This window comes from Inquilinus limosus DSM 16000, from assembly GCF_000423185.1.
GTDB lineage: Bacteria > Pseudomonadota > Alphaproteobacteria > DSM-16000 > Inquilinaceae > Inquilinus > Inquilinus limosus.
This window is the reverse complement of sequence record NZ_AUHM01000033.1, coordinates 55652-100942: the sequence shown is the minus strand read 5'-3', so window position 1 is coordinate 100942 and position 45291 is coordinate 55652. Positions and strand designations below refer to the sequence as shown.

General features: G+C 70.0%; 46 protein-coding genes and 1 other annotated feature (1 of these 47 running past the window's edge). Of the genes, 18 read left to right on the top strand and 28 right to left on the bottom strand.

Annotated features, from left to right (window positions below; translation table 11 throughout):
- Positions 1 to 266: 266 nt before the first annotated feature.
- The 5 genes from G537_RS39665 to G537_RS0124320 are packed head-to-tail and all read right to left on the bottom strand — an operon-like array spanning position 267 to position 4799.
- The gene (locus G537_RS39665; RefSeq protein ID WP_034852839.1) at positions 267 to 1223 is read right to left on the bottom strand and encodes a branched-chain amino acid ABC transporter permease; all 957 of its coding nucleotides are present in this window, start codon (positions 1221 to 1223) and stop codon (positions 267 to 269) included.
- A gap of 1 nt (position 1224) precedes the next feature.
- Positions 1225 to 2112, bottom strand: coding sequence for a branched-chain amino acid ABC transporter permease (locus tag G537_RS0124335; RefSeq protein ID WP_026872328.1), 888 nt, complete (start codon positions 2110 to 2112; stop codon positions 1225 to 1227).
- Between the two features lie 15 nt (positions 2113 to 2127).
- Positions 2128 to 2832 carry an ABC transporter ATP-binding protein gene (locus tag G537_RS0124330; protein WP_026872327.1) on the bottom strand — a complete coding sequence of 235 codons (705 nt, stop codon included), beginning with the start codon at positions 2830 to 2832 and terminating at the stop codon, positions 2128 to 2130.
- The gene (locus G537_RS0124325; RefSeq protein WP_026872326.1) at positions 2825 to 3583 is read right to left on the bottom strand and encodes an ABC transporter ATP-binding protein; all 759 of its coding nucleotides are present in this window, start codon (positions 3581 to 3583) and stop codon (positions 2825 to 2827) included. The genes G537_RS0124330 and G537_RS0124325 overlap by 8 nt, the downstream gene beginning before the upstream one ends.
- 7 nt (positions 3584 to 3590) lie before the next feature.
- Positions 3591 to 4799, bottom strand: a complete 1209-nt coding sequence (locus G537_RS0124320) for an ABC transporter substrate-binding protein (RefSeq protein WP_026872325.1) — start codon at positions 4797 to 4799, stop codon at positions 3591 to 3593.
- 141 nt (positions 4800 to 4940) lie between these two features.
- On the opposite strand from G537_RS0124320, the gene G537_RS0124315 reads away from it, so the two are divergent.
- Positions 4941 to 5516 carry a hypothetical protein gene (locus G537_RS0124315; protein ID WP_026872324.1) on the top strand — a complete coding sequence of 192 codons (576 nt, stop codon included), beginning with the start codon at positions 4941 to 4943 and terminating at the stop codon, positions 5514 to 5516.
- On the opposite strand, the gene G537_RS0124310 is transcribed toward G537_RS0124315, so the two are convergent.
- From G537_RS0124310 to pspF, 4 genes are all read right to left on the bottom strand, one after another.
- Positions 5513 to 6124 carry a helix-turn-helix domain-containing protein gene (locus G537_RS0124310; RefSeq protein ID WP_026872323.1) on the bottom strand — a complete coding sequence of 204 codons (612 nt, stop codon included), beginning with the start codon at positions 6122 to 6124 and terminating at the stop codon, positions 5513 to 5515. The two genes, G537_RS0124315 and G537_RS0124310, sit on opposite strands and share 4 nt — an antisense overlap.
- Before the next feature lie 95 nt (positions 6125 to 6219).
- A complete protein-coding gene (locus tag G537_RS0124305; protein WP_155888748.1) occupies positions 6220 to 7104 on the bottom strand; it encodes an MBL fold metallo-hydrolase in 885 nt (294 codons plus the stop codon).
- A 235-nt stretch (positions 7105 to 7339) separates the two neighbouring features.
- A complete protein-coding gene (locus tag G537_RS0124300) occupies positions 7340 to 8170 on the bottom strand; it encodes an SDR family NAD(P)-dependent oxidoreductase (RefSeq protein ID WP_026872321.1) in 831 nt (276 codons plus the stop codon).
- Positions 8167 to 9180 carry a phage shock protein operon transcriptional activator gene (gene pspF / locus G537_RS0124295; RefSeq protein ID WP_026872320.1) on the bottom strand — a complete coding sequence of 338 codons (1014 nt, stop codon included), beginning with the start codon at positions 9178 to 9180 and terminating at the stop codon, positions 8167 to 8169. The genes G537_RS0124300 and pspF overlap by 4 nt, the downstream gene beginning before the upstream one ends.
- A gap of 157 nt (positions 9181 to 9337) precedes the next feature.
- On the opposite strand from pspF, the gene G537_RS43860 reads away from it, so the two are divergent.
- From G537_RS43860 to otsA, 8 genes are all read left to right on the top strand, one after another.
- Positions 9338 to 9508, top strand: a complete 171-nt coding sequence (locus tag G537_RS43860) for a hypothetical protein (RefSeq protein WP_155888747.1) — start codon at positions 9338 to 9340, stop codon at positions 9506 to 9508.
- Between the two features lie 20 nt (positions 9509 to 9528).
- Entirely contained in the window at positions 9529 to 10197 is a 669-nt protein-coding gene (gene pspA / locus G537_RS0124285) for a phage shock protein PspA (RefSeq protein WP_026872319.1), read from the top strand.
- A gap of 57 nt (positions 10198 to 10254) precedes the next feature.
- The gene (gene pspB, locus G537_RS0124280; RefSeq protein ID WP_026872318.1) at positions 10255 to 10488 is read left to right on the top strand and encodes an envelope stress response membrane protein PspB; all 234 of its coding nucleotides are present in this window, start codon (positions 10255 to 10257) and stop codon (positions 10486 to 10488) included.
- Positions 10485 to 10886 carry an envelope stress response membrane protein PspC gene (pspC, locus tag G537_RS0124275; protein WP_034852874.1) on the top strand — a complete coding sequence of 134 codons (402 nt, stop codon included), beginning with the start codon at positions 10485 to 10487 and terminating at the stop codon, positions 10884 to 10886. The genes pspB and pspC overlap by 4 nt, the downstream gene beginning before the upstream one ends.
- 34 nt (positions 10887 to 10920) lie before the next feature.
- Positions 10921 to 11286 carry a DUF4870 family protein gene (locus G537_RS0124270; protein ID WP_034852836.1) on the top strand — a complete coding sequence of 122 codons (366 nt, stop codon included), beginning with the start codon at positions 10921 to 10923 and terminating at the stop codon, positions 11284 to 11286.
- Positions 11287 to 11330: 44 nt separating this feature from the next.
- A complete protein-coding gene (locus G537_RS0124265) occupies positions 11331 to 11987 on the top strand; it encodes a hypothetical protein (protein ID WP_026872315.1) in 657 nt (218 codons plus the stop codon).
- A gap of 337 nt (positions 11988 to 12324) precedes the next feature.
- Positions 12325 to 13083, top strand: coding sequence for a trehalose-phosphatase (gene otsB, locus G537_RS0124260; RefSeq protein ID WP_051249044.1), 759 nt, complete (start codon positions 12325 to 12327; stop codon positions 13081 to 13083).
- A 14-nt stretch (positions 13084 to 13097) separates the two neighbouring features.
- Positions 13098 to 14468, top strand: coding sequence for an alpha,alpha-trehalose-phosphate synthase (UDP-forming) (otsA, locus tag G537_RS39660; protein ID WP_034852833.1), 1371 nt, complete (start codon positions 13098 to 13100; stop codon positions 14466 to 14468).
- A 3-nt stretch (positions 14469 to 14471) separates the two neighbouring features.
- Here the strand turns inward: otsA and G537_RS0124250 are convergent, their stop codons facing one another.
- From G537_RS0124250 to G537_RS0124225, 6 genes are all read right to left on the bottom strand, one after another.
- Positions 14472 to 15506 (bottom strand): ABC transporter permease, encoded by a 1035-nt coding sequence (locus tag G537_RS0124250; RefSeq protein ID WP_211230493.1) that lies wholly within the window; start codon positions 15504 to 15506, stop codon positions 14472 to 14474.
- Between the two features lie 163 nt (positions 15507 to 15669).
- A complete protein-coding gene (locus G537_RS0124245) occupies positions 15670 to 16716 on the bottom strand; it encodes a sugar ABC transporter substrate-binding protein (protein ID WP_026872312.1) in 1047 nt (348 codons plus the stop codon).
- Positions 16717 to 16750: 34 nt separating this feature from the next.
- Entirely contained in the window at positions 16751 to 17533 is a 783-nt protein-coding gene (locus tag G537_RS0124240; RefSeq protein ID WP_034852829.1) for an ATP-binding cassette domain-containing protein, read from the bottom strand.
- The gene (locus tag G537_RS39655) at positions 17530 to 18765 is read right to left on the bottom strand and encodes an ROK family transcriptional regulator (RefSeq protein ID WP_064742203.1); all 1236 of its coding nucleotides are present in this window, start codon (positions 18763 to 18765) and stop codon (positions 17530 to 17532) included. The genes G537_RS0124240 and G537_RS39655 overlap by 4 nt, the downstream gene beginning before the upstream one ends.
- Before the next feature lie 62 nt (positions 18766 to 18827).
- Positions 18828 to 20066, bottom strand: a complete 1239-nt coding sequence (locus G537_RS39650) for a class I SAM-dependent methyltransferase (protein WP_051249042.1) — start codon at positions 20064 to 20066, stop codon at positions 18828 to 18830.
- 325 nt (positions 20067 to 20391) lie between these two features.
- Positions 20392 to 20447: a sequence feature (sul1 is cis-regulatory element that is thought to sense ions involved in sulfur or methionine metabolism; They are found in Alphaproteobacteria), on the bottom strand.
- Between the two features lie 321 nt (positions 20448 to 20768).
- Positions 20769 to 22952 (bottom strand): malate synthase G, encoded by a 2184-nt coding sequence (locus tag G537_RS0124225; RefSeq protein WP_026872310.1) that lies wholly within the window; start codon positions 22950 to 22952, stop codon positions 20769 to 20771.
- Positions 22953 to 23126: 174 nt separating this feature from the next.
- On the opposite strand from G537_RS0124225, the gene G537_RS0124220 reads away from it, so the two are divergent.
- Positions 23127 to 23951: an IclR family transcriptional regulator gene (locus tag G537_RS0124220; RefSeq protein ID WP_026872309.1), complete on the top strand. Its 825-nt coding sequence runs from the start codon at positions 23127 to 23129 to the stop codon at positions 23949 to 23951.
- 7 nt (positions 23952 to 23958) lie between these two features.
- Here the strand turns inward: G537_RS0124220 and G537_RS0124215 are convergent, their stop codons facing one another.
- The 7 genes from G537_RS0124215 to G537_RS0124185 all read right to left on the bottom strand — a co-directional run bounded on the left by G537_RS0124215 (position 23959) and on the right by G537_RS0124185 (position 30755).
- Positions 23959 to 24168, bottom strand: coding sequence for a cold-shock protein (locus G537_RS0124215; protein ID WP_026872308.1), 210 nt, complete (start codon positions 24166 to 24168; stop codon positions 23959 to 23961).
- Between the two features lie 376 nt (positions 24169 to 24544).
- On the bottom strand, positions 24545 to 25492 hold the full coding sequence (locus G537_RS0124210; RefSeq protein ID WP_026872307.1) for a helix-turn-helix domain-containing protein: 948 nt from the start codon (positions 25490 to 25492) through the stop codon (positions 24545 to 24547).
- A gap of 23 nt (positions 25493 to 25515) precedes the next feature.
- Positions 25516 to 26517: a Csu type fimbrial protein gene (locus G537_RS39645; RefSeq protein WP_051249041.1), complete on the bottom strand. Its 1002-nt coding sequence runs from the start codon at positions 26515 to 26517 to the stop codon at positions 25516 to 25518.
- Between the two features lie 22 nt (positions 26518 to 26539).
- Positions 26540 to 27055, bottom strand: a complete 516-nt coding sequence (locus G537_RS0124200) for a Csu type fimbrial protein (protein ID WP_026872306.1) — start codon at positions 27053 to 27055, stop codon at positions 26540 to 26542.
- 14 nt (positions 27056 to 27069) lie between these two features.
- Positions 27070 to 29451: a fimbria/pilus outer membrane usher protein gene (locus G537_RS0124195; protein WP_034852826.1), complete on the bottom strand. Its 2382-nt coding sequence runs from the start codon at positions 29449 to 29451 to the stop codon at positions 27070 to 27072.
- 22 nt (positions 29452 to 29473) lie between these two features.
- Complete coding sequence (locus G537_RS0124190; RefSeq protein WP_026872304.1) at positions 29474 to 30184, bottom strand: fimbrial biogenesis chaperone; 711 nt, start codon at positions 30182 to 30184, stop codon at positions 29474 to 29476.
- A 22-nt stretch (positions 30185 to 30206) separates the two neighbouring features.
- Positions 30207 to 30755, bottom strand: a complete 549-nt coding sequence (locus G537_RS0124185; RefSeq protein ID WP_034852824.1) for a Csu type fimbrial protein — start codon at positions 30753 to 30755, stop codon at positions 30207 to 30209.
- A gap of 331 nt (positions 30756 to 31086) precedes the next feature.
- Here G537_RS0124185 and G537_RS39640 point away from each other — a divergent pair, with 331 nt between their 5' ends.
- Complete coding sequence (locus tag G537_RS39640) at positions 31087 to 31710, top strand: UdgX family uracil-DNA binding protein (RefSeq protein ID WP_051249040.1); 624 nt, start codon at positions 31087 to 31089, stop codon at positions 31708 to 31710.
- Positions 31711 to 31768: 58 nt separating this feature from the next.
- Positions 31769 to 32059, top strand: coding sequence for a dodecin (locus G537_RS39635; RefSeq protein WP_064742202.1), 291 nt, complete (start codon positions 31769 to 31771; stop codon positions 32057 to 32059).
- A 181-nt stretch (positions 32060 to 32240) separates the two neighbouring features.
- Here the strand turns inward: G537_RS39635 and pseG are convergent, their stop codons facing one another.
- Together pseG and G537_RS0124165 are read right to left on the bottom strand one after the other, a co-directional pair.
- On the bottom strand, positions 32241 to 33272 hold the full coding sequence (pseG, locus tag G537_RS0124170) for a UDP-2,4-diacetamido-2,4,6-trideoxy-beta-L-altropyranose hydrolase (RefSeq protein ID WP_026872302.1): 1032 nt from the start codon (positions 33270 to 33272) through the stop codon (positions 32241 to 32243).
- A gap of 10 nt (positions 33273 to 33282) precedes the next feature.
- Positions 33283 to 33606: a cupin domain-containing protein gene (locus G537_RS0124165; RefSeq protein WP_026872301.1), complete on the bottom strand. Its 324-nt coding sequence runs from the start codon at positions 33604 to 33606 to the stop codon at positions 33283 to 33285.
- A gap of 158 nt (positions 33607 to 33764) precedes the next feature.
- Between G537_RS0124165 and G537_RS0124160 the strand changes: the two genes are divergently transcribed.
- From G537_RS0124160 to G537_RS0124150, 3 genes are all read left to right on the top strand, one after another.
- Positions 33765 to 34691, top strand: a complete 927-nt coding sequence (locus tag G537_RS0124160; RefSeq protein WP_211230492.1) for a substrate-binding domain-containing protein — start codon at positions 33765 to 33767, stop codon at positions 34689 to 34691.
- 318 nt (positions 34692 to 35009) lie between these two features.
- Positions 35010 to 35978, top strand: coding sequence for an ABC transporter permease (locus tag G537_RS0124155; RefSeq protein WP_051249038.1), 969 nt, complete (start codon positions 35010 to 35012; stop codon positions 35976 to 35978).
- Complete coding sequence (locus G537_RS0124150; RefSeq protein ID WP_026872298.1) at positions 35975 to 37420, top strand: xylulokinase; 1446 nt, start codon at positions 35975 to 35977, stop codon at positions 37418 to 37420. Before G537_RS0124155 ends, G537_RS0124150 begins: the two co-directional genes overlap by 4 nt.
- Positions 37421 to 37467: 47 nt before the next feature.
- Here the strand turns inward: G537_RS0124150 and G537_RS39630 are convergent, their stop codons facing one another.
- The 3 genes from G537_RS39630 to G537_RS0124135 form a co-directional block, all read right to left on the bottom strand.
- Entirely contained in the window at positions 37468 to 39501 is a 2034-nt protein-coding gene (locus G537_RS39630; RefSeq protein ID WP_026872297.1) for a beta strand repeat-containing protein, read from the bottom strand.
- 508 nt (positions 39502 to 40009) lie between these two features.
- Complete coding sequence (locus G537_RS0124140) at positions 40010 to 40471, bottom strand: OsmC family protein (RefSeq protein WP_026872296.1); 462 nt, start codon at positions 40469 to 40471, stop codon at positions 40010 to 40012.
- Entirely contained in the window at positions 40468 to 41085 is a 618-nt protein-coding gene (locus tag G537_RS0124135) for a GntR family transcriptional regulator (protein WP_026872295.1), read from the bottom strand. Before G537_RS0124135 ends, G537_RS0124140 begins: the two co-directional genes overlap by 4 nt.
- A 158-nt stretch (positions 41086 to 41243) precedes the next feature.
- Here G537_RS0124135 and G537_RS0124130 point away from each other — a divergent pair, with 158 nt between their 5' ends.
- From G537_RS0124130 to G537_RS0124120, 3 genes are all read left to right on the top strand, one after another.
- The gene (locus G537_RS0124130) at positions 41244 to 42689 is read left to right on the top strand and encodes a phospholipase D-like domain-containing protein (protein ID WP_155888745.1); all 1446 of its coding nucleotides are present in this window, start codon (positions 41244 to 41246) and stop codon (positions 42687 to 42689) included.
- Between the two features lie 88 nt (positions 42690 to 42777).
- A complete protein-coding gene (locus G537_RS0124125; protein ID WP_081689007.1) occupies positions 42778 to 43374 on the top strand; it encodes a DUF2585 domain-containing protein in 597 nt (198 codons plus the stop codon).
- A gap of 14 nt (positions 43375 to 43388) precedes the next feature.
- Complete coding sequence (locus G537_RS0124120; protein WP_026872292.1) at positions 43389 to 45107, top strand: ABC transporter ATP-binding protein; 1719 nt, start codon at positions 43389 to 43391, stop codon at positions 45105 to 45107.
- Between the two features lie 7 nt (positions 45108 to 45114).
- Here the strand turns inward: G537_RS0124120 and G537_RS0124115 are convergent, their stop codons facing one another.
- Positions 45115 to 45291, bottom strand: partial view of an alpha/beta fold hydrolase gene (locus tag G537_RS0124115; RefSeq protein ID WP_026872291.1) — the final stretch only. It continues 723 nt past the right edge of the window; the window shows 177 of its 900 coding nt (coding positions 724–900); its start codon lies beyond the right edge, outside the window — the gene reads right to left on this strand; it ends in the stop codon at positions 45115 to 45117.

Sequence of the window (45291 nt, the reverse complement as noted above, 5' to 3'; positions counted from 1 at the left end):
CCGAAGACCGGCGAGACCCTGCCCGAGCTGGAGGACCGCGAGAACCACGCCATCGACGCCCTGCGCTACGCCCTCGAAGGCCAGAGGAAGCAGTACGTCAGCTATGACAGCAGCCTGAAATGGGTGGGGTGAGGGCGGGCCTCTCCCGCAAGCGAAATCTTTTCAGAATTCGATTTCCGCGGGGCTGGTGATGACGCTCGGCGTTGGTCCCGGCCCCCCCTTGCCCCTCCCGCAAGCGGAGGAGGAGGATAGAAAGGATAAGCCGGTTAACCTTTTCTTCGCAGCCAGTGCGCGATCTCGCCGACGATGCCGCGGCGGAACAACAGGACGACGACGACGAAGATGGCGCCGGTCACCACCGTCACCGGCAGGGCGGATTCGGCCAGGTAGTTCTGCAGCGTCACCACGAGGCCGGCGCCGACCACCGGGCCGACCATGGTGCCGATGCCGCCGAGCAGCGTCATCAGGATCACCTCGCCCGACATCTGCCACTGGATGTCGGTCAGCGAGGCCAGCTGGAACACCAGCGCCTTGGTGCCGCCGGCGAGGCCGGCCAGCGCCGCCGACATGACGAAGGCGGTCAGCTTGTAGGCGTCGACCCGGTAGCCCAGCGAGACCGCCCGCGGCTCGTTCTCGCGGATCGCCTTCAGGATCTGGCCGAAGGGCGAATGCACGATGCGCCAGATGATGAAGAAGCCGAGGCCGAAGATCGCCAGCACGACATAGTAGAAGGTCAGAGACTCCGACAGGTCGAACAGGCCGAACATGCGGTCCTGCGGCACCGACTGGATGCCGTCCTCGCCGCCGGTGAAGGGCGCCTGCAGCGCCACGAAGAACACCATCTGCGACAGCGCCAGGGTGATCATCGAGAAGTAGATGCCCTGGCGGCGGATGGCGAGGAAGCCCATCACCAGCCCCATCGCCGCGGCGGCGGCGGTGCCGGCCAGGATCGCCGCCTCCGGCGGCCAGCCCCAGACCTTGGCGGCATGGGCGCTGACATAGGCGGCGCCGCCGAAGAAGGCGGCGTGTCCGAAGGACAGGAGGCCGACATAGCCGATCAGCAGGTTGAAGGCGCAGGCGAAGAGGGCGAAGCACAGGAGCTTCATCAGGAAGACGGGGTACAGGACGTAGGGCGCGCCGAGGGCGACCACCGCGACCGCCAGCGCCACCGCGATCCTCGTCCCGTTCAGGCCTTCCGCCCGGGCCTGGTCGATCGCCGCCATCTCAGCGCTCCCGCCCGAACAGGCCGGCGGGGCGGACCAGCAGCACCAGCGCCATGATGACGAAGACCACGATGTTCGAGGCCGGCGGGTAGAACACCTTGGTCAGCCCCTCGAAGATGCCGAGCGCGAAGCCGGTGACGATGGCGCCGAGGATCGAGCCCATGCCGCCGATCACCACCACGGCGAAGACGACGATGATCAGGTTCGACCCCATCAGCGGGCTGACTTGGTAGACCGGCGCCGCCAGCACCCCGGCGAGGCCGGCGAGGCCGACCCCGAAGGCATAGGTCAGGGTGATCATGCGCGGCACGTTGATGCCGAAGGCCTGGACCAGGGTCGGGTTCTCGGTGGCGGCGCGGAGGGTGGCGCCGAGCGGGGTCTTCTCGATCACGAACCAGGTGAGGAAGCAGATCACCAGCGAGGCCAGCACCACCCAGCCGCGGTAGATCGGCAGCACCATGAAGCCGAGATTGACCGCGCCGGTCAGCGCCGCCGGCGGGGCGTAGGGCTGGCCCGAGGTGCCGTAGAGGCTGCGGAACAGCCCCTCCAGGATCAGCGTCACGCCGAAGGTCAGGAGCAGGCCGTAGAGCGGGTCCAGCCGGTAGAGGCGCGACAGGAACAGCTTCTCCAGGATGATGCCGGTGATCGCGACGGCGATGGGCGCCAGCACCAGCGCCGGCCAGTAGCCGACGCCGAGGAAGGTCAGCAGCATCCAGGCGGCGAAGGCGCCCAGCATGTACTGCGCGCCATGGGCGAAGTTGATGACGTTGAGCAGGCCGAAGATGACGGCGAGGCCGAGGCTGAGCAGGGCGTAGAAGGAGCCGTTGATCAGCCCCAGCAGCAGCTGCCCGAACAGCACCTGGGTGGGGATGCCGAGCAGCGGGATCATGGCGCGGTCCTCATCTCAGACCCCCAGCGTCTCATGCAGCAGGTCCATCTTCGCGTCCATCTCCTCGCGCCGGATCTCGGCCACCACGCGGCCGTCCTCCATCAGGTAGTGCCGGTCGGCCAGGGTGCTGGCGAAGCGGAAGTTCTGCTCGACCAGGAGGATGGTCATGCCCTGGGCCTTCAGGGTGCGCAGCACCTCGCCGATGCGCTGCACGATCACCGGCGCCAGGCCCTCGGTCGGCTCGTCCAGCAGCAGCAGGCGCACGCCGGTGCGCAGCACCCGGGCGATCGCCAGCATCTGCTGCTCGCCGCCCGACAGCTTGGTGCCCTGGCTCGACGCGCGCTCGGCCAGGTTCGGGAACAGGCGGTGGATCTCGGAGAGGCTCATCCCGCCCTCGGCCACCTTCGGCGGCAGCGTCAGGTTCTCGGAGACCGAGAGCGAGGCGAAGATGCCGCGCTCCTCCGGCACATAGCCGATGCCGGCGCGGGCGACGCTGTGCGGCGGCGTCGCCATCAGGTCGGTGCCGTCCATCCGGATCGTGCCCTGGCGCCGGCGCAGGATGCCCATGATGGCGCGCAGCGTCGTGGTCTTGCCGACGCCGTTGCGGCCCAGCAGGGTCACGGTCTCGCCCGGGAAGACGTCGAGGTCGACGCCGTGCAGCACATGGCTCTCGCCGTAGAAGGCCTGCAGGCCGCGGACATGGAGCAGCGGCTCAGCCATGCTCGGACCCCATATACGCCTCGCGCACCCGCGGGTCGGCCGAGACCTCGGCATAGCTGCCCTCGGCCAGGATCTCGCCGCGCTGCAGCACTGTGACCCGGTGGCAGAGATCGGCGACGACGCTGAGGTTGTGCTCCACCATCAGCACCGTGCGGTCGGCCGCGACCCGGCGGATCAGGTCGGCGATGCGGCCGATCTCCTCGTGCCCCATGCCGGCCATCGGCTCGTCCAGCAGCAGCATCGGCGGGTCGAGCGCCAGGGTGGTGGCGATCTCCAGCGCCCGCTTGCGGCCGTAGGACAGGTCGACGGCGGGGATGTGGGCGAAGTCCTTCAGATTGACCGCCTCGATCAGCGCCAAAGCGCGGTCGTCGAGCCGCCGCAGCACCCGGTCCGAGCGCCAGAACTGGCGCGCGAGGCCCTCCGGCCGCTGCAGCGCCACCCGGACGTTCTCCAAGACCGTCAGATGCGGGAACACGGCCGAGATCTGGAACGAGCGGACGAGGCCGCGCCGCGCCACCTCGGCCGGCTTCAGCCCGGTGATGTCCTCGCCGCGGAAGGCGATGCGGCCCGAGGTCGGCTGGTGGAACTTGGTCAAGAGGTTGAAGACGGTGGTCTTGCCGGCGCCGTTCGGCCCGATCAGGGCGTGGATCGTGCCCTCGCGCACGGCCAGGTCCACGCCCTTGACGGCGAGAAAGCCGCGGAAGGCCTTGGTCAGGCCCTCCGCCACCAGGATCGGCTGGGCTTCAGCCATTCGCCGGCTACTTCTTCGCCGTGAGCGGGCAGCCGCTCTCCTCCAGCGACAGATAGGCCTGGTCGCCGGGGATGGTGGCCAGGATCCTGTAGTAGTCCCACGGCTTGCTGCTCTCCGACGGCTTCTTGACCTCGGCCAGGTACATGTCGTGCACCATGCGGCCGTTGGCCAGGACCTTGCCGCCATGGGCGAAGACGTCGTCGACCGGCAGCTCCTTCATCTTGGCCGCCACCTTCTCGCCGTCGTCGGTGCCGGCGGCCTGGACCGCCTTCAGATAATGCAGGACCGACGAGTACTCGCCGGCCTGGACCATGTTCGGCATGCGCTGGGTGCGCTCGAAGAAGCGCTGGGCCCAGGCCCGGGTCTCGTCGTTCAGGTCCCAGTAGAAGCCTTCGGTCAGCACCAGCCCCTGCGACGCCTCGAGGCCGAGGCCGTGCACCTCGGCCAGGGTGAACAGCAGGCCGGCCAGCTTCTGGCCGCCGGCGACGATGCCGAACTCCGCCGCCTGCTTGATCGCGTTGGCGGTGTCGAGCCCGGCATTGGCCAGGCCCACCACCTTGGCGCCCGACGCCTGGGCCTGCAGCAGGAAGGAGGAGAAGTCGGTGGTGTTCAGCGGGTGCCGCACGCTGCCCAGCACCTTGCCGCCCTGGGAGGTGACGAACTTCGTCGTCTGCTCCTCCAGCGAATAGCCGAAGGCGTAGTCCGCGGTCAGGAAGAACCAGCTGTCGCCGCCCTGGCCGACGAGGGCGCCGCCGGTGCCGACCGCCAGCGCATGGGTGTCGTAGGCCCAGTGGAAGCCGGTGGGCGAGCAGGCCTTGCCGGTCAGGTCGGTGGTGGCGGCGCCGGAGGTGATGGTGACCTTGTGCTTCTCCGCGGCCAGCGCCTGGACGGCGAGCGCGACGGAGGAGGTGGTCAGCTCGGTGATCGCGTCGACGCCGTCGACGTCGAACCACTGCCGGGCGATGTTCGAGCCGATATCGGGCTTGTTCTGGTGGTCGGCGGAGACGATCTCGACCGGCACGCCCAGCACCTTGCCGCCGAAATCCTCGATCGCCATCTTCGCGGCCTCGACCGACCATTTGCCGCCGAAATCGGCATAGACGCCGGACTGGTCGTTCAGGACGCCGATCTTGACGACATTGCCCGAGACCTGGGCCGCGGCCGGCAGGGCGAAGCCCGCGACCAGCAATCCGACAGCAACAGCGTTCCGCTTCATGGTGCCTCCCAGATGACGGCTCATTCGCCAGGATTTTAGGGTTTTCGGAACCCTGCCTGAGTCGGGCCCGGCGGTGCAATCGCCTTTTCGCAGTGCGGGAGGAAATCCGTTACTGTTTTCCGGTTCGACCGGAGGACTCCGATGCGAAACGCCCTCATCGGCATGGCTTTCCTCGCCGGTTTCGGCCCGGCGGCGGCCGGCGAGATCTCCAGCGCCTATACCGATCTCGATCTGGAGCGGGATTGCGCGACGGTCGCCGCGGCCGGCCCAGACGACGGCGACTGGCAGGAGCTGGTCTGCAGCGGCTGGCGCGGCTATCCGGTGCTGCTCTCGATCGCCGATCTGCGGCATTCGGTGTTCTACGGTTTCCCGCCCACAGGCGACCGGCCGTTCGAGACCTTCGCCGCCTTCAACGCGGCCGGGCCGCGGATCGAATGGCGGATCGAGAGCGAGGGCGACCGCAGCACGCCCTTCGCCACGATCCACCGCTGGACCGTGGAGGGGGCGGAGGGGCGGCGGACCGAGGTGCTGGTGGTGTCCAAGGTCGGGCAGTTGGAGGGCCGGCAGGGCTGCGTCGTCGGGCTGGTGACCGCCACCGGCCATCCCGACGCCAACGAGTCCGCCCGCAGGCTGGCCGACGAGCGGGCGCGGAGCTTCGCCTGCGGCACTGATGCGCCGGTGGAGATCGGCCAGCCACCGAGCTTCGGAAGACCCTAGGACGAGCGGTTCGCGGGCGGCGCCGAGATGATCAGATAGTATTCGGCCGGCCTGGATGTGCGGTTCTCGAACCAGTGTTCGACGTCCGCCTCGAAATACAGGCAATCACCCTCGTTCAGCACCGTCTCATTGTCCGGGGTCGCCACGATCACGTGACCCCGGGAGGCCACGATGTGCTTGCCGGTCCCCGACGGGTGCGGCGGCGAACGGCCGGTCGACGTGTTCGCCGGCAGATGGTGCAGAACGACTTCGACGGTCATGCCGGGCCTGTTCGGCGAAAGCAGGGAGCGCTCGAACCCCGTTTCCGGATCCCGAAACACCTGACGCTGATCCTTCGTCACGAGCGCGAAGGCGCGACGCGTCGGCTCCTCGTCACCGACAAGGGAAGAGAATGAAGCGCCGAGAGCGTGCGCGATCTGCTTGGCGATGCCGATGGTCGGGCTCTTCTCTCCACGTTCGATCTTGGACAGCATCGCCCGGCTCACCCCGGACAATTTGGAGAGCTGTTCAAGCGTGAGATTCTTCTGCTCGCGGATGGTTCGGACACGGTCGCCGAAAGCGCTGACGGCGTCGCGTGCTCCAGGCCGGGATTGTCCAGAGTTCCTCAAGTGGCTCCGCTTTCCGCTCGCGTGCTTCGGCGGCCATCCTAGATACGGGGCGGGCGCATGTCACTCGGGCGGCCGGAGCCAAGGCGCCGACGGGATCAGAGCGGCAGGAACCGATAGGCCCGCCCGGCGCGCTCGACAGACCCGACGCCCGGGAAATCGAGGTGCGCACCGGCGACGAACACACCGCGCCGCGCCGTGCGCTCCAGCAACCTCCGTCGAGTTGAACGCGCTCGAACCTGATCGGCATCGAACTCCCAAGTCAGCTCCGGCCTTTCGAACTGGATCGAGGGCACATGGATGAGATCCCCCCAGATCAGCAGAGTCTCGCCTCCGCCCGACACCTCGAATGCGGTGTGTCCGGCTTCATGGCCATGCGCCTGAACGGCGGTGATGCTGTCGCTCAGCTTGAAGCCGTCCCCGAACGGCAAACGCGTCCGGCGAAACCGGGAGAGCCGCTCGTACCCATCGAACATCGACACTTCCTCTTGCGGAACAAGCAGCCGCCGGAGGTTGGGAAACGCGTCCGAGCCGTCGGCGGCCACCAGGCCGTGGACGTGATCTGCATGGGTGTGCGTGACGGCGACGGTCCCGATGCTCTCGCGCGCCACACCCGCCTCGGCCAGCGCGTCGAGCAGCGAGCCCATCGTCGGCAGCCACGCATTCGCCGCTCCCGTATCGATCAGCACGTGCTGGTCATGATCGATCACCAGAAAGGCGTTGACCGATAGACGGAGGTGCCCGCCGACCAGTTTCACCTGGGCCGGCATGTCCGATCCAAAAGGACGGTCTCCCGCTTGACGCAGTCGGCTGGGCGGCATGTCCACATAGCCGTCGCGGAGAGCGACCACGGTGAGATCGCCGAATTCGTAGCGCGCGAAGTTTGTGCCGGAAGCCGTCCTTTTCAGACGCCGCTCACCGGCGGAGGCATCTTTCTGCGAAGCGACCGTACCGGCCGCTCCCGGAACGTTGCGATGTGTCATGGCGCCAAAGCCCTCAGAAGCGGCACAGTTCACTCCATGATGACGGCTGTGCCGAGGCCGGATCCAACGTGGCCATCCCGGCGGGGCGTCTTCTATAGCAGAATTTGATCTTCTATAGAAGAATCACGTCTGGCGACGGTGCGTCGTAGGGTATCTTGGACCGCTGGGCGTGTTTGGCGCGGACGGATCATCGGGATCGTCCGCTTTCGAGGGCCAGGAGGACCTCCCGCCGCCCTCAGTTCACCCCGCGCCCCGTGGCGAAGATCATCAGCCGGTCGAACAGCGCCGCCGGCAGCAGCCGCTTCACCCAGAACACCGCCTTGGAATCAGCGCCCAGGCGCAGCCGCGCCGGCATGCGCCGGGCCTCGGCCAGGCGCAGCAGCCGCGCCGCCGCCCGGCCGCTGATCGCGGCCGCCCGCTCCGGCGCCACCCCTCCCAGCGCTGCCCGCCGGGCCACGGCCCGGTCGTATTTGCCGCGATAGGGCGAGTCCGCCGCCGGGGCCGGATGGTCCAGCCGGGCATTGAAGCCGGTGTCGTGGCGCCCGGGCTCGACCGCGCAGACCTGCACGCCGTGCGGCGCCAGCTCGAGCCGCAGCGCCTCGCTGAAGCCGGACAGGCCGTGCTTGCTGGCGCAGTAGATCGCCATGAAGGGCGTGCCGATGAAGCCCAGGACCGAGGAGATGTTGATCACCCGGCCGCGCCGCGCGCGCAGCGCCGGCAGCAGGTCGCGGGTCAAGAGGATCGGGGCCTCCAGATTGGTCGCGATCTGGCGCCGGATCTGGCCGTCGTCCAGCGTCTCGACCGGGCCGTACAGGCCGTAGCCGGCATTGTTGATCAGGCAGTCCAGGCCGCCCCCGACCGCGGCCACCGCCGCCGCCCGCTGCGTCGGATCGGTGACGTCGAGCGGCAGCACGGTCACGCCGGGGATCGCCGCCAGCGCCGCGGCCTCGGGCCGGTCCGCCGGGCCGCGCAAGGTCGCCAGCACCGACCAGCCGGCGGCGGCGAAGCGCTTCGCGGCGGCGAAGCCGAAGCCGGAGCTGCAGCCGGTGATCAGCACGGTCTTCATGCGTCCTCTCCTCCCGATCGCGCCGACAGGCCGTGCTTGCGCAGCAGATGACGGAGCTGATCATAGCCGAGGCCGAGCGCCGTGGCGGTGCGGCCCTGATGCCCGTGATGGGCCGCCAGCGCCGCCTCGAGCCACCGCTTCTCCACCGCCGCGATCTCGGCCCGGAAGTCGTAGGGCAGCGGCGGGGCGGCGGCGGGGGCCTCGGCCCCGGCCCCGGTCTGCTGCCCTTTCGGCCGCCAGGGCGAGGCGAAGGGGTCCAGCACGATCTCCGTCACCGGCCGGTCCGGTGGGGTGCGGTAGACCGCGCGCTCGACCGCGTTCTTCAGCTCGCGGATGTTGCCGGGCCAGGGATGCGCGTGCAGCGCCGCCATCGCGGCCGGCGCGAAGCCGGGGAAGCCCGGCCGGTCGAGGACATGGGCCATCGCTTGCGCGAAATGCGCGGCCAGCAGCGGGATGTCCTCCGGCCGGGCGCGCAGCGGCGGCACGGTCAGCACGTCGAAGGCCAGCCGGTCCAGCAGGTCGCCGCGGAACCGTCCGGCCGCGACCTCGCCCGGCAGGTCGACATTGGTGGCGGCGACGACGCGGACGTCGACCGTCATCGTCTGGGTGCCGCCGACCCGCTCGATCTCGCCGTATTCGATGGCGCGCAGCAGCTTCTCCTGCACCCGCAGGCTGGCATTCGCCAGCTCGTCCAGGAACAGGGTGCCGCCGTCGGCACGCTCGAACCGGCCGACATGGCGGCGGACCGCCCCGGTGAAGGCGCCGGCCTCGTGGCCGAACAGCTCGCTTTCCAGCAGCTCGGGCGACAGCGCGGCGCAGTCCAGCTTGACGAAAGGCCGGTCCCAGCGCGGCGACAGGAAGTGCAGCCGTGCCGCGATCAGCTCCTTGCCCGTGCCGCGCTCGCCGATCACCAGCACCGGCCGGTCCAGCGCGGCCGCGGCGGAGACCCGGTCCAGCAGGTCGACGAAGGCGGGCGCCTCGCCCAGCAGATGCGGCAGACCGTCGACCATGAGCCCCTTTCGGCGAAATCTTCCGAAGAATTGGAAATTCCTGCCGAAGGATCAAGGGGCGATCCGAACGAAGCGGCGCAAACCGGCCCGATTCGACTTTGGCACGGGCTTTGCAACCCAGGGGATGACCCGAACGCATCGGGCTTGAGGAGGACCAATGAGCTACGGCTTCGACCCGACCGGCACTCGAACCCGCACTGGCCGCAGCGCCGGAGCCGCCGACTGGCGCCGCACGGGCGAGCGCCTGATGGCCTGGATCGCCAGCCGGCCGACCGAGAACTGGGTGTTCTTCGGCGCCGGCGTGCTGATCGCTTCCCTGTTCCTGTAGGATCGAAAGAGGACCGTGTGATGGGTATCTTTTCCCGCCTTGGCGACATCATCAACTCCAACATCAATTCCATGCTCGACCGCGCCGAGGATCCCGAGAAGATCGTCCGGCTGATCGTGCAGGAGATGGAGGACACGCTGGTCGAGGTGCGCGCCGCCGCCGCCCGCTCGATCGCGGAGAAGAAGGAGATCCTGCGCAAGGTCGACCAGCTCGAGGCCGCGCAGGCCGAATGGCAGCGCAAGGCCGAGCTGGCGGTCGAGAAGGGCCGCGAGGACCTGGCCAAGGGCGCGCTGGTCGCCAAGGCCCAGGCCGCGACCGCGGCCGACCTGCTGCGCCGCGAGCTGGAGACGATCGAAGCCGCGCTGGCCAAGACCAACGAGGATCTCGGCCGGCTCGAGGCCAAGCTGACCGAGGCGAAGAACAAGCAGAAGTCCTTCGCCATCCGGCACGACGCGGCGCGCGACCAGATCCGCATCCGCACCCAGCTGCATGACGGCCGGATCGACGAGGCGCTGGCCCGCTACGAGCAGATCGAGCGCAAGATCGACACGCTGGAGGGCCAGGTCGAATCCTTCGATCTCGGCCGGCGCAAGACGCTGCAGGACGAGTTCGCCGAGCTCGAGGCCGAGGGCGGCGTCGAGAAGGAGCTGCAGGCGATCAAGGCCCGCCTCGGCCGCACCGGCGGCTGATCGCTTTCGTCAAACCGGCCCGGCGTCTTCCGCCGGGCCGCAGACGCAAGGACAACCATGTTTCACGCCTTCTTCTTCGTCCCGGTCATCGTCTTCCTGGTGATCGTGGCGCCGATCTGGCTGGTGCTGCACTACGTCACCCGCTGGCGATCGACCCGGACGCTGTCGCGCGAGGACGAGCGCATGCTGGTCGACCTGTGGGAGAGCGCCAAGCGGATGGAGCTGAGGATCCAGACACTCGAGAAGATCCTCGACGCCGAGGCGCCGCAGTGGCGGAGGCCGATGCCGTGACCGACCGCTTCACCGAATCCCCGAACCCGCATCGCCTCTACCGCGATCCGGACAACGGGGTGTTCCTCGGCGTCTGCGCCGGCATCGCCGCCTATTTCGGGGTCTCGCCCGGCAAGGTCCGCTTCGGCACCGTGGTGCTGGGCCTGATCTTCTTCCCGCACATCCTGATCGCCTATCTGGCGGCGGCGGTGTTCCTGAAGCGCCGGCCGAGGCTCTTGTACCGCAGCCCGGACGAGGAGGCGTTCTGGCGGTCGGTCTCGGTCCAGCCGGCCGACACCTTCTCCGCCATCCGCCACAACTTCCGCGAGCTGGAGCAGCGCCTGGTGGGGATGGAGCGCTACGTCACCTCCAGCGAGTTCAAGCTGAACCGGGACTTCCGCGATCTCGAAGGTCGTTGAGTTTCCGAATCCAACCCGACGAAAGGAGCCAGCAATGGCCGCTTCCTACCGACCGGATATCGAGATCATGTCGCCGCGCCGCTCGCGCGACGGGCTGAGCACGGTCGGCCATGTGGTCTATGCGATCTACGCCGTGTCGCTGTTCACCGCCCTGCCGATGCTGATCGGCGTGGTCATCGCCTATCTGGGGCGCGGCGACGCCCGCGGCACGGTCGCCTGGGACCATCTCACCTGGGCGATCCGCACCTTCTGGGCGTTCCTGCTGCTCGGCCTCCTCTTCGGCGCCCTGACCTGGGTGCTGATCGGCTGGCCGCTCCTGGGCCTGCTGTGGCTGTGGACCGTCTATCGCGTCGTCCGCGGCTGGATGGCCGTCGCCAACCGGACGCCGCTCTACCGCTGACATAACCGCGCCGGCAGGGCCGGCCGAGTGGAGGAGGGATTGTCATGGGAGCGTTCAAGACTTTGGCCTTCCTGGCGGGGTTCGGCGCCGCCGATCCCTCCGCGATCGAGCCGGTCGACCTGAGCCAGGTCGACGCGGTGGCGGTGACCGGCGGCGGCCTCGCGGTCGCCGCCACCACCGACGCCGGCCGGCCGCTGACGGCGGTGCTGGAGCAGTCGGAGGGCTGCGCCGCGACCCTGCGGGTCGAGGGCCGCGTCCTGACGGTCGATGTCCGCGAGCAGTCGTCGGTCTGGCCGCGCGAGTGCCGGCCTACCCTGTCGGTCAATCTCCGGCCCGGCGCCGACATCGCCCTGCGGCCGGCCGCGGTCTCGGCCACGCTGGACGGCCGCTTCGGCGCCGTCGCGGTCCGGGCCCAGGCGGCCGAGCTGACCCTGACCGGCCAGGCCTCGACCCTCGACCTGTCGGCCCGGGCGCTGCAGGCCACGGTCCGCAGCACCGGCCCCGATCCCGGCCGGTCGATCCGCATCCAGGCCGACGCCGCCGACCTCGATCTCGGCTTCCGCCGCGGCACCCCGGTCAGCTATCAGGTTGACGCCAAGGTCTCGGTGGTCGACAGCACCCTGCCCGCCAGCGCCGGCGACCGGCCGCTGGTGTCGATCAAGGGCGATTTCGTCCGGGCCCGCATCGGCTATGTCGATTGAGACCGGGGCAATCGGATGGCAGGCGCCAATCCATGCCATTTCTGTCATCGCCGGGCTTGACCCGGCGATCCAGGGGCCACCCAGAGCGGCATCGAGGTTTCCTGGATGCCCGGGTCAAGCCCGGGCATGACAAGAACATAGGACGCTGTGCATTCGCTTGATTGTCCCAACAAGCGTCTCCCCTTCCCTTGAAATAGCGGACCGTCGTCTCTAAAAAGGACAGCAGATGCCCCGGCCTGCCGGCCAGATCCGGTGGCCGGTATGTCTGTCGTCGTGTCCGGATTCGATCCGAGGCGGCAATCTTTACGGAAAATTGACGAGGGAGATTTCAGGGCGCATGGCACCGCAGACCATCGACTCGACTGGCTTCGCCGACAGTATTTCCGGCATGGCCCTGTTCCTCGACGTCGATGGCTGTCTGATCGACTTGGCGGAGCGGCCGGAGGACGTGGTGGTGCCGCCCGGTCTGGTTGCCGATCTCGACCGCCTCTCCGCCCGGCTCGGCGGCGCCCTGGCCCTCGTCTCCGGCCGCGCCATCGCCGATCTCGACCGGCTGTTCGCGCCGCTGCGCCTGGCCGCCGCCGGCCAGCACGGCCTCGAATGGCGGCCCGCGCCGGCGGCGGCGGTCGAGCGCGTGCCGGTCGACCGCGCCGTGCTCGACCGGCTGACCGCGTCCCTGGCCGATTTCGCCTCCGGCCGCCCCGGCCTCCGGGTCGAGCCCAAGGGCGCCGCGGTGGCGATCCACTACCGCCAGGCGCCGCATCTCGGCGCCGACGTGGTCGCCTTCGCCCGCGGCCTGCTGGCGGATGTTCCGGGCTGGCACGCGCTGGCCGGCAAGATGGTGGTCGAGCTGAAGCCCGACGGCGTCGACAAGGGCGCGGCGGTCGACCGCTTCCTGGCGCTGCCGCCCTTTGCCGGGCGCCGGCCCGTGGCGATGGGCGACGACGTCACCGACGAGGACGCCTTCGCCGCGGCGCTGCGCCATGGCGGGATCGCGGTCCTGGTCGGCGACCGGGAACCGACCCGGGCGAACCGGCGTTTGCCTGATCCCGCGGCCGTGCGCGCCTGGATCGCGCAGCTGGCCGCCGCCCGCTGACAAAGGGAAGCCGCATGGGCCGCCTGATCGTGGTCTCGAACCGCATCGCCCCGGTGGAGGAGGGTAAGGCGCCGCAGGGCGGGCTCGCCGTCGCGGTGCTCGCGGCCCTCAGGGAGACCGGCGGCATCTGGCTGGGCTGGAGCGGCCGGCTGGTGGCCGAGGCGTCGGCGCATCCGAAGCTGAAGCGCACCGGCCCTCTCACCTACGCCATGCTCGACCTGACCCAGGACGACTTCGACCTCTACTACAACGGCCACGCCAATTCGACGCTGTGGCCGGTGTTCCACTACCGCAGCCAGCTGGTCCATTACAGCCGCGCGGCGGAGGACGGCTACCGCCGGGTCAACGGCCTGTTCGCCGACGCGCTGCTGCCGCTGCTGCGCCCGGGCGACCGGATCTGGGTGCACGACTACCAGCTCATCCCGCTCGGCCGGGCGCTGCGCGACCGCGGCGTGACGGCGCCGATCGGCTTCTTCCTGCACACCCCCTTCCCGACGCCGGAGGTGCTGCGCACCCTGCCGACGCACCGGGCGCTGCTGCAGGATCTCGCCGCCTACGACGTGGTCGGGCTGCACACCGCGCGCGACCGCGACGCGCTGCTCGCGGCCTGGCACCGCCACTGGCGCGAGACCACGGACGGGCGGGTCGAGATCGACGGCCGCCGGATCGTGGTCGAGGCCTTCCCGATCTCGATCGAGACCGAGGAGATCGCGGCCGACGCCCCGGCCGCGTGGAACATGCGGTCGGCGCACCGGCTGCGCGACAGCCTGGTCGGGCGCGACCTGATCATCGGTGTCGACCGGCTCGACTACTCCAAGGGCCTGCCCCGCCGCTTCGAGGCGTTCCGCACGCTGCTCGAGCGCTGGCCCGACCGGCGCGGCCGCGTCAGCTTCATGCAGATCGCGCCGCCGACCCGCAGCGACGTCGCCGAGTACCAGGAGATCCGGCACGAGCTGGAGAGCCTGGCCGGGTCGATCAACGGCGAGTTCGCCGATATCGACTGGGTGCCGCTGCGCTACCTGAACAAGAGCGTGCCGCGCAAGACGCTGCTGGGCTTCTACCGCTCGGCCAAGGTCGGCCTCGTGACGCCGATGCGCGACGGCATGAACCTGGTCGCCAAGGAATATGTCGCGGCCCAGGACCCGGAGGATCCGGGCGTGCTGGTGCTGTCGGAATTCGCCGGGGCGGCGGAGGAGCTGGAGGCGGCGCTGATCGTCAACCCGTTCGACGTCGAAGGCGTGGCCGAGGCGCTGGAGCGGGCCCTGACCATGCCGCCGGAGGAGCGGCGCGAGCGCCATGCCGCGATGATGCGGGTGCTGCGCACCAACGACATCGGCCACTGGCGCCGCCGCTTCCTGGCGGCGCTGGAGGGGGCGGGGGCCTGAAGGCTACAGATACCGCTTCCGGATCGAGGTCTTCAGCGTGTCCAGCAGCACCGCCGCCAGCACCAGCGTGCCCTGGATCACCTGGGTGTAGTGCGGCGGCATGCCCATGACGTTGATCGCGGTGCGGATCGCGCTCAGCAGCAGCACCCCGGCGAAGACGCCGGACAGGCGGCCGGCGCCGCCCTTCAGGCTGACGCCGCCGATCACCACCGCGGCGAAGGTCTCGAACAGCATGCCGATGCCGAGATTGGCGGTGGCGCCGGCGGTGCGGGCTGCCAGGAGCCAGCCGGCGAAGGCGGCGAGGGCGCCGGACAGCATGAAGGCGATGGTCACCAGCCGGTCGACCTTGATCCCGGCCCGGAACGGCGCCTGCGGGTTGCCGCCGATCATGTAGAGGTGCCGGCCGAACGGCGTCCTGGTCAGGATGAAGCCGAAGACCAGGAACACCGCGATCAGGATCCAGGCCAGGACCGGGATGTCGAGGAAGGTGCCGATGGCGACGGCGCGCAGCTCCGCCGGCAGGCCGTAGACCGAGCGGCCGCTGGAGGATGCCACCACCGTCCCGCGCAGCGCGATATAGGCGGCGAGGGTGACGATGAAGGCGTTGATCCTGAACCGGACCACGAGCGTGGCGTTGACCAGCCCGACGACGCAGCCCAGCAGCACGGCGCCGATCAGCGTCACCGGCAGCGCCAGCCAGGGCGGGTCCATCGTCCAGGCCAGCCCGGCGCCGCTGGTGCCAAAGAACAGCGCCGTCACCATGGCCGAAAGCGCCAGCACCGATTCGATCGACAGGTCCATCTGCCCGGCGATGATCACCAGCGACAGCCCGACCGCGAGGATGCCGACGAAGGTCGACTGTTCCAGGATGTTGAGGAAGATGCCGGTCTGGAAGAAGTCCGGGATGGTCAGCGAGAACACCGCCAGCACGACCAGCAGGATCAGCCAGACGATGTGGTCGAGCGCCGGCTCGATCCAGGTGCGGCCGCGCCGGCCGGCGGTCGGGGAAGCGGGCGGCGCCACGGTGCGGTCCATCATCGGTCCTCAGGGCAAGGGCGGCGGCAACTCCCTATGCCGTCATTGCGACCCCGGCCGTGAGCCGGGGGGAGCAATCCAGCGGCACCGGCCCCTGGATTGCTTCGTCGGCTTCGCCTCCTCGCAATGACGGCGGGGGATGGGCGTATGAAGGCTCTCGCTCGTGTCATTTCACCGGCTGCACCGGCGTGCTGGGCGGCTTCAGGTTGCCCCAGAAGCGCGGGTCGTCGACATTGGCCTTGGTGATCGCGGCGCCCGGGATCTTCAGGTTCGGGCCCCACTTCTCCTCGGTCAGCTCGGCCTTCAGCCCCAGGACGTCGTAGGTCCCGGGCGCCAGCTTCTCCTTGGCCACGATCTTGTCGATGAACATCGCCAGCGCCACGGCCTGGGCGTAGAGCGGCTGCTCCACCTCCACCTGCTCCCAGCCCTTGCGGATCAGGTCGAGGCCGACCGGCGCGCCGTTGGAGCTGACCAGCATCACATCGCCCGGCTTCTTGCCCTTGGCCTCCAGGATTCCGGCCACCGGCACCGCCAGATGCGCGGCATGGACGAAGATCAGGTCGATGTCCGGGTTGGTCAGCAGCTGGTCCGAGGCGATGTTGCCGGCGTTCGTCGCCTCCCACTGCAGCGCCGCCTGGGTGATGATCCTGACGTCCGGGAAGGCCTTCATCTTCGCCTCGAAGCCCTTCTGGATGTCCAGCGTGTAGCTGTCGCCCGGGTCGCCCAGGATCTGCAGCACCTTGCCCTTCACCGATCCGTGCCGGGCCTGCAGCAGGCCCTGGATCTGCTCGGCCGCGATCTCGCCGATCTGCACCGTGCCGGCGACCGAGGTGAAGTCGACCGGGGTCGAGGTGATCTGTCGGTCGAACACCAGCACCGGGATGCCCGCGTCGCGCGCCTTCTGGATGCCGGGCACGACCGAATCGAAATCGACCGCGGCCAGCACGATCGCCTTCGGCTTCAGCCGGATCACGTCGTCGAACTGGTTCAGCTGCAGGTCGGTCCGGTTCTGCGCGTCCAGCGACACGGTCTCGTAGCCGACCTGCCTGAAGCTGTCGGTGATCACATTCACCGACTCGGTCTGGAACTCGTCCAGCAGCGTCGGCACCAGGTAGTAGATCCTGCCCTTGTCCTGGGCGAAGGCGCCGGTTGCGCCCAGGGGCGCCAGGGCGGCCAGCGCGATCGCGGCCGCCCCCAGGGTCCGTCTTGCCATCCGCATGATGCTGCCTCCTCTGTTCCGGGTTTCTTCAGGCGACGCGCTGCGTCACGTCGCCGGTGATCATCCGCACCACCTCCTCGGGGCTGGTCTGGGCCGTCGCCACGTCGCCGGACACCCGGCCGTGGCGCAGCACCACGATCCGGTCCGCCACCTGGAAGGCGTGCGTCATGTTGTGGGTGATCAGGATCACGGCCACGCCCTGGTCGCGCACCCGCGCGATCATCTCCAGGCCGCGCCGCGTCTGCTCGACGCCCAGCGCCGCGAAGGGCTCGTCCAGCATCACCATCTTTCCGCCCCAGTGGACGAAGCGGCTCAGCTCGATCGCCTGGCGCTGGCCGCCGGACAGATGCTCGACATTGATCCGGACCGACGGGATGCGGGTGCCGGCCGCGCTCAGGGCGCGTTCGGTCACCGCCTGCATCTCGCGCTCACGCAGCACCGGCACGCCGAGGATCCTGCGGGTCAGCTCGCGGCCCATGAAGAAATTGGCGACGACGTCGACATTCATGCACAGCGACAGGTCCTGGTAGACCGTCTCGATGCCGCGCGCCTTGGCGTCGGCCGGGCTGGCGAAACGGCATTCCTCGCCCTCGAAGATCACCCGGCCCGCGGTCTGCTGCAGTCCGCCGGAGATGATCTTGATCAGCGTCGACTTGCCGGCGCCGTTGTCGCCCAGAAGCGCCAGAACCTCGCCGGCGCGGACCGTGAAGCTGGCATCGGCCAGCGCCGTGACCGCGCCGAAGCGCATCTGGATGTGCTCCAGCCGCAGCAGCTCCCGGCCTCCAATCCTGGTTTGGGCGGTGTCGGTCATGCCCGTCCCTCCGTGGCGATGGCGGTGGCGTCTCGTGCCGGCGGCGCCGGGGCCGGCTCCGGCTCGGCGAACAGCAGGCCGGAGCGCGGCGAGAGAAGGCCGGAAATGGCCAGGACGGCCGCCCCGACCAGCGCGTTGTCGGCGCCGATGGCGGACAGCGCCAGGCGCGGATGGCTGCGGTCGCTGCGCCGGCTGACCGAAGGAAGCAGCGGCTCCAGCCGTCCGGCCAGGCGGCGCAGGATCGACTCCGGCATCTCGCCGCCCAGCACGACGCAGGCGGGGTCCAGCAGGTTCTCGATGCTGCAGATGGCGCGGCGCAGCGGCGGCACCGCCGCCTCGATCCAGGCGGCGACGGCCGGGTGGCCGGCGGCGTCCGGGTCGGCAAGGTCCAGCGCCACCCCGGCCTCGGCCAGAGCGGTCCGCAACGCATGCACCGAGACATAGGTCTCGAGGCAGCCCTCGTTGCCGCAGCTGCAGCCCCGGCCGCCGGGCACGACCGGCATATGGCCGAACTCGCCGGCATTGCCCCAGGCGCCCTGATGCACATGGCCGTCGATCACCAGCCCACCGCCCAGGCCGAAGCCGAAATGGATGTAGAAGAAATCGCGCAGGCTGCGGCCCAGCCCGAACATCGCCTCGCTCAGCGCCGCGGCCGGGGCGTCGCCGCCGACGAAGGCGGGCAGGCCGGTCAGGTCCCGCAGCCGCTCCGCCGGCGGCACGCCCGCCCAGCCGGCCAGGGTGGTGGGGCCGACGAAGCTCATCGCCTCGACGTCGAAGGGGCCGGGCATGGCCAGGCCGACGCCCAGCACCCGGCCGGGCGCCGCCTCGCGCAGGCGCCGCACCATCGCGTCCATCGCCGGCAGCGCCGTCTCCGGCGTCGCGGCGGGCAGGGCCGCCTGCGCCCGGCCGCGCACGGCGCCGGTCAGGTCCAGCAGCAGGCCGCGCAGGCGGTCGCGCATCAGCTGCAGCCCGACGGCGAAGCCGCCATCCGGGTCGATCGCCAGCTCGATCGCCGGCTGGCCCGGCCGCTTCGGCGTCTCGCGCCGGGCGGTCAGCAGGCCCATCTCCTCGAATTCGCGGATGATGTTGCTGATGGTCTGCGGGCTCAGCGCCACCAGCCGGGCGATCTCGGCGCGCGAGATCGGCCCGTGCAGGCGCACCGCCTCCAGCACGATGCGCCGGTTGTACGGCCGTCCGAGATCCTGGTTCGTGCCCTTCAGCCGCGCAGCCATGGCAGCGCCTCCCGACCGGAAGCGTGATCCCGGGCCGCGAATTCGTCAAATGGTTTTATGAATTAGCGCGAACGCCTGAGCGAGGTCCGCCGCCGCGCATCCGCAGCCACGGGCGGCAGCCTGCCGGAGACGACGGTCAGCTCGACATCCAGCCCGAGCCCGTCGAGCGTCTGCCGGATTTCCGCCTCGTATTCGGGGTTCATCACCAGGACCATGTCGGGCGGTCGGTCCCGCAGCGCCGCAGGCGGCACGATCGGGTGCCCGGTGCCGGCGGTGAAGGCACCTGCCTTGAGCGGGTTGATGTCGACCACCTGGTCGATGGCCCTCTCGCCGGACCGGTCGAGGACGTTCAGGAAGGTGACCCCTTTGGCCCCGCCGCCCCAGAGCGCCAGACGCCGGCCCTCCCATCGGGCGAGGTCCAGCCAGTTCCGCCAGGCCTCCACCGTCGCCGTGAACCGGTCGCCGAAACCGCTGAAGCTGTGCGTGTCGGGCGATGGCGGAGCCGGCTGATCCTCCTCGGACGCGGGGAACGTCGCCTCCGCCACCAGGAACTGGTTCCCGAACGCGGTGTCGACCGAACGGGAACCAAGGCCCGCCAGCCGCAGCGCCCGCGAGAAGGACGAGAGGGTGAAGTAGGAGGCGTGCTCGTAGAGGGGATCCCAGACTCCGAGCTCGTCGAGCATGAAGCCGCCGTTCGGCACCTCGATGAACACCACCCGGGCGGGGCGTGACGCATAGGCGTCGCGGATGGCGCGGAGCAGATCCACCGGGCGGGGCAGGTGCTCCAGCACATGACGGGAGCAGACGATGTCGGCGTGCGGCGCCAGGGACGGCGTGAAGACGTCGCCGATGATGGTGATCGCCGCGTCCCCGGCTGAATCCTGCTTGCCGGAGCGGCTGGGATCGAACCCGATTCCCTCCCGGAGTCCCCGCTCGCACAGCACGCGCAGGAACTCGCCGCGGCCGCATCCGATCTCGACCGCGGTGCCGCCTTCCAGGTCGTAGGCCGAGAGGAGCCGATCGATGAGGTCCTCCGAGAACCGGCGGTAGCGCGGCGAGCCCATCAGCGAGTTCTCGTAGCGCGCATCGTAGACGACCAGCGCGGGGTCGAAGGCGGCATTGAACACATGGCCGCAGCAGCGGCAGCCGACGAGCCTGATGTCGGCCAGGGCGACCTGCCGGGCCTCATCGCTGCTGCGGTGCAACTGGTTGCCGACGATGGGGACATTGGCGAGCTCGACCAGATCCATCAGATCCGACGAGCCGCAGACGATGCATGGGACGTCCAGGCGATCCGGCATCTCTCCTCCGAGGATCAGAAAAGGACGGAGTCCCCCGCCGACGGCCGGACAGCCGCGATCAATCGGCGCGACGAGAGGACTGGAGCGTTTGGGGGAGTGCGGTCGGCCCGATATCCGGGGAGCGGATATCGGCCTCCAGGCATCAGGATCTCTGGTGCATTTGCCGTCCTCGACGATTCCATCGAGAACAGCGGCGACGCTGCCGACTCAGCGAGGGAAGACCTCTGTCAGGCGGGCAGGGCCCGCGCGAATAGCTCTCTTCTCGACGCGCTCTTTGTGAAGAGAGGTATCGGTTTGACCGTCGCCACTGTGTCGATATCGCTAGCGTTGTCCGGCGGATCGGCGGCCGGAAGAGCCACCCGGAATTTCACCGGGTCCGAGCGAGTGCGTCTACGATAACCATCTCCGGCAGGCCGGCAACCGCTGTCCGCCTCGCTCGGCACCATCAATTCGGACGTCACCTGAAAGGACGATCTTGGCCGGCCAGAAGGGGCGCGGCTGAAGAACGGGCTCGTCATGCCTGATATCGGCTGGAGATCTCTGGGCTCCGGCTTGTTTATCTCCGCAACTGCTGCGAGATTTTCTTCTGTTTATTTTCAACCGCGTGCCACAGAGATACTGGATCCGTGCTCTGAGACCTTCGAGGCCCGGATTCTCCCCTCCCCCTGCGAGAGGGGGAGGGGTCTGCGCGCGGCCGCCTGCCTACGCCGCGGCCGCCTTGGCCTCGCGGCGGCGGCGGTGCAGGATCGGCTCGGTGTAGCCGTTGGGCTGGTCGACGCCCAGCAGCACCAGGTCGAGCGCCGCCTGGAAGGCGACGCTGCGGTCGAAATCCGGCGCCATCGGCCGGTAGGCCGGGTCGCTGGCGTTCTGGCGGTCGACCACCGCCGCCATGCGCCGCATCGTCTCCCGCACCTGCTGTTCCGTGCACAGCCCGTGCTTCAGCCAGTTGGCGATGTGCTGGGACGAGATGCGCAGCGTGGCGCGGTCCTCCATCAGCCCGACATTGTGGATGTCCGGCACCTTGGAGCAGCCGATGCCCTGGTCGATCCAGCGCACGACATAGCCCAGGATGCCCTGGGCGTTGTTGTCCAGCTCGCGCTGGATCTCCTCCGCCGACAGGTTGCGGCCGCCCAGCAGCGGCGGGGTCAGGATCGCGTCCAGCTTCGCCTTCGGCCGCAAGCGCAGCTCCTCCTGCCGCGCCGCGACGTCGACCGCGTGGTAGTGCGTCGCGTGCAGCACCGCCGCGGTCGGCGACGGCACCCAGGCGGTGTTGGCCCCGGCGCGGGGATGGCCGATCTTGGCCTGCAGCATCTCGGCCATGGCGTCGGGCTTGGCCCACATGCCCTTGCCGATCTGCGCCCGGCCCTTCAGCCCGGCCGAGAGGCCCTGGTCGACATTGTTGTCCTCATAGGCGGACAGCCAGACGGCGTCCTTGATGTCGCCCTTCGGCAGCACCGGCCCGGCCAGCATGCTGGTGTGGATCTCGTCGCCGGTGCGGTCGAGGAAACCGGTGTTGATGAAGACCAGGCGGTGCCGCACCGCGCGGATGCATTCCTTCAGGTTGACGGTGGTCCGCCGCTCCTCGTCCATCACCCCGACCTTCAGGGTGTGGCGCGGCAGGCCCAGCGCGTCCTCGACCCGGCCGAACAGCGTGTCGGTCAGCGCCGCCTCATCCGGCCCGTGCATCTTCGGCTTGACGATGTAGACGCTGCCGGCGCGGCTGTTGCGCGGCCCCTCGGCCTTCTTCAGGTCGTGGATGGCGCAGAGCGAGGTGACCATGGCGTCGAGGAAGCCTTCCGGCACCTCGTTGCCGTCCTTGTCCAGCACGGCGTCGGTGGTCATCAGATGGCCGACATTGCGCACCAGCATCAGGCTGCGGCCGGGCAGGGTGATGGTGCCGCCGTCGAGCGACGTGTATCGCCGGTCGGGCGCCAGCCGGCGGGTCATGGTCTGGCCGCCCTTGACGAAGGTCTCGGCCAGGTCGCCCTTCATCAGCCCCAGCCAGTTGCGGTAGACCGCGACCTTGTCCTCGGCGTCGACCGCCGCGACTGAATCCTCGCAGTCCTGGATGGTGGTGACCGCGGCCTCCAGCACCACGTCCTTCACCCCCGACGGGTTGCCGGCGCCGATCGGGTGCGACCGGTCGATCTGCAGCTCGACATGCAGCCCGTGGTTGCGGAACAGCAGGGTGCGCCTGCCGTCCTCGCCGGCATGGCCGACGAACTGCTCCGGCCGCGCCAAGGCGGTGGCGGTGCCGTCGGCGAGCACGATCTCCAGCGCCGCCGTCCGGCCGGCGATCGTCAGCCGGTATTCGGCGACCTGGCCGTGGCTCCCGGCGGCCAGCGGGATCGCGGTGTCCAGGACCCGTGCCGCCTCGGCGATCACCGCCTGGCCGCGCTTGCGGTTGTAGCCGGCGCCGGGCGCCAGCTCGCCGGTCTGCGGGATCGCGTCGGTGCCGTACAGCGCGTCGTACAGGCTGCCCCAGCGGGCATTGGCCGCGTTCAGGGCGAAGCGCCCGTTCATCACCGGCACCACCAGCTGCGGCCCGGCGATCGTCGCGATCTCCGGGTCGACATTCGCGGTGTCGATGGTGACGTCCGGCCCTTCCTCGCGCAGATAGCCGATCGAGGTCAGGAAGGCGCGGTATTCGGCCGGGTCGAAGGCCTGCCCCCGCCGCTCCCCGTGCCAGGCGTCGATCTGCTGCTGCAGCCGGTCCCGCTCCGCCAGCAGCGCCCGGTTGGTGGGGCCGAGATCCTTCACGATCTCGGCGAAATGCCGCCAGAAGGCGTCGGGGTCGACGCCGGTGCCGGGGGCGATCTCGCGCTCGACCAGATCCGCCAGGGAGGAGGCCACCTTCAAGGTGTGCCGGGGTGCGTAGGACGTCATGTTCAGCGCCGTGGTTGAAGGGCCATGTCATCCGGCTAGTGCAACCGCCGCGGCCGGTCCAGCGCGCCGCAGGAAGTTTCCCGCGATGTGGAAACCGCCGGGCCGATGCTATGAACAGTCTACAGCCATCGGCGGGACGCCGTCCCGCCGCGCGGCCTCAGGTCGGATGGGTTCATGAGAGAGAGGCGATCGGCGCCGGCCAAATCGGGCGGCGCCCCCAGATCGGGCAGCGTGCAGTCGGTGGAGCGGGCGCTCTCGCTGCTCGAGGCGCTGGGCGAGGACGAGGAGGGCACGCGGCTGACCGACCTCGCCGCCCGCACCGGCCTGTCGCCCTCGACCGCGCACCGCCTGCTGACGACGCTGGAGCAGCGGCGCTTCGTGCAGTTCGATCCGTCGGACGGGATGTGGCACATGGGCCGGCAGGCCTTCGCCGTCGGCGCAGCCTTCGTGCGCCAGCGCAACTTCGTCGCCCCGGCCCTGCCGTTTCTGCGCCGGCTGCGCGACCAGACGCGCGAGACCGCCAATCTCGGCGTCGCCGATGACGGCGAGGTGGTGTGCCTGACCCAGGTGGAGAGCCGCGAGATCATGCGCGCCATCACCCGGGTCGGCGGCCGGGCGCCGATGGCGTCCTCCGGCATGGGCAAGGCGATCCTGTCGACCTATTCCGAGGCCGATGTGGCGGCGGTGGTCGCCCGCCACGGCCTGCCGCGGCTGACGCCGCGGTCGCTGAGCCGCGCCGCCGACCTGGCGGCGGAGCTCACCTTGATCCGCCGGCGCGGCTATGCGGTCGACGACGAGGAGTTCGTCACCGGGCTGCGCTGCGTCGCCGCCGTGGTTCACGACGCGCAGGGCGAGGCGCTGTGCGCGATCTCGGTCTCCGGCCTCGCCACGCGCCTGACGGCGGAGCGGGCGGCGGCGCTGGGCCCGCTCCTGCGCGACACCGCGCGTGAGCTGACCCGCGCCCTGGGCGGAAAGCCGCCCGATCCGGCGGGAGGCTGAGCCGGCGCTAGACCGGCTTCAGGTTCTCGGCCGAGGACTTGTTGCGCCGCGGGTCCATCTGCTCCTCATAGGAGATCTTCTGGCCCTCGGTCAGGCCCCGCAGACCGGCGCGCTCGACGGCGGAGATGTGGACGAACACGTCCGGCCCGCCGCCGTCCGGCTGGATGAAGCCGAAGCCCTTGGTGCTGTTGAACCATTTCACGGTGCCGATCGGCATCGCTCGCCTCCGAAGAAAGGTGGCGCCGTGCGAGAGTGCGCGACGCGTCAGTCGGTCACCGGGTAGGCAGCGATCCGTGGCCGCAGTCGCGGTTGGCCGGCCATCCGAACCGGAGTGACCAGTCATGATGGAATCCGGTTTGCCGCAATGGCAAGAAGAAGATTACGTGATCTCGGCGGCCGGTCCGGGTGCTCGGCGATGCCGCCTCGGACCGGATGGCTTCGCCGTGCGGTCCGGATCATGTGAAGATCTTCGATGTCGAGGCGATCTGGATTTGCCGATGACGGCCGAATTCTGTGCGGCCGCTGGAGTGCCCTGATGAGCATTTATGCTCCGATGGGAAAATCTGCCGGTCCTGCCGGCGCCCGGGCGGCGCTCAGCCCGAATGGCCGCCGGGCCGGGTCAGCAGGCCGCCGATCGAGGCCCTGAACCTGTCGAGGAAGCGTTCGACGATGGCGGCGGACGGGCCGGCGATCTCGACATGGATCCGGCGCTTGTCGGTCGGGTCGACGCTCTTGCGCAGATAGCTCTTCTTGGCCAGCTCGTCGATCCGGCGGACGGTGGTGGAATAGGGCGCGTCGATCAGGCCGCACAGCTCGCTGACCGACACGCCGCGCCGCCCGGCCAGCCGGCTGCCGTGCAGGTACATCAGGATCTGGACGTATTCGACGCTGACGAATTCGTCGCCCAGCGCGCCGGTGAGCGCCTTGATGATGTCGAGCGAGGCGTCGACCAGGGCGACGGGGTTGTCGGTCATCGCAGCGGGTCCGTGGCAGGCGGTGAAGGCGTCGGCCGGGTCCTTGTGGTGCAGGCTCAGCATCTCGGCATGCTGGGCCACGATGTCCTGGCTGAGGTCGGCCATGCGATCGAGGGTGGAATCGATCCGGCCGATCTTCCGCCGGAAGCCGGCCAGGAAGGCGGCGTGGCGCCGGATCAGCGTGCGGATGGCCGCGTCGCCGAGGCTGTGGTCGTAGACGCTGTGGCCGATGAGGTCGAAGGCGAGGTCGCTGGCGCCGAGCAGATCGCGGTCGCCGACGACGATCAGCTTGCGCGAACCACCGCGCAGCGCACCGAGGACGCGGCGGGCGAAGGCGACGTCCACCGGCCTGGGCAGAGAGCTGAAATAGACCAGGGCGAGGTCGGGCTTGAGCGAGCGGACCTGCGGCATGGACTCGCCGGCGATCGGCAGCTCGAACAGATCGCCGAAGGCGCGGATCTCGTTGCGAATGAGGTCGAGGTCGGGCGGCCGGGTGCGGTAGAGGACCGCGAACTTCAGCCTGTCCTTCGTGGCTGCGCCGACGGTGCCGTCCTGATGGTCGCCCATGGGGCCTCCGCTGCCTGTTGCGGTCAGAAGGTCGCGGTGACGACGACCAGGTCGGTGTAGGTGCCGGCGGCGGGCGCTACGGCCAGCGGCGTGGCGAGCTGGGCGCAGACCTGGTGGTTGTTGATCGCGCTGACGATGGTGCCGGTGCCGGCCAGCGGCGAGGCCGTGGTCCAGGCGGTGTTGCAGCCCGGCTGGAACAGCGCATAGGCGAGATAGTCGGTGCCGTTGCGCATCCGCCGGGTGCCGCCGCTGACGTTCTGGCCGTCGTTGATGGTGATGCTGTAGGGCGTCTGGTAGGTGCAGCGGATGCCGACATTGCCGAAGGCCCGCACCCCGGTCGAGCTCGCCCGCGCCGCCGTCACCGACCCCCAGGATCCGAAATCGATGTCCTGGAAGTTCTCGAACTGGCAGTTCTTCGGGACGATCGAGGTGACGGTGAAGCTGGTGGTGATCGTGCCCGTCGGGTTGGCGAGGCCGGCCTCGCAGCTCGCATTGCCGGCGTTGAACAGGTACTTGGTGACGAGCTGGTAGGTGTCCGTGTAGGTGCCGGGCCGGACGCGGTCCTGCTGCTGCCGGTCGAGATAGGTCAGGGTCAGCGTGTTGGTGCCGCTGATGTTCGTGGTGGTCCCGCCGCCGACGACATACAGCTTGATGCCGCCGGTCGACGCGCTACCGCCGCCGTCCCGGGCGTAGCGGCGGTTGAACTGTTCCCGCATCTCCCAGGCGAGGCGGGAGTCGGTGTCGCGGGTCTGGTAGAAGGCGTAGTCGGTCGGGCCGACCTGGCTGCCGGTGGCACGGATATAGGCGCACAGCCGGACATCGGTGAAACGCGTCCGGGACGAGCAGTTGTAGCTGACCTCGCCGGTCGCCGATGCCGACGCGTTCGGAACGATGTCCACCGTGGTCGTTCCGAAATTGCTGATCCCGGTGACCCGGCAGGTCTGGGCCCGGGCGTCGGCCGGCACCAGCAGCAGGGCAAGCGCGGCGAGCGGGGGGAGGAGGAGCAGGCGGAACGGCGCTGTCATCGGACGGGCTTCCCGGCGGGCGTCAATAGGCGACGGTGAGGCGGATGGGCGAGAGAACGTGCTGCCCTCGTGCGGGCGGAACGGCAGGGGCATAGAGCGGGATCGTCACGGGGACGCCGGTGCCGCGGCCGGGGACGGTGTCGACGCCCGGCCGGTCGGTCCGGACGCCGCGGCGGCCGGGATCGCTGGACAGCCGATAGGGGATGGATGCGTCGCCGGCAGTGTCGAGGGCCAGGAGGTAGGGCAGGCCGTTGGTGCAGTCGATGGCGACGCCGGCGGTGCCGTCGGCCGCCCCGCCGGGGAAGGCCGGAACCGGTTCCCGGTCGACGCTGCAGGCCGACGCGATCGTGATCTCGATGCGCAGCGCCGCGGTGTCGGCGACCCGCGGGCCGGCGGTGCCGCTCGCGTTGTCGCCGGGCAGCGAGCCGAGCCCCATCGTCGGCCCCGCTTCCGGCGTCGGCAGGTCCTGGGCCCGGGCCGCGGCGAGCACCAGCGCGAGCGCGGTGCCGGCCAGGGCGACGAGATGCGAGGAGCGCATGGGGATCCTCCCTCTCAGCGGCAGGGAACCGGCCCGATCTCGGGCTGGGCGCCCGGGACGGCCTGGTAGTCGAAGCCGGCGCGGCAGGTGCCGGCGGCCTCGGGCAGGGTGACGGTGACGCCGTTCCGGGCGGACAGGCCGGTCAGGTACGCACGGCCGTCATAGCCGGCGACGGTGGCCTGGTCGGTGCCGTCGAGCTGGACCACGGATCCGACCGGCACCGGCTTGCCGTCCGGGCCGGTCAGGGTGACGATGGCGGCATCCACCTTCTTCACCCCGAAATCGACCACGGCGCCGGAGCGGTCGGCCGGCACCACCACGGCCTGGGTCTCTTCCGGCTGCAGGTCGAGCGCCAGGTTGGCCGGATCGATCGAGATCGTGTTGTTCTGGTAGGACTGCAGATACGGCACGAAGGCGCGGCCGCTGGAATTGGTGGTGGCGACCCGGCGGTTGTTCAGCGAGACTTCGACGTTCGGCCCGCCGGCCTTGACCACGGCGAAGGCGTCCTCGACCCGGTTGGCCAGGAACACGCCGCCGCCGGCGGCGACGATCGCACCCTCGACCGTGCCGGTGACCCGGCCCATGTCGCCCGACTGCTCGACCGAGCCGGCGAGATAGGCGACGGCGGTGCGGTAGTTGACCGAGGCGGCGCGGTTTCCGGTGCCGTCGACCGTCTCCTGGTCGCGCACCGACCAGCCGAAGGAGCCCTCCTCGAGCCGGGCGGATTTGGTCACGCTGGCGTCGAAGCTGGTGCGGTTGCCGTTGCGCGACACATTGGCCGAGGCGGTCATGTCGCCGCCCAGCGGGATGGTCACGCCGGCGAAGACGCCGTAGTTGCTGCGGTCGTCGAAATCGCCGTAGCCGGTGACGTAGACCGAGAGATCCTCGAAGATCGTGCGCGACCAGGAGGCGGTGAGGATCGAGCTGTCGCCGTCCCGGCCGGCGCCGCGGATGCGGGAGAAGCCGAGGCTGAGCGAGGAGGGATCGAGGCCGAGCGGGAAGGACAGGCCGGTGCGCAGCACCTCGCGGGCGCGGGCGGAGACCGGGGCGTCGTTGCCGTGCCGCCGGTCGACCACCAGGCCGACGTCGTTGTAGTCGCCGATCATGCGGTCGGCGCCGGCATAGAAGGACCAGCCGAGGCGCGAGACCTGATAGAAGCCCGAGACCTTGCCGCCGGTCTCGTCCCCGGCCTTGCCGCCGTACCAGCTGCTGGCGGCCGAGGCGTTGACGGCGCCCCAGGGGCCGAGGCTGGCGACGATGCCGGCGCCGCCATTGACCAGGCCGCGGGTTGCCTCGAAATGGCCTTCCAGGGTCAGGGTGTCGGTCAGGCCGTAGCGGATGCTGCCGGAGCCGGCGAGGCTGCGGTCGTAGCGGAAGGAGTCGTCGCCGTAGCCGAGGCGGATGAAGCCGAGCTCGACCGAGAAGTCGAAATAGCCCTCGCGCAGCATGTCCGGCGCGAAGAAATAGGCGCGCTGGGCAACGACCTCGCGGCCGAGCGCGTCGCGCATGACGATGCGGGCGTCGCCGCCGCCGCCGAGGAAGGGCAGGCCGGTGAAGTCGAAGGGCCCGGCCGGGACTTCGCCGGAGAAGACCCGGATGTTGTTGAGATAGAGGTCGAGGGTCGACGGCACCGAGGCGGTGCCGGCGAGGTTCGGCACCGGGGTGGTGACGAGGTCCGGGCGGATGTCGAAGTTGCGTTTGAACTGCAGCCCGCCGAAGCGGTAGGACGAGGTCCAGGACAGCGCGCCGGAAATGCTGTCGCCGGCCTGGTAGACCAGCAGGCTCTCCGGGTCGGTGTACCGCCAGGCGCTGTCGAGGCGGGTGAAGCCGTTGCTCTCTTCGTCGAAATGGTCGAAGTCGTTGATCCGGGCCAGCGCCGTGGTCGAGGCGATGCCGTAGGGCGTCAGCAATCGGGCGTCGACGCTGGCGGACAGCGTGCTGGTGCTGCTGCCGCCGCTGCTCCAGTCATACTGGCTGGTGCCGTACAGCGTGTAGTTCGTCAGGAAGCCGAAATCGGAGCGCACCGCGGACAGGTCGACGGGCCGGCTGCCGGCGCCGACATCGATGCTGGTCGGCACGCGGGCGCCGTCGGGGGCGGTGAAGACCACGATCTGCTTCGGCTCGTCATAGCGCCAGGCGACGCCGGCCAGGCTGTCGAGCGGGACCAGCCCGTCGGGGCCGACCGCGCCGGCCTCCGGCTTGATGCCGGCGGTCTGCAGGTCGCCCGGGGTGGCCGCCAGACGGCCGTCCGGCAGGCGCCTGAAGGTGGCCAGCGCGCCGGTCGGCCGGTCGTTGACGACGACGCCCAGCAGCAGATCCTGGTTCGGATCCGCCCCGTCGGGCGGCGGCACGTCCTGGGCGATCGCCGGCGCCCCGGCGCCGAGGGCGACGAGCATGCACCAGGCGGCGACGTGCGACCTAACGAACGGTCGCCGTCTGGTTGACCGCATAATCGTCCCCCTTGGCGGTGATGGTGACGCCGCTGCCCGGCTGGATGCGGGCGCCCGGCGCGGTCCAGCGGCGGGTCGCGCCCGGCAGCACATAGCCGTTCAGGCCCTGGCCGAAGGCGACCTGGCCGGCGGGCGAGGCGACCGTCAGATTGGCGATCTTGGCGTGACGGCTGCCGGTGTTGGTGGCCTCGACCACCAGGCTGCCGCCGTCGCGGCGGACGTCCCAGCGCAGCTCGGCCCCGGCGGCCCGGTCGGCGAAGAACACCGGGATCGAATAGCGGATCACGAGGTTGACCGAACCGGCGGGGCGGCGGACGTTGACCTCCGGCAGCTCGTCGATCAGCAGCCGGTAGCTGTCCTCGCCGCTGGTGACCGGCGCCGCGGTGCGGGCGACGCGGATGGTGTAGGTCGTGCCCGGCTGCAGCGCGGCGGCCGGGGGGCTGGCGACCACGTCGCGGGCGGGGGTCAGCTGGTCCTCGCCGCCGCTCTGGGTCCATTTGTAGACGCGGATCTGGACGTTGACCGGTCGGTCGCCGTTGTTCCGGAGGTTGACGGAGGACGCCTGGGCCGGCGCGGTCAGGTCGACGGAGACGGGCGACACCTGCAGGGATGCCGCCCGCCCGTCGGTCGCGAAGACCAGCCCAGGGACCACCGCCAGAAGCGCGAGAAGCTTGCGCATCGGGGTGTCCTCAGGCTTGCGGTCAGTAGGTGACGGTGATGGTGACGGTGTCGGTGTAGACGCCGGCCGAGGGGGTGGCCTGCGGCGGCACGCGGCCGAAGACCTGGGTGCTCTGGACCGTGCCGTCGGCGGTCTTGGAGACGACGTTGCCGCCGGCGCCGGTGGTGTTGCCCCAGACCGTGGTGCGGGCCGAATCCTGGTACAGCTGGTAGGAGACGAACTCGGTGCCGTTCTTCATCCGGCGAGTGTTGACGTCGCCGGGCGAGGACGGATTCTGGCCGGCGTTGAGGCCGATCTGGTAGGCGGTGCCGTTGGTGCACTGCACCTGGATCGACCCGGTGCCGCTGGTCGCGGTCTGGCCGTCCACATTGTTGTTCAGCACGCCGTGGCTGCCGAAGTCGAGCACGGCGTCGCCGGCACCGGCGCCGCCGCTGCCGGCATTGACCTGGCATTCCTTGGTGATGGTGATCTTGACCTGCAGATTGCCGGTCGCCGTCGCGGCGTCGGCCGCGGTGAATAGCCCGGTCGCAGCCAGGGCGGCCGCGGCCAGGATCGGGGTAACTGCCTTCATTGTCCTCTCCAAAAGCCATGTTATGAGGCCGGGCTTCTCAATTGCCCGGTTCAGCTCGCACCCTTCCCTGGCCTCCGATGGCCCGCAGGCGAGTCGTGCGCTCTGATGCCTATGCCAAAGGCTGATCCCATCCCCGGGACCGCATTTGGATCTGATTTGTATCAAATTTTAGATAATTTATCTCAATCTCGGCAACAGCAATCTGTCCCACTTTTGAGAAGATCTTCCGGACTCCGCGTGGGTCGAGATGAACCTTTTGGAATCAAGGAGATACTGTGGGTCCAGCCGATCGGCGCCGGAACCGACATGTGACCGGGCCCATTATCCTGGCATGCCCAGGACATCCCCGGATCAGGCATCCTTGGACGCCGTCGCCGCGGAGGCTCGCGGCTGCACCCGCTGCCCGCTCTATCAGGCGGCGACGCAGACCGTGTTCGGCGAAGGCCCGGCGGATGCGCTCGTCGTCTTCGTCGGCGAGCAGCCGGGCGACCAGGAGGACCGGCAGGGCCGGCCCTTCGTCGGCCCGGCCGGGCGGATCTTCGACAAGGCCCTGGCCGAGGCCGGCATCCCGCGCGACCGGACCTACATCACCAACGCGGTCAAGCACTTCAAATTCGCGCCGCGCGGCAAGCGCCGGCTGCACAAGAGCCCCAACGCCTACGAGATCGACCGGTGCAAATGGTGGCTCGACCGCGAGCTGGCATTGATCCAGCCGCGGTTGACCGTGGCGCTCGGCGCCACCGCGGCGCGGGCGCTGGCCGGGCGGCCGTTTCCGATCGGCCAGAACCGCGGCCGGATCCTGGCCTTTCCCAACGGGCTGCGGGGGCTGGTGACCGTTCATCCCTCCGCCCTGTTGCGCGTGCCCGACCAGGAGGCCCGGCATCGCGCCTATGCCGAATTCGTCAAGGACCTCGCGGTCGTGGCCGGCGCGGTGGCCGGTGCCGCCGCGGCGTGACGCCGGAACCGGTCCGGCACGCCCGCCATTCCCCGGATAGGCAACAGGGAGACGGACCATGGGCAACACCTATGCCATCACGGAGCTCGCCGGCTCGTCCGAGCGCAGCCTCGAGGATGCAATTCAGGGCGCCATCGCCACCGCCTCGAAGACGCTGCGCAATCTCGACTGGTTCGAGGTGAAGGAGATCCGCGGCCATATCGAGGGCGACAGTGTCGGCCACTACCAGGTCGTGCTGCGCCTCGGCTTCCGCTACGAGCATGCCCACGCCCAGGCGGTGGCGGAACGGGAGGGCCGGACGGCGGATGTGACCGAGTTGCCCGTCTCCGAGGCCGGGCCCGCGACCTAGCCCGCATTTCTCACACTCCTTGCGCCCTGCGTCGCCGCAAGGCGACCCTTCGGGCCGACGTCACAGGCCGGCAGGGGGCGTCGCCGCGCTTGCCCGATGGCCGCGCATCGCGCTGCGCGCGCCTCCTGCCCTGCCGGCCTGTGACGTCGGCGCAGGGCACAACGAGTGTGAGAAATACGGGCTAGCTGCCGATCTCTTCAAGGATCGCCGCCGCCACTCGGCCGGCACCCTGCCCGTCGCACAGCGCGGCGGAGGCGCGCGACAGCCGATCCAGCCGGTCGCGATCCGCAAGGAACCCGGCGATCGCGGTCCGCAGGGCGGCGTCGTCCAGCGCCGCGCCATCCCCCGCCAGGGCGACGATGCCGGCCGAAGCCAGGGCCTGGGCCGTCGGCCGCTGGTTGTCGGCCAGGGTGACGGCCAGGGTGGGCAGCCCGAGACAGCAGCGCTCCCAGCTGCTGCTGCCCATCGCCCCGATCGCCGCATCCGCCTCCAGCATCGCCCGCGCCATGTCGTCGAGCCCGACATGGCAGCGGAAGCGCGGATCGGCCGCGGCAATCGCCTGCACCCGGGCGATGCTGGGCGCGGCCGGGCCCAGCACCACCTCGGCCCGGGCGAAATCCGGGATGGTCGCCAGGGCGGCGCAGACCCGGCCGGTGATGCCGCCGACATCGGTCAGGCCGAGCGATACCAGGATCGTCTGCGGCCGTCCGGCACTGCGGCGCCGCTGCAGCGCCGCCGGCCGCAGCGCCGCGAAGCCCGGGCGCAGCAGGGCGTAGTCGAGGCCGATTAGCCGCCGGCAGCCCTCCGGCAGCAGCCCGTCATAGGCGGCCGGATCGGCACCGAAATTCTGGTTCAGCAGCCAGTCGCAGCGATGCGGCGCCGCGATCAGATCGTCGATCACCAGCAGGCGGCGCGCAGCGGCGGCGAAGGCCTGCTCCTGCGGCGCCGTCCACCGGTAGAGGTCGCAGACCGCCGCATCGGCCCCGTCCGGCCAGGCCGCGCGGACCGCCGCCATTGCGGCCTCCGGCTCCGGCCCGACGGTCCGGCGGGCGACGGCGGCCAGGGCCGGCACCACCGCGTCGGCCTCCTCGTTCACCAGGAACAGGCATTCGGCGCCGCGGTCCGCCAGGGCACGGGCCAGGGACAGGCAGCGCATGGCGTGGCCGCCGCCGATCGCGGCCGACGCGTCCAGCCGGAAAGCGATGCGCGGCACGGCAGCGGTCTCAGACGGTCCAGCCGTCGAGGGCGCCCGGCCTCTTGATCTCGATCTCGACGAAGGCGATCGGGTGCGGCGAGCCGTTCATGACGTCGTGCCGGATGCCGGCGGGGCGCATGTAGGACTGGCCCTCGGCCAGCGGCACCGCCGTTTCGGTCTCGCCGTTGTGGATCCGCAGCGTTCCGGCCCGCAGCATGATGACGAAATAGGGGAAGCCGTGCTGGTGCCATCCGGTCGCGGCGCCGGGCTCGAAATCCCAGCGCGTGATCCGGACGGTGTCGTCGTCCTGCTGCACGGTCGGCGTCGCCCGCGGCGCATTCTCGAAGGCCATGGCTCTCCTGCTCCGGCGGACGGCGTGTGTCCGCACGGCGCACACAGTGCGGTTCGCGAGGGCCGAGGGCAAGCGGATGTGGAGGCGCCGTGGCGGCGTCGTTGTCAGCCCCGGGCGGAGGGGCTAGACAGGATGAAAAGCGCGGGGAGAGGCGGACGATGCGGGGATGGATGCGGGTGGTCGCCGTGGCGGCGACGGCGGTTGCGGCGGGGGCGGCCGCCCCGGCGGCGGCCGAGACGGTGTCGGTCTTGACCCCCTATCTCTCCGCCGTCGCCACCGGCGAGATGGTCGAGACCTTCAAGGCCGACGCCGCGGCGCGCGGCTGGACCGTGTCGGTGGTCGACACCGCCGGCGATTTCGGCGCCCTGGCCAGCCGGGTCGAGGATGTGGTCAACGCCCGCACCGGCGCGATCGTGCTGGTCTCGATCAACCCGGCGCAGATCCAGGACCAGGTCGGCAAGGCCGCGGCCGCCGGCATCCCGGTCTTCGCCGTCGACGGCGCGACGGGGCCGGGGGTGACGCTGAACGTCACCTCGGACAACCACGCCCTCGGCAAGACCATGACCGACCACCTGTTCGGCCGGCTGGGCGGGCGGGGGACGATCGTTCGCTTCTTCCATTCGGCCCATCCCGGCGTGCACCAGCGCGAGATCGCCCTCGACGAGGCGCTCGAGGCAACCCCGGGCATCCGCCAGGTGGCCGACCACTATGTCCAGGTGCCGGGCCAGATCGACGACAGCCGCAACGCCATGGAGGCGATGCTCGCCGCCAACCCGGCGCCGGGCGCGATCAACGCCGTCTGGGCGGCCTGGGACGAGCCCGGCATCGGCGCCCTCTTGGCGCTGCAGGCGGCCGGGCGCAGCGACATCGTCATCGCCGGCATCGACGGCAACCCGCAGGCGGTGGAGCTGATCCGGCAATGCACGCCCTTCATCGCCACGGTGCGGCAGAACTTCGCCGACATGGCGCGGATCACGGCCGAGCAGATGGCCAAGGTCTTCGCCGGCGGCAAGCCGGATGCGGCCGAGCTCTACGCGCCCGGCACGCTGATCACGCGCGAGAGTTTGGGCGTGGCCTGCCCGTGAGCCCTCTTCGGAACAGGCGTCACCCGCTCCTCTCTTGTCCACCGATTTGCAAGCGCATTCTATTTGCCTCTCCCGCTTGCGGGAGAGGTCGGAGACGCGAAGCGGCTCCGGGTGAGGGCAGCCCGGCCGCGACATCGGAGCTGGCGTTTCAGGAGAAGGGGAGAGCACGCGCTCGATCGCCGCGACGCTGTGCTTCGGCAGGGCCGCAATTCCCTCACCCGGCCATCCTTCGGATGTCCGACCTCTCCCGCAAGCGGGAGAGGCAATCGGCTCAAAGACCCGCCATCGGTATCTCCGATCGATGCGTGGATGCCGTAGATGGGGCTTTCCGGAGCGCGCATCGTGGCGGCTGAGGCGCGGCTGGTCGAACGCTTCGGCACGCCGGCGGCGCTGGCCCTGATCGTGCTCGGCTTCGGCCTGGCGCGGCCTGACGCCTTCGCCACCGCCGCCAACCTGCTCAACGTCACCCAGCAGATGGCGATCCTGGCGATCGTCGCCACCGCCGCGACCCTGGTCATGGTGATCGGCGAATTCGACCTGTCGGTCGGCTTCGTCGCCTCGCTCGCCGGCATCCTGGTGGTGAAGCTGCTGGCCGCCGGCCTTGGGCCGGGGCCGGCGATCCTGCTGTCGCTGCTGGCCTGCGGCCTGGTCGGCGCGGTCGGCGGGCTGGTGGTGCACGGGCTCAGGGCACCCTCCTTCATCGCCACCCTGGCGCTCGGCACCATCGCCTCCGGCCTCGCCTACTGGCTGTCCGGCGGGGCCAGCCTGTTCCAGGGGATCCCGCCGGGCTTCACCGCGCTCGCCCGGACGGCCGTGGGGCCGGTGCCGGTGCTGACGCTGTGGATGCTGGCGGTGCTGCTCGCGGCCGGCGGCACCCTGGCCTTGACCGTGTTCGGCCGGCGGCTGATCGCCATCGGCAGCAACCGCGAGGCGGCGCGCCTGTCCGGCGTGCCGATCGGCCGGCCGGTGATCGCCGTCTTCGCGATCTCCGCAGCGCTGTCCGGCCTTGCCGGGGTGCTGCTGGCGGCGCGCCTCGGCAGCGTCCAGCACACCATGGGCGAGAGCCTGCTGCTGCCGGCCTATGCCGCCGTCTTCCTCGGTATGACCGCCTTTCGCGGCGGCCGCCCGAACATGCTCGGCACCGCGGTCGGCGTCGCCATCATCGCGGTGCTGGCGAACGGGCTGACCATCCTCAACGTCGATCCCTTCTTCCAGAAGATGGTGACCGGCGCGATCATCATCGGCGCGGTGATGGTGCGCCGCTTCGGCATGGCGGCGTCGCGATGAGCATCCTCCTGGTCTTCGATCTCGGCACCACGGCGCTCAAACTCGTCGCCTTCGGCGGGGACGGCCACCCGGCGCGGCAGGTCGAAGCCCGCTATCCGACCCGCGCCACGCCCGGCGGCGGCCAGGAACAGGATCCGGAGGATTGGTGGACGGCCGCCGTGACCGCCTGCGCCGGCCTGCCGGCGGCGATGCGCGAATCGGTGCGGGCGGTCGCGCTGGTCGGCACCATGGAGAATCTGGTGGCGCTCGACGCCGGCGGGCGTCCGGTCCGGCCGGCGCTGCTGTACAGCGACGGCCGCAGTGGCGCGGTGTTCCCGCCGATCCGCGACCGGCTGCTGGCCGCGGATGCGCCGGCCGTTCTCGGCAACGCGCCCGGGCCGTTGAACACGGTCGCCAAGTTCCGCTGGCTGCAGCAGGCGGAGCCGGAAGCGGCGCGGCGGATCGCGACCCTCCTGCCGGGTGCGAAGGACTATCTGGCGCTGCGGCTGACCGGCTGGACCGCCACCGACCCGGCGGCCGGCACCACGGTCGGGCTGATGAATCTGGCGCGGCGCGAATGGTCGGCGCCGCTGGTCGAGGCCGTCGGCCTCGACCCCGCGCTGCTGCCGCCGATCCTGCCCGCCGACGCGCTGGTCGGGGAACTGCTGCCGGCGGCCGCGCTGGCGCTCGGCCTGCCCGCCGGATGCCCGGTGGTGAACGGCTGCGGCGACGCCGCGGCCTCCACCGTCGGGGCCGCCGGCGATGGCCAGTTGCACGTCTATCTCGGCACCAGCGGCTGGGTCGCGCGCAGCCGGCCGCTCGATCCCGCGGCGCTGCCGCGCCCCTTCACCACCCTCGCGCATCCGAGGGCCGGCTGGGCGATCGAGATCGCGCCGCTGCTCACCGCCGGCGACGCCGCCGGCTGGTTCGGCCGGATCGCCGGGGCCGAGCTCGCGGCGCTCGACGCCGAGGCGGAAGCCGCCGATGCGGCGCCGCCGGAGACCTTGTTCCTGCCTTATCTCAAGGGCGAGCGCTCACCCTTCGTCGACCTGGCGGTGCGCGGCGCCCTGCTCGACCTCGACATCGCCCAGGGCCGCGGCGCCCTGCATTATGCGGTGCTCGAAGGGGTGGCGTTGGCGCTGCGCAACAATCTCGATGCGATGGCGGCGGCGCCGGGGCCGATCCGGCTGACCGGCGGCGGCGGCGCCAGCCGGGTCTGGCCGCAGCTCATCGCCGATGCGACCGGGCGGACGGTGGAGTGCGCCGACCTGCCGACCGCGACCACGGCGATGGGCGGCTATCGCATCGCCGCGGCGGCGCTGGGATGGCCGGCGCCGCCGGACATGATCGGCATGGTCCACGAGCCGCGGCCGGACCGGATGTCCCGGGCCGGCCGCCGTCTGGCCCGGTTTCGCCAGGCCACCGAGGAGGCGCGGCGCCGCGCGGCCGAAAGGGTGGAATAAGAAAGGGCCGCCCCGAAGGGCGGCCCAGAGCATGTCTACGGCTTCGCTTACAGCACGAAGTCGGTCGCGGTGAGGGTCAGCGAACCCGCGAAGCTGATGATGAGGTCCGCCGCCTTGTCGCCGTTGGTGTCGCCCCAGACGAGGGTGCCCTCGGCGGTGGTGAAGAAGCGCAGCTGGCCCGCCACACCCGTGAAGTCCGAGGTGCCGATGAAGGTGAAGGCCTGGTCACCGGCGACGGTGGTGTTCGCGTCGATCGTCGCGAGATGGACCTTGTCGCCCTGATCCGAGCCGAAGTCGTGGATCAGATCGACGCCGGTGACGCTGTTGCTGTCTGCCGTCGAGCCGAAGACGAAGGTGTCCGCCCCGGCGTCGCCGATCAGCTCGTCGACGCCGCCGCCACCGCGCAGGACGTCGTCACCGGCATAGCCGCGGAGGATGTTCTTCGTGGCGGTGCCGACCAGCGAGTCGTTGAACTGCGAGCCGCCGATGTTCTCGACATCGATCAGCAGGTCGCCCTGGGCATGGCCGCCGAGGCCCTGGCCCGTGGTGAGGTTCACCGTCACCCCGGCATTGCTCTCGAAGTAATAGGCCGTGTCCTGTCCGGCGCCGCCATTGATGGTGTCGGCCCCGGCGCCGCCGCGCAGGTCGTCCGCGCCGCCGCCGCCGTTGAGCACGTCGTTGCCGGCATTCCCGCGCAGGTCGTTGTAGCCGTCGTTGCCGGTCAGGGTGTCGTCGAAGCGCGAGCCGAACAGCCGCTCGATGCTGGTCAGGGTGTCGCCCTGGGCATCGCCGCCCGTGCCGGTGCCGGTGGCCAGGTTGACGGTCACCGCGGCCGAGGAGCTCTCGTAGCTCGCCACGTCCAGGCCGGCGCCGCCGTTCAGCGCATCCGCGCCGGCGCCGCCGATCAGGATGTCGTTGGCGCCCATGCCGAAGATCGTGTCGTTGCCGGCCCCGCCCGAAAGGACGTTGTCGTGGAAGTCGCCGGTCAGGCTGTCGTTGAAGGCCGAGCCGGCGACATTCTCGATATTGGCCAGCGAATCGCCCGCGGCGTCGCCGCCGGTGTTGACGTTGGTGGTCAGGTTGACCGTCACGCCGGCGTTGGAGTTCGAGTAGTAGGCGGTGTCGACGCCGGTGCCGCCGTCCAGGCTGTCCGCCCCGCGGCCGCCGATGAGGACATCGTTGCCGCCGAGGCCGACGAGGATGTCGTTGCCGAGATAGCCGTTCAGGATGTTGGCGGTCTCGTTGCCGGTCAGCCGGTCGTCGAAGGTGCTGCCGCTGACGCTCTCGACTCCGGTCAGCACGTCGCCGGAGGCGTGGCCGCCGGTGACGATGCCGGTGGTCAGGTTGATGGTGACGCCGGCGTTGGAGTTCGAATAGTTGACGGTGTCGTTGCCGGTGCCGCCGTCGATGGTGTCCTTCCCGGCGCCGCCGGTGATGGTGTCGTCGCCAGCCCCGCCGTTGAGGACGTTGTCGCCGGCGCTGCCGATCATGACGTCGTTGAAGCGCGAGCCGGTGACGTTCTCGATGCCGATCAGCGTGTCGTTTTCGGTGCCGCCGCTGTTGGTGGCGGTTCCGGCCGTCAGGTCGATGGTCATCCCCGACGCCGCGTCGACATAGTTGACGGTGTCGACGCCGGCACCGCCGTCCATCCGGTCATTCCCGGCCCCGCCGATCAGCACATCGTTACCGGCGCCGCCGTTGAGGGTGTCGTCCCCCGCCAGGCCGGCCAGGGTGTTGCTGGTGGCGTCGCCGGTGATGGTGTCGGCGAAGGCCGAGCCGACGACGTTCTCGAAGCCGATGCTGACCAGGTCGCCGGTGGCATCGCCGCCGCTGTTCAGGCTGATCAGCCCCAGCAGGCCGGGCTCGAGGCTCACATTCACCGCCGCGGGCGAGGTCTCGTAGCTCAGCGTGTCGATGCCGTCGCCGCCGCTGATGACGTCGGCTCCGCCCTTGCCCTCAACGACGTCGTTGCCGTCGCCGCCGCTCAGCACATCCACGACGTTCCCGCCGACCAGCACCTCGTCGTTGGTGTCGTCGAGATTGACGCCCAACAGCCCCAGGAGTTCCAGTGACAAAGCCATATTCGTTCTCCGCTATCGCGATTCAGCAATTGGGTCCCAGCGCTGCCGGCACACGGCGCCGCCATTTGACCCACGATTACAAAATCGTCGTCACCAAACAACTTAAAGGATCATGACAAGGCTGATGGATCCTCTTCGGCATCACAATAGACGCAAGAAAATTCATTATGTTATTTCGAGTAATAATGAATTATATTTCTTGAAGAAGAAATTTTATTACCGGAACTATGGAGATGGTTTCAAAGGCGCTCGAAAATGGATAAAAATTTCCGAATATCGGCTCGTTTCGTTGTCCTCGGCGACCGAGGCGAGGGGCTGAGCTCAAAAATGGCCATCGCGTTGGAATTAAATTCCGCAGCTGAGAAATGATCGACCCGTCTGTTGCGTAAATTGCATACATAGCATGCTCTCAGCGCATATCAAAAAAAGTCGGCTGCCGGCCGCGACCGCTTGGTCCGATGGATTGTCCGCCGGGCATCGAGCCGCGGCGGACAATCCGTGGAAGAGATCAGACCAGCCGAGTCTCGATCATGGTCTTCACCGAATTGGCCAGGAAGCACTGCTCATGGGCGGCATGATGCATCGCCTCCTCGGTGGCGTGGTCCGGCGCCGGCCCGGCATAGGTCACGCGGGGGTTCAGCACCACCCGGGTGACCGCGATCCGGCCCTCGGCGTTCTTCTCCATCACCCCTTCCACCGTGTCGCTGTAGCGGTCGACGGCGAAGCGCCGCTTGGCCGCGATCGACAGGAAGGTCAGCATGTGGCAGCTCGCCAGGGCGGCGATGTAGGCCTCCTCCGGATCGACCGCCTCCGGGGCCGAGAAGGGCGGGGGCACGACATGCGGCGAGGCCGAGGCCGGCACCTCGACGCCGCCGTCGAATCGCCAGAGATGCGCCCGGCTGTAGCGGCCGTCGGTGAAGGCGATGTCCGGCGGGCGCTGCCACAGCACCGTGGCCTGGTACTGACTCATGAGGTCTCTCCCGGTTGCGGTTCGGCCGCCGTCTGCAGATGGATGGCCAGGGCGGCGACCGCGGCGGCGGCGTCGCCGGCCCGGCAGGCGGCGAGGATGGTCTCGTGCTGTGCCGCCATCGCGGCACGGAAGGCGGAGCCAGGGGGCTGCAGCGCATAGGCGCGCCGCCCTTCCCGCCGCAGCGAATCGATCAGGCGCAGCATCCGGGCATTGCCGCAGGCGCCGTACAGGACGGCGTGGAAGGCGACGTCCAGCTCCTCGATCGCCGCCGGATCCTCTTCCTCGGCCAGGTCCTCGGCCAGCCGCGCGGCCCGGCGCAGGTCGCGCGGCTCCAGCCGGGGCAGCGACAGGCGCAGGGCCTCGCCTTCGACCAGGATGCGCAGGGCCGCCAGCTCGCGGCTGTCCCCGGCCGACAGGCCGGCGACGGCCAGGCTGCGGTCGGACCGGCGCACCACCAGTCCTTCGGCCAGCAGCCGGTCCAGCGCCTGCCGCACCGGCTGTCGGCTGACCCCGAACCGCTCCGCCAGGCTCTCCTGGCGCAGCACCGTGTCCGGCGGCAGAAGGCGCGCCTCGATGTCCAGCCGCAGCGCGTCGGCGATCGAATTTGGATCCATGGATCCAAACTATCCTGGGGCCAGCGTGGCGTCAATCCTTCCGCGGCGCTCGACCGTCGCCGGCGGGCCGATATGCTGCGGGTGTCGCCTCGCCGATCCTTGCCGGGATCGCTCGGTCCTGGCAGGGAGGATGGCGGGACATCCGACCCGTGGACGGCATGAACGGTTTCTGGACGACGTACTGGTCCGACATCGTGCTGGCGGCCAGCCTCGTGCTCGGCGTCGCCGGCGCCGTCCATGCGATCATGACCAAGGACGACGTGCGCGCCGCCACCGGCTGGGTCGGCGTGATCGTGCTGAACCCGATCCTCGGCGCCGTCATCTATCTGGTCCTGGGCGTCAACCGGGTGCGGCGCGCCGCCATCGCGCGCCGGCGCCGCCGGTCGGGCGCCGGCATGGACGACCGGGAGACGGGGCCGGAGGTGGATGTGGCCGCGGCCTCGGCGCCGCAATTCGCCTCGCTGCAGCGGCTCGGCGACCGGGTCTCGCCCTTTGCGGTGACCGCGGGCAACGAGCTGCGGCTGCTGCAGGGGGGTGACGAGGCCTATCCGGCGATGCTGGAGGCGATCCGCGGTGCCCGGTCCGCGATCGCGCTGCAGAGCTACATCTTCGACAACGACCCGGTCGGGCGGGAGATCGCCGGGGCGCTGATCGAGGCGGCGCGGCGCGGGGTCGAGGTGCGGGTGCTGATCGACGGCATCGGCGCGCGCTATTCGCGGCCCCAGATCGTCGGCGTGCTGCGGGCGGGCGGCGTCAGGACGGCGCGGTTCATGGGCAACGTCATCGGCCTCAAGCTGCCCTATGCGAATCTCCGCTGCCACCGCAAGCTGCTGGTGGTGGACGGCGAGACCGCCTTCACCGGCGGCATGAACATCCGGGCGCAGTTCTCCAGCGCGCACGCCGATGGGCCCGTGGGCCGCGACGTCCACGCCCGCATCCGCGGTCCGCTGGTGCAGAGCCTGCTGACGGCCTTCGTCCAGGACTGGCGGTTCACGACGGGAGAGCGGCTGCACGGCCAAGCCTGGCGGTCGCTGCCGCGGCCGCTGCCGGCGCCGTCGGTGCTGGCCCGGGCCATCCTGTCCGGGCCGGACGTCACCCTCGGCTCGAATCACAGCCTGGTGATGGGGGCGATCGCCGTGGCGCAGCGCTCGATCCGCATCTGCTCGCCCTATTTCCTGCCCGACCTGCCGCTGACCAGCGCGCTGGCCATCGCGGCGCAGCGCGGGGTCGAGGTCGACATCGTCATCCCCAGCGTGAACAACCTGGCCCTGATCGACTTCGCCATGACGGCGCAGCTCGACCAGGTGCTGCGGCCCGGCTGCCGGGTGTGGCGGGCGACCGGCCCGTTCGACCATTCCAAGCTGATGGCGGTGGACGGCGCCTGGGCGCTGATCGGGTCCTCCAACCTCGATTCGCGCAGCCTGCGGCTCAACTTCGAGCTGGATGTCGAGATCTACGACCGCGGCGTCGCCGGCGAGATCGACGCCGCGATCCGGCAGCGCATCGCCACCGCCCGGCCGGAGACGCTGGACACGCTGCGGGCCCGGCCGTTCCTGACCCGGCTGCGCAACCGGACGGTGTGGCTGGCGTCGCCCTATCTCTGACAGCAACGGCCTGTCATGCCGAATCCGGCGCGTCGTCCCGACGTCTGCGAATGGTTTGCAGGCTTCCGGCCGTGGTAGGACTGCGCTCATGCTGAACGGATCCTCCACAGTGACGCGGCCGGACCGCCTGCCGTCGCGCCTCTATCTCCTGCTCGGCCTCGGCCTGGTCGTGGCGACGGCGGCGTTTTTGCTGGCCATGGGCCGGGTGCCGATCTGCGCCTGCGGCACGGTCAGGCTGTGGGCGCCGGACGCGATGGGCGCGGACAATTCCCAGCACATCGCCGACTGGTACACGCCGTCGCACATCATCCACGGCTTCCTGTTCTTCGGGCTGACCTGGCTGCTGGCCCGGCGCCTGCCGCTCGGGGCCCGGGCGCTGATCGCCGTGCTGATCGAATGCGCCTGGGAGCTCGCCGAGAACAGCCCGATGGTGATCGACCGCTACCGCGAGGCGACGATCGCGCTCGGCTACACAGGCGACAGCGTCCTGAACTCGGTCTTCGACATCGTCTTCATGCTGGCGGGCTTCGCCTTCGCGGCGCGGGCGCCGGTCTGGCTGACCGTGGCGCTGGCGGTGTTCTTCGAGCTGCTGACCGGCTGGCTGATCCGCGACAACCTGACCCTGAACGTGCTGATGCTGCTGCACCCCGTCGATTCGATCCGGGCGTGGCAGGCCGGCGGCTGATCTCGAGACGACCGATGTTGAGACGCTTCTTCGCCTACTACCGGCCGCATCGCGGGCTGTTCCTGCTCGACTTCTGCTGCGCCATCGTCTCCGGCCTGCTCGAGCTCGGCTTCCCGATCGCGGTCAAGGTCTTCGTCGACAGCCTGATGCCGAGCGGGAACTGGCCGCTGATCCTGCTGGCCGCGGCCGGGCTGCTCGCGGTCTACGTCGCCAACACCGGCCTGATGGCGGTGGTGACCTATTGGGGTCACATGCTCGGCATCAACATCGAGACCGAGATGCGGCGGAAGGCCTTCGACCATCTGCAGAAGCTGTCCTTCAGCTTCTTCGACAACCAGAAGACCGGCCATCTGGTCGGCCGGCTGACCAAGGACCTGGAGGAGATCGGCGAGGTCGCGCATCACGGGCCGGAGGACCTGTTCATCGCGGTCATGACCTTCATCGGCGCCTTCGCGCTGATGCTGACGGTCCATCTCGAGCTGGCGCTGATCACCGCGGCGATCGTGCCGCTGACCGCCTGGCTGACCAGCCGCTACGGCGGCCGCATGACCCGCAACTGGCAGGCCCTGTACGGCCGGGTCGGCAACTTCAACGTGCGGATCGAGGAGAATGTCGGCGGCATCCGCGTGGTGCAGGCCTTCGCCAATGAGGAGCACGAGCGGCGGCTGTTCGCGCAGGACAACCAGAACTACCGCCGCACCAAGCTCGACGCCTACCGGATCATGGCGGCCAGCACCTCGCTCAGCTATCTCAGCATGCGGCTGATCCAGATGGTGGTGATGATCGCCGGCGCCTATTTCGTGCTGACCGGGCGGCTCAGCGAAGGCGGCTTCGTCGGGTTCCTGCTGCTGGTCAACGTGTTCTTCCGCCCGATCGACAAGATCAACTCGGTGATCGAGACCTACCCCAAGGGCATCGCCGGCTTCCGCCGCTACACCGAGCTCCTGGACACCGAGCCGGACATCGTCGATCGGCCGGGCGCGGTCGACGTGCCGGCGCTGCGGGGCGACATCCGCTACGAGGGCGTCAGCTTCGGCTACGGTGACGGGACGCCGGTGCTGCGCGGCATCGACCTCGCCATCCGGGCCGGCGAGACCGTGGCCTTCGTCGGTCCCTCCGGCGCCGGCAAGACCACGATCTGCTCGCTGCTGCCGCGCTTCTACGAGGTCCAGGACGGCCGCATCACCATCGACGGCATCGACATCCGCGACATGACGCTGGCCTCGCTGCGCCGCCAGATCGGCGTGGTGCAGCAGGACGTGTTCCTGTTCGCCGGCACGATCCGCGAGAACATCGCCTATGGCCGGCTGGACGCGACCGAGGCCGAGATCATGGAGGCGGCGCGCCGCGCCCGGCTCGACGGCGTCATCGCCGGCCTGCCGGACGGGCTGGACACGGTGATCGGCGAGCGCGGCGTGAAGCTGTCGGGCGGTCAGAAGCAGCGCCTGGCGATCGCCCGCATGTTCCTGAAGAACCCGCCGATCCTGATCCTGGACGAGGCCACCTCGGCCCTGGATACGGAGACGGAGCAGGCGATCCAGCAGTCGCTGGCCGAGCTGTCGGAAGGCCGCACCACGCTGGTGATCGCCCATCGCCTCGCCACCATCCAGCACGCCGACCGCATCGTCGTGGTCGACGCCAACGGCATCGCCGAGCAGGGGCGGCACCGCGACCTGGTCGCCGCCGGCGGCCTCTACCGCCGGCTGCACGACGCGCAATACGGGACGCGTTGAGCGGCCGTCAGCGGCCGGCCCAGTCCCGGACGGTCAACATCGCCTCGGCGAAGGCCTCGGGCGCCTCCTGCGGCAGGTTGTGGCCGATCCCCGGCGTCACCACTCGGTGCTCGTGCCGGCCGGTGAAGCGGCTGGCGTGATGGGCGGTGCCGCCGGGCGGCATCACCCCGTCGGCGTCGCCGTC

Excerpts from the sequence above, each read along its gene's own strand:
- G537_RS39665 (WP_034852839.1), bottom strand. The coding sequence starts at position 1,223 with ATGGCGGCGATCGACCAGGCCCGGGCGGAAGGCCTGAACGGGACGAGG.
- G537_RS0124335 (WP_026872328.1), bottom strand. The coding sequence starts at position 2,112 with ATGATCCCGCTGCTCGGCATCCCCACCCAGGTGCTGTTCGGGCAGCTG.
- G537_RS0124330 (WP_026872327.1), bottom strand. The coding sequence starts at position 2,832 with ATGGCTGAGCCGCTGCTCCATGTCCGCGGCCTGCAGGCCTTCTACGGC.
- G537_RS0124325 (WP_026872326.1), bottom strand. The coding sequence starts at position 3,583 with ATGGCTGAAGCCCAGCCGATCCTGGTGGCGGAGGGCCTGACCAAGGCC.
- G537_RS0124320 (WP_026872325.1), bottom strand. The coding sequence starts at position 4,799 with ATGAAGCGGAACGCTGTTGCTGTCGGATTGCTGGTCGCGGGCTTCGCC.
- G537_RS0124315 (WP_026872324.1), top strand. The coding sequence starts at position 4,941 with ATGCGAAACGCCCTCATCGGCATGGCTTTCCTCGCCGGTTTCGGCCCG.
- G537_RS0124305 (WP_155888748.1), bottom strand. The coding sequence starts at position 7,104 with ATGACACATCGCAACGTTCCGGGAGCGGCCGGTACGGTCGCTTCGCAG.
- G537_RS0124300 (WP_026872321.1), bottom strand. The coding sequence starts at position 8,170 with ATGAAGACCGTGCTGATCACCGGCTGCAGCTCCGGCTTCGGCTTCGCC.
- pspF (WP_026872320.1), bottom strand. The coding sequence starts at position 9,180 with ATGGTCGACGGTCTGCCGCATCTGCTGGGCGAGGCGCCCGCCTTCGTC.
- G537_RS43860 (WP_155888747.1), top strand. The coding sequence starts at position 9,338 with ATGAGCTACGGCTTCGACCCGACCGGCACTCGAACCCGCACTGGCCGC.
- pspA (WP_026872319.1), top strand. The coding sequence starts at position 9,529 with ATGGGTATCTTTTCCCGCCTTGGCGACATCATCAACTCCAACATCAAT.
- pspB (WP_026872318.1), top strand. The coding sequence starts at position 10,255 with ATGTTTCACGCCTTCTTCTTCGTCCCGGTCATCGTCTTCCTGGTGATC.
- G537_RS0124270 (WP_034852836.1), top strand. The coding sequence starts at position 10,921 with ATGGCCGCTTCCTACCGACCGGATATCGAGATCATGTCGCCGCGCCGC.
- G537_RS0124265 (WP_026872315.1), top strand. The coding sequence starts at position 11,331 with ATGGGAGCGTTCAAGACTTTGGCCTTCCTGGCGGGGTTCGGCGCCGCC.
- otsB (WP_051249044.1), top strand. The coding sequence starts at position 12,325 with ATGGCACCGCAGACCATCGACTCGACTGGCTTCGCCGACAGTATTTCC.
- otsA (WP_034852833.1), top strand. The coding sequence starts at position 13,098 with ATGGGCCGCCTGATCGTGGTCTCGAACCGCATCGCCCCGGTGGAGGAG.
- G537_RS0124250 (WP_211230493.1), bottom strand. The coding sequence starts at position 15,506 with ATGATGGACCGCACCGTGGCGCCGCCCGCTTCCCCGACCGCCGGCCGG.
- G537_RS0124245 (WP_026872312.1), bottom strand. The coding sequence starts at position 16,716 with ATGGCAAGACGGACCCTGGGGGCGGCCGCGATCGCGCTGGCCGCCCTG.
- G537_RS0124240 (WP_034852829.1), bottom strand. The coding sequence starts at position 17,533 with ATGACCGACACCGCCCAAACCAGGATTGGAGGCCGGGAGCTGCTGCGG.
- G537_RS39655 (WP_064742203.1), bottom strand. The coding sequence starts at position 18,765 with ATGGCTGCGCGGCTGAAGGGCACGAACCAGGATCTCGGACGGCCGTAC.
- G537_RS39650 (WP_051249042.1), bottom strand. The coding sequence starts at position 20,066 with ATGCCGGATCGCCTGGACGTCCCATGCATCGTCTGCGGCTCGTCGGAT.
- G537_RS0124225 (WP_026872310.1), bottom strand. The coding sequence starts at position 22,952 with ATGACGTCCTACGCACCCCGGCACACCTTGAAGGTGGCCTCCTCCCTG.
- G537_RS0124220 (WP_026872309.1), top strand. The coding sequence starts at position 23,127 with ATGAGAGAGAGGCGATCGGCGCCGGCCAAATCGGGCGGCGCCCCCAGA.
- G537_RS0124215 (WP_026872308.1), bottom strand. The coding sequence starts at position 24,168 with ATGCCGATCGGCACCGTGAAATGGTTCAACAGCACCAAGGGCTTCGGC.
- G537_RS0124210 (WP_026872307.1), bottom strand. The coding sequence starts at position 25,492 with ATGGGCGACCATCAGGACGGCACCGTCGGCGCAGCCACGAAGGACAGG.
- G537_RS39645 (WP_051249041.1), bottom strand. The coding sequence starts at position 26,517 with ATGACAGCGCCGTTCCGCCTGCTCCTCCTCCCCCCGCTCGCCGCGCTT.
- G537_RS0124200 (WP_026872306.1), bottom strand. The coding sequence starts at position 27,055 with ATGCGCTCCTCGCATCTCGTCGCCCTGGCCGGCACCGCGCTCGCGCTG.
- G537_RS0124195 (WP_034852826.1), bottom strand. The coding sequence starts at position 29,451 with ATGCTCGTCGCCCTCGGCGCCGGGGCGCCGGCGATCGCCCAGGACGTG.
- G537_RS0124190 (WP_026872304.1), bottom strand. The coding sequence starts at position 30,184 with ATGCGCAAGCTTCTCGCGCTTCTGGCGGTGGTCCCTGGGCTGGTCTTC.
- G537_RS0124185 (WP_034852824.1), bottom strand. The coding sequence starts at position 30,755 with ATGAAGGCAGTTACCCCGATCCTGGCCGCGGCCGCCCTGGCTGCGACC.
- G537_RS39640 (WP_051249040.1), top strand. The coding sequence starts at position 31,087 with ATGCCCAGGACATCCCCGGATCAGGCATCCTTGGACGCCGTCGCCGCG.
- G537_RS39635 (WP_064742202.1), top strand. The coding sequence starts at position 31,769 with ATGGGCAACACCTATGCCATCACGGAGCTCGCCGGCTCGTCCGAGCGC.
- G537_RS0124165 (WP_026872301.1), bottom strand. The coding sequence starts at position 33,606 with ATGGCCTTCGAGAATGCGCCGCGGGCGACGCCGACCGTGCAGCAGGAC.
- G537_RS0124160 (WP_211230492.1), top strand. The coding sequence starts at position 33,765 with ATGCGGGGATGGATGCGGGTGGTCGCCGTGGCGGCGACGGCGGTTGCG.
- G537_RS0124155 (WP_051249038.1), top strand. The coding sequence starts at position 35,010 with ATGGGGCTTTCCGGAGCGCGCATCGTGGCGGCTGAGGCGCGGCTGGTC.
- G537_RS0124150 (WP_026872298.1), top strand. The coding sequence starts at position 35,975 with ATGAGCATCCTCCTGGTCTTCGATCTCGGCACCACGGCGCTCAAACTC.
- G537_RS39630 (WP_026872297.1), bottom strand. The coding sequence starts at position 39,501 with ATGGCTTTGTCACTGGAACTCCTGGGGCTGTTGGGCGTCAATCTCGAC.
- G537_RS0124140 (WP_026872296.1), bottom strand. The coding sequence starts at position 40,471 with ATGAGTCAGTACCAGGCCACGGTGCTGTGGCAGCGCCCGCCGGACATC.
- G537_RS0124135 (WP_026872295.1), bottom strand. The coding sequence starts at position 41,085 with ATGGATCCAAATTCGATCGCCGACGCGCTGCGGCTGGACATCGAGGCG.
- G537_RS0124130 (WP_155888745.1), top strand. The coding sequence starts at position 41,244 with ATGAACGGTTTCTGGACGACGTACTGGTCCGACATCGTGCTGGCGGCC.
- G537_RS0124125 (WP_081689007.1), top strand. The coding sequence starts at position 42,778 with ATGCTGAACGGATCCTCCACAGTGACGCGGCCGGACCGCCTGCCGTCG.
- G537_RS0124120 (WP_026872292.1), top strand. The coding sequence starts at position 43,389 with ATGTTGAGACGCTTCTTCGCCTACTACCGGCCGCATCGCGGGCTGTTC.